The organism is Mycobacterium sp. 1245801.1 (assembly GCF_001673055.1).
GTDB lineage: Bacteria > Actinomycetota > Actinomycetes > Mycobacteriales > Mycobacteriaceae > Mycobacterium > Mycobacterium europaeum_A.
The window spans coordinates 1-41245 of sequence record NZ_LZKY01000364.1 but is presented as its reverse complement, the minus strand read 5'-3'; the positions used below and the strand labels follow the sequence as shown (position 1 = coordinate 41245).

Sequence of the window (41245 nt, the reverse complement as noted above, 5' to 3'; positions counted from 1 at the left end):
TGTTCTTCGGTTTCGATGACCATCAGCGCGCCGGCCTCGCCGAAGACGAAGCCGGTGCGGTCGCGGTCGAACGGGCGGCAGGCCCCCACCGGGTCGTCGTTTTTGGTCGACATCACGATGCGCATCTGGGCGAATGCCGCGATCGGCACCGCCTCGATACGGGTTTCCACGCCACCGCAGATAGCGATGTCGGCCTCACCGAAGACGATGTTGCGCCAGGCCTGCGCGATGCCCTCGGATCCCGACGCGCACGCCGACACCGGCGTGATCACGCCGGCCTTGGCCTGGCGCTCCAGGCCCACCGCCGCCGAGGCGCCGTTGGGCATGTACTTCTGCACCCCGAGCGGAGAGACGGCCTTCATGCCACGAGCGCGCATGTCGTCGTAGCTGAAGACCATCTCTTCCGACGACCCCAGGCCGGTGCCGATGGACACCATCAGCCGGTTGGGATCGACCTCGGGAGAGCCGGCGTTCTCCCAGACCCGCCGGCCCAGAATGGTGGACATCCGCTGCAGATAACCCGTCCGACGCAGCTCGATACGGGTCATTTGGCTGTCGAATTCTTCCAGCAGGTGTCCGCCGATGCGCACCGGCAGGTCGAACTCCTCGACGAATGGATCCTCGAGTTTGCGGATACCACTTTGGCTGTCCAGCAACAGCTTCCAGGTGTTCTCGGCGTCAGTAGCCAACGCGGTCGTCATGGCGACGCCAGTGACGACCACGTTCGGGAGCGTTTTCCCGGTAACCAGCTCTGTCATGGGTCTTGCGAACGTTCCTTCCATGTTGTCCGGCTCCTCCGCGGGCCTGCTGCGGCCCGCGTCGTCGCCGGACGTAGTACTCAGTACCGCCCGAAGGCGAGTGCCACGTTGTGACCACCGAACCCGAACGAGTTGTTGATCGCGTATTGGAAATCGCCGTAGCGAGGTTCGCCCGCGACAACATCCAGATCGATTTCGGGATCGGGTGTTTCGTAGTTGAGTGTTGGCGGTATCACGCCGTCCCGAAGGCTCAATACCGTGAGGACAGATTCCAGAGCCCCGACGGCACCGATGGAGTGCCCCAGGGCCGACTTCGGTGCGTACACCGCCGCTTGCTCGCAGCCGGCGACCCGGATGGCGTTCGCCTCGGCGGTGTCACCGATCGGCGTTGCCGTCCCGTGCGCGTTGACGTGGTCAATGTCCTTGGGGGACAACCCCGCCAACTCGAGCGACCGTTGCATCGCCCGGCCGGCGCGCACGCCATCCGCCGCGGGCGCCACCATGTGGAACGCGTCCGAGGTGATGCCGGCGCCCAGCAACCGGGCCAGCGGCTTGGCGCCGCGGGCCTTGGCGTGCTCCTCGGTCTCGATGATCATCAGGGCCCCAGCCTCGCCGAACACGAAGCCGTCGCGGTCCTTGTCGAACGGCCGCGATGCGCGCTCGGGCTCGTCGTTGCGAGTGGACATGGCCCGCATCATGGAGAACGCCGCGATCGGCAGCGCCTCGATGGGACCCTCGACCCCGCCGCAGACGGCGAAATCGGCGTCACCCATTGCGATCTGGCGCCACGCGTGCGCGATCGCCTCCGAGCCGGACGAGCACGCCGACACCGGGGTGATCACCCCGGCGCGGGCGCCCAGCTGCAGGCCCACCACCGCCGCGGCGCCGTTGGGCATGATCATCTGAACGGCGAGCGGCGACACCTTGCGGGGGCCGCCCTCGTTCATCAGGTCGTAGCTCTCCACGATCCTTTCGGCGCCACCGAGACCGGTGCCGACCACGACCGAGAACCGGTCGGGGTCGACCTCCGGGCTGCCGGCCGACTCCCACAGCTGAGTGCTGAGCAACTTCGCCAGCCGCTGGACGTAGGACATGCGCCGCAAGTCGAGCCTGCTCATGTGCTCGTCGATGGGCTCCTTGAGGTGGCCACCGATCTTGACGGGCAGGTCCCACTTGGTGATGAACTCGTCTTCGAGGACGTGGATGCCGCTTTCGCCGGCCAACAAACCCTTCCACGTGCTCTCGATGTCCGGCGCGATCGACGTCGTCGCCGTGACGGCGGTTACCACAACGTTGGGGTAACCGCCATTAGCAGTGGAAGGCTTGCTCACTTGCTGTCCGCTTCCAGCCTCGACTTGACGTTGGCGACCGCCTCGGGGTTCTCGGTCTCCAGCTTGGCGCGCAGCGCCTCGGCAGCCTCGGGGTTCTCTTCCTCGAGCTTCTGGATGTAGGAGACGACGTCACCAACGGTGCGCAGACCGGCGAGGTCCTCGTCAGGGATCTTGACGCCGTACTTGTCCTCGGTCTGCACGGCGATCTCGACCATCGACAGCGAGTCGATGTCCAGGTCGTCGACGAACGACTTCTCCGGGGTGACCTCGGAGGGCTCGATACCGGTCACCTCTTCGATGATCTCGGCGATACCGGCGATGATTTCTTCCTGGCTGACAGCCACAGCTTTCTTCCCTTCGTAATGTGTTGTGTGTTAGTCGAATTGACGTGATATGCGGTTGTACTGGTTGTGCAACTGGCCGAGCTGGCTTTAGAGCTCGGCCAAAGCGTCCAGGTCTGCGGGCGACTTGACGGCACGTGCCGTAACCCCCCGAAGTTCTCGTTTGGCGATACCGGTGAGCGTGCCCGCGGGCGGGAACTCCACGGCCGCAGTGACTTCCAGGTCACGCAGCGTCGCGGTGCACAGATCCCAGCGCACCGGCTGGGTCAGCTGAGAGACCAGCGCCTCCATCGCCGCGGCCGCCGAGGCGACCGGCTTACCGTCGCGGTTGGACAGCAGCGTGGCGGTGGGCTCGGACGTCTGGACGGCGGCCGCCGCGGCGGCGTAGCCGTCGAGCGCCGACGCCATGTACTTGGTGTGGAACGCCCCGGCCACCCCGAGCGCGCGCACCCGGGCCTTTTCCGGCGGGTCCTCGGCCAGCTTCTCCAGCGCGGTCAGCGGGCCTGCGGCGACGATCTGTCCCGTGGCGTTGCGGTTGGCGGGGAAGAGGTCGAGCTGCTCGAGGCGGGCCAGCACCTCGCCCTCGTCGCCACCGAGCACCGCGGACATGCCGGTCGGCTCGACGGCGCAAGCTTTGGCCATCTCGGCGCCGCGGGTGGCGGCCAGCGCGACGGCGTCGTCGGCGGCGATCACGCCGGCGATCGCGTAGGCGGCGATCTCTCCGACGGAGTGGCCGGCGACGACCAGTTCCGCGTCCGACAACAGGCCGCGCCTGGTCAGCTCTTGGTGGGCCAGCAGCGTGGCGGCCACGACCAGCGGCTGGGTGACCGCGGTGTCGGTGATCTCTTCGGTCGATGCGGTGGTGCCCAGGCGCACGAGGTCGAGGCCACTGGCCTTGGACCACAGCGCCAACTGGTCAGCGGCGCCGGCGAGCTCCAGCCATGGCGAGAGCATCCCCTCGGTCTGCGAACCCTGTCCGGGCGCAAGCAATGCAATCACGTGTTTAAGAGAACACTGTGGAAACGGTTTTGGCGGGTGTAACAGATTATGAACCTCGTCTTAGGTTTTTGTGTACTCCCTACAAAACGGCTCCGTAAGCTACGGGTTTGATATCGTGCCGCGACCTGTTGCCTGGGTCACTATCTTCCGAATTGCCCCGCCACCGCCGCTTTCACCGGCAGCGGAACCGCAGGCATGGCGTGGGTGGCGGCGCTGGTGGGTTGGGCCGGGTAGTTGAGCTGGCCGACCGTCGCCGCCACTCGCAGCACATATGCATCACGGGGCTGCATGGGATCGCGGCCGGTGAAGTCGGTGATCCGCTTGAGCCGGTAGCGCACGGTGTTTGGATGAACGAACAACTTTCTGGCACACGCCTCAATCGCGCCGCCACAATCTAAGTAAGCGTCAAGAGTTTCGATCAGCGTCGGACCCGCGTCGGCGAGCGGGCCCATCACGTCGGTGTGCAGCGCCACGATGGCCGACGCATCGCCCATCAGGGCGCGTTCGGGTAGCAGTTCGCGCGCCGGCACGGGACGTGGCGCGCCGCGCCAGCCCCCGACGGCGTTCATGCCGGAGATCGCCTCGCTGGCGCTGTGATAGGCAGCCGTCAGCATCGGCGCGGTGGGCCCGACGACCACCGGGCCGTCGGCGAACGCCACCAGCAGATCGCCCAGGAATTTGTCGGTCGGCGACAATTGGCCGGACACGATCGCGACCAGCCAGGTGCCGTGCACGTCGGTGAGGGCCGCGCGCCCGTGCTGTGCGGCGATGTCGCGGACGCGCTGGCTGGCCCGTTCGCTGTCGTCGGGACCGGTGGATCCGTCGCGCCCGGGGGCCGGGGTACCGACCACGACCGTCGCCGGCGCGGTGGTGTCCCAGTTCAGCGCCGCGGCGCGGGACAGCAGCTCCGGGCCCGTGTCGCCGCGGACCACCGCATCGACGACGCTGGCCTCCATCCGGCTGTCCCACGCCCCGCGCGCCTCGGCCGCGTTCGCGTAGGCGGTCGCGGCCGTGAACGCCAGGTCGCGGCTGTACTTCAGGATGCCGACCGTCAGCGCCGTCAGCTGCTCTTCGGAGCGGGCCAGCAGCGGGACGACCTCCTCGAAGAAGTCCATGGTCACGCGCGCCATGTCGACGCTGTGGCGCAACGCGATGCGGCGGGCGAGGTCCTGGGGCACCAGTTCGAAGGCCTGCGCGGTGTGGCTGACGTTGCTGTGCGGGTCTTGCATCCACTCGGCGAAGTTGTTGATCGCCGTCTGCACCACCAGCGCCATGCTGGCCCGCTGCGATGCTTCAAGGTCGGCGAAGAACGGCAACCGATCGCCCATGACCGAGACCGCCTCGGTGGCCAGCCGGCCGGAGTACTGCTTCAGCCGCCGCAGCACCGACTCCGGCACCGTGTCGAGCAACTCCAGCGGCGATCGGGGCTGCTTGGCGAACGGACCGGCGAAGGGGTTGTCATTCACCCCTAAAACCTACGCGACTTTTCTGGAAGTTTCCGCCAAAGGCGGGGCGTGGCGTTCTTAAGGACGCCTCAATGCGTTGGCCTGAGCGGCCGGTGGGGCGTCGAGCGTGAAACTACCTTCACACTCGGCGCCCAACGTGAAACTACCTTCACGCTCGACGCGGGCCACGCCGTGCACAGGCGGGGTTCAGGCCACTCCGGGGTCGGACGTCTGCTCCGGGGCCGCCTGCACGTCGTCGATCTTGTACTGACGGGCGGCCGCGACCGGCACCGAGGGGTCGATCTCGCCGTCGCGCGCCAGCGCCTCGAGCACCGCGACCACCTGCGACTCGGCGTCGGTGTTGAAGTACCGCCGCGCCGCCGGCCGGGTGTCGGAGAAGCCGAACCCGTCGGTGCCCAGGGTGACGAAGGTGCCCGGCACCCAGGGCCGGATCTGCTCGGGGACGGCGCGCATCCAGTCCGAGACGGCGACGACGGGACCGCTGATGTTCGACAGGGCCTGGGTGACGTACGGGACACCGGCCGGCCGGTCCGGGTGGCGCAGCCTCGCCCTGTCGACGGCCACGCCGTCGCGGTTCAGCTCGCCCCAGCTGGTCACCGACCACACGTCGGCGGCGACGTCCCACTCCGCGGCCAGCATCTCGGCCGCCTTCAGCGCCGAGGGCATCGCCACCCCCGAGGCCAGGATCTGCGCCTTGTTGGCCCGCTGTTCGGTGGCGACGTGGTAGCGGTAGAGGCCCCGCAAGACGCCCTCGGGATCGAAGTTCTCCGGCTCGGGCGGCTGCACGTACGGCTCGTTGTAGATGGTGATGTAGAAGAACACGTCCTCCGGGTTCTCCCCGAACATCCGCGCCAGCCCGCTTTCCACGATGTAAGCGATTTCGTAGGCGAAGGCCGGGTCGTAGGCGACCACCGCGGGGTTGGTACTGGCCAGCAGCAGCGAGTGGCCGTCGGCGTGTTGCAGCCCTTCGCCGGTCAGCGTGGTGCGCCCCGCGGTGGCTCCGAGCAAGAACCCGCGTGCCATTTGGTCTGCGGCGGCCCATAATCCGTCGCCGGTGCGCTGGAAGCCGAACATCGAATAGAAGATGTAGATCGGGATCATCGGCTCGTTGTGGGTGGCATACGACGTGCCCGCCGCGATGAACGACCCCACCGACCCGGCTTCGTTGATGCCCTCGTGCAGGATGTGCCCGGCTTCGCTTTCCTTGTAGGCCAGCATCAGCTCGGCGTCCACGGCGGTGTACAGCTGGCCGTTGCGGTTGTAGATCTTCAGCGACGGGAACCACGAGTCCATGCCGAAGGTGCGCGCCTCGTCGGGAATGATCGGCACGATCCGCGGCCCAACTTCTTTGTCCCGCAACACTTCTTTGAAGGTCCGCACCGTCGCCATGGTGGTGGCGACCTCCTGGGTACCCGATCCCTTCTTCAGCGCGGCGTAGGTCTCGCGCCCGGGCAGCCGCAACGCCTTGGCCTTCGTCCGTCGCTCGGGCAAGAACCCGCCGAGGGTGCGCCGGCGGTCGACCATGTAGCGGATCTCCTCGGCGTCCGAGCCGGGGTGGTAGTAGGGCGGCAGGTAGGGGTCCTCTTCGAGCTGCGCGTCGCTGATCGGGATCCGGATCGCGTCGCGGAAGTCCTTAAGGTCTTGCAGCGCAAGCTTTTTCATCTGGTGCGTGGCGTTGCGGCCCTGGAAATGCGCACCCAGCGAATAGCCCTTGATGGTCTTGGCCAGGATCACCGTGGGCTGACCCTTGTGGTCGACGGCGGCGCGATAGGCGGCGTAGACCTTGCGATAGTCGTGGCCGCCGCGCTTGAGGTTCCAGATTTCGGAATCGCTCATGTTCTCCACGAGCGCCTTGGTGCGCGGGTCGCGGCCGAAGAAGTGATCGCGCACGTAGGCGCCGTCGTTGGCCTTGTACGTCTGGTAGTCCCCGTCTGGGGTGGTGTTCATCAGGTTCACCAGCGCGCCGTCGCGGTCGGCGTGCAGCAGGGCATCCCATTCGCGGCCCCAGACCACCTTGATGACGTTCCAGCCGGCGCCGCGGAAGAACGACTCCAGCTCCTGGATGATCTTGCCGTTGCCGCGCACCGGGCCGTCGAGGCGCTGCAGGTTGCAGTTGACGACGAACGTCAGGTTGTCCAGGCCCTCCAGCGCCGCGACGTGCGCCAGGCCGCGGCTTTCGGGCTCGTCCATCTCGCCGTCACCCAGAAAGCACCACACGTGCTGGTCGGAGGTGTCCTTGATGCCGCGGTCGTGCAGGTAATGGTTGAACCGCGCCTGGTAGATGGCGTTGAGCGGGCCCAGACCCATCGACACAGTCGGGAATTCCCAGAAGTCGGGCATCAGCCGCGGGTGCGGGTAGGAGGGCAGTCCGCCGCCCCCGGCGTGGCTGTGCTCCTGCCGGAAGCCGTCCATCCGGTCGGCGGTGAGCCGGCCCTCCAGGAAGGCGCGCGCGTAGATGCCGGGGGAGGCGTGGCCCTGGATGAACACCTGGTCGCCGCCGCCGGGGTGCGATTTGCCGCGGAAGAAGTGGTTGAAGCCGACCTCGTAGAGCGCCGCGGACGAGGCGTAGGTCGAAATGTGGCCGCCCACACCGACTCCCGGGCGCTGGGCGCGGTGCACCATGACGGCGGCGTTCCACCGGATCCACGCTCGGTAGCGCCGCTCGACGTCCTCGTCGCCGGGAAACCACGGCTCCAGCTCGGTCGGGATGGTGTTGACGTAGTCGGTGGAGGTCAGCGACGGGATGGCGACTCGCTGCTCGCCGGCCCGCTCCAGCAATCGCAGCATCAGGTAGCGCGCCCGCGACGGGCCGGAGCGCTCCAGCAGTTCATCGAAGGACTCCAGCCACTCCGACGTCTCTTCGGGATCGATGTCGGGGAGGTAGGAGGCCACCCCCTCGCGGATCACCCGAACCCGGTCGGGTTCGGTTGCGCCGTTGGGGTTTGTGGCCAGATCGTGGCGCACGAACTCAGTTGTCAACGCACTACTCCTGTTGTTGGCGGAATGTGTGCCGTAACGGGTGGGTCGCACCCTGCCCACCATCGTGCCGCACCGGCGTTGCGCGCGGATAGCCGACGTCGGGTAGCCGGCTCGGCGTCGGCCGGCGAACACCAACTCGGCGGGTCTGGGGCAAGCGGCGGGGTCACCCGGTAACGTCTGGCTTGTGCTCATCCGGTGGCGTGCCGTCCCTCAGACGCAGGTGGGGGACTTCCCCCGGCGCGGGGCTTTGGCCCTCGGGTGTCTCGCGGTGGCGTTGATGGGCATCGTCGGATGCACCTCCGTCACCAACGGCACGGCAACGCCCGACACCAAGGTGGCTCCGGCCTATCGGCAGTCGGTGTCGGCGTCGGTGTCCGCGTCGTCGGCGACGTCGAGCGTCCGCGAATCGCAGCGGCAGCAATCGCTGACCACCAAGGCCGTCCGCACCGCCTGCGCCACGCTGATCACCACCAGCAAGAACGCGATCGACAAGACCAACGAATTCGTCAAGGCGTTCAACGCGGGCCGGGGCACCGGACCGACCGAGGGCCCGGCCATCGACGCCCTCAACGACAGCGCCACCACGGTGGGCAACAGCTTCAGCGACGCGATGTCGCAGCAGATCAAGGACGCGTTCAACGCCTACATCGACGCCGCACGCGCCGTGGCCAACGCCATTGGGACGCACGCGGGGACGTCGGAATTCAACAAACGGGTCGATCAGCTCAACGACACGAAAAAGAACGCAGTAAAACTGTGCCTGGCAACCTGATGATGCGGAAGTATGGACCGAGTTCTGGCTGTGCGACGATAATCGCGAATCGCACAGCGTTCGGACGTTGAAGGAGGCTCCACGGTGGTCGCGGCGGATCACGCCCCGAGCTACGCTCGCAAACTGGGCATCCAACCCGACCATGTTGTCCAGGAGTGGGGCTGGGACGAAGACACCGACGACGAGATCCGCGCTGCGGTCGAGGAAGCCTGCGGCAGCGACCTACTCGACGAGGACACCGACGAGGTAGTCGACGTCGTACTGCTGTGGTGGCGCGACGGTGACGGCGACCTGGTGGACACCCTGATGGACGCGATCACTGCGCTGGCCGAAGACGGCGTGATCTGGGTGCTGACCCCGAAGACCGGCAAGCCGGGCCACGTTCTGCCCGCCGAAATCGCCGAGGCCGCACCCACCGCCGGTTTGATGCCGACCTCGTCGGTGAACCTGGGCGACTGGAGCGCTAGCCGGTTGGTACAGCCCAAATCCCGGGCCGGGAAGCGTTGATGCTGTCCGTCGGCACCCCCGCCCCGGATTTCACTTTGCGCGACCAGAACCAGCAGCGAGTCACGCTGAGCTCCTATCGGAACGCCAAGAACGTGCTGCTGGTGTTCTTCCCGTTGGCGTTCACCGGGATCTGCCAGGGCGAGCTGGATCAGTTGCGTGACCACCTGCCCGATTTCGAGAACGACGACAGCGCGACGCTGGCCATCTCGGTGGGACCGCCACCCACGCACCGGGTCTGGTCGCTGGACAGCGGCTTCACCTTTCCGGTGTTGTCGGACTTCTGGCCGCACGGCGCCGTCAGCCAGAGCTACGGCGTGTTCAACGAGGACGCCGGCTACTCCAACCGCGGGACGTTCGTGGTCGACCGGTCCGGGATCATCCGCTTCGCCGAGATGAAGCAGCCCGGCGAGTCGCGCGACCAGCGGCTCTGGACCGAAGCCCTGGCGGCTTTACGGGCCTGATTTTGGGGACTTGGCCGTCGGGCGGGTAGCCTGCCCGCAGCAACGGGCGCGTAGCTCAGTGGTAGAGCTCTGGTTTTACACACCAGCGGTCGGCGGTTCGATACCGTCCGCGCCCACCATCGAATCCCCAGCTAGAGGCCGACTTTCGATTTCAGATGCCGCAGTAGCCGACCCCCCAATGGGCCAAGGACGGGCCAACAAGCATCCCGCGATTGTTTCGGCGGGGAGGTTTGTGGCGGCGGCAAGCGGAGATCGGCCAATACCAAGTCCGCCCGGTCACCCCACTCAGGCAGCCGCCAGGGTATGTACCAGACCGCGCCCGTGATGGAATGGTCGTCGGCCAGATTGGGGCTTTCTTGAAGTATCCCGCCAAGCCGTCGCACAGCGCGGGCCACTTGGATCAGCCAATACTCCTTCTCAAGGGTCTGCCACAGCTCTTGCTCGGTAACCGAATCCCCGTGTCGGGTCTGCTGAGCCCACTCGTCGGACCGCCAGCTCAGCCCGAGTGAGTCGCCCCGCCCGCGCCGCTGTTCGCCCGCGCCGCCGAGCCGCGTGAAGTGCAGCGTTCGCTTTGGGTAGACGCCCTCGATCTCATCGAGGTGCAGCAGGTGCCCGAACTTATGGCGGACCTTGCTTACCTCGTCGGCCACCCGTGCCCACTGGTCGTGCGGGTGCCGAATCCTGGCGGCTAAGGCCATCTCTCGCAGCGTTTTAGCTAACTTGTCCGATCCGGCCCACTCGGCGTCCGGCCCGGCGTCGGTAAAGCTGTTGAAGTTGACCTGCGCCCGCACCATCTCCCAGCCACCGATCACCGTGAGCACTGTCCGCTCAAGGTTCTCGGACGGTCGGAGTATTTCGCGTTCGTCGTAACGTCGTCGTTCGCCTGCCACGTCAGGCAGCGTAGGGGTTCGACCTCAGGGGGCCTGCCCGACGCACTGGGCCGCCCGCCCGGCGTGGCCATGACCAGTGCGCTGGGGTTCACCGCTGATCATTTCGCCGCCGGCCGCCGCACCTCAGGTGAGCGCGCCTGGTACGCCCTGTACGAGGGGGTTCCCGAGAGCGGGCTGATCGAGCGCGAGTGGCTGGATGCCCGGCGGCTGCCCAGCGCCCCGCTGGGCACCGTGAAGACCGTCGTTGGGGTAGACCCCTCCGATTCGGGTTCGGCCGACTCTTGTGGCGTTGTGGCGGCCTCGATGACCACCGACGCGTGGTGGCTGTGATTGCCGACGTGTCCGCGCCGATGACGAGCGACCAATGGGCCAGGGCGGCAGTCGATCTGGCCGTCGATGTCGGCGCGTCTGAGATCGACGCGGAGGGCTTCTCGGCCCGTGAGACCTACCGGCGGGTGGTGCATGATGCGAAGCGGCGGGTCGAGCTCAACCGGCCGATCCGCGTGACCAGCTGGCCGCCGAGGGCTCGGGTCGGGGCGGCGGTGACGCCATCGCCCGGTCGTCGGCGTTGATTCAGGGCCTAGAGGTCGGCACCACGCGGATCGCGGGTCACCTGCCGGGTCTTGAGGGTGCGGCGGTCATCTGGCAAGCCGGTCAGCACCAGCCTGACGCCCTGGCCGCTGTAATGTCGCTCACGACGTACTAGTTCACTCAGCCGGTCACCAGGTGCACATCGCCTCACCGCTGGACGCCGCCCGTCGCGCCCGCGAGGGCCCGATGCCCCCACCGCCCACGTGGATGGCCCGCAGAATCGGCGGGTAAGAAATGAAGTGGGGAATGACCCCGGTCGGTCTCGCTACTGCCATTATGCTGACGCCCGTGCGTAGGCCCGTTGTTGCTTGGTGCTTGATTGTTGGATTGCTCGCGGGTTGTTCGTCCAACGAACCGGCCCAACCGTCGAAGCCGTCTCAGTCGTCATCCGCATTGGCAGGGGCGCAGTCCAATACGCTCGCCAAGCCGACGACAATCGAAGATGTCTGGGCCCAGATGGGATGTGTGCAAGCCCAACAAATCTTGCCCAATAGCTCGGACGCGCCTCCTGGCACCAGAACCGGTATTTGTAGGCTGCATCAGCAGCTGGCGTTCTTTTACGAGTTTCCGTCTGCGGAGCTGGCCACGCAGTCGCTGAAATCCGGCAAGCCACAGGTCGGGCCACAGGACGCGGTCTACTTGGCTGGATCAGTAGTGATAGTCGCGTCTGATGCTGCGACGGCCAAGGATCTTGCAGCAATGTACCCGCCGTATACGCCTTAGAAGTGTGTCAGCTGCCCGGCGGCAACTGTTTAGGCGGTCCCGGCAACGCTGAGAGCGGGCCAACAACTGTTATCTCGCCCTGCATTCCGCGTGGCCGGATGCCGGTCAGCACGCGGCTCACACGGGAGCGCGTCTGGTCCCCCGGCAGGTAAGACTCCACGACATCAAAATCGGCCGAGACCTGCAACTCAGGGTTGTTCATCAAGCGAGTGACTTCCTGCGCAACGCGGCTCTCCATGACTCCTGCGGTGAACGCCTGCGCACCAACCGGATTAAAGTAGAGCGTTCCGAGCGACCACCGGAAACCGTCGATGGTGCCGATGCGGGTCTCCTTGCGGCGTTTCTCCTGCGCGACTTCCAGCTCGATCCTCAGGCGGGTCGCGCCGTCGTTTGTCAGTTCCAGGCCCGCTGCGCCGACGCGGCGTTGGCGGATCATGCCACGTACTGCCCATCCGCCTTGCTGAGAGGCGTTGGCCACCCGCTTTAGGGCGGTCCTCGCCTTGACGGGCAACTCGGCTATCTCGGCGGCCAGCGGGGTATCTAGGTCAGGGTCGCTGGCGAGCGCCAAAATCGAAGCCACGGTGCGCAGGGCGTCCGAGTCAACTGTTGACGCCGCCGTTGCGTCATCGACGGTCTGGCCCTTGGGGACGGTCGGCGTCGCAACGCGTAACACGACCCGCACTGACCCCGGTGTCGCGCCTTCGATCAGCAGATTTTCTCGGTAACTCTTGCGACCAGCGCGCGCCTTCGCTGTCTCCTTAACGGCCTCGCTGATGCCGCTCACGAAGCGGGTGAACTGGTGGGCGTTGGCAGCGTTGGCCTCCACACCGGGGCCGACTAGGTGCAGGTCTACCTCAGCCTGTTCCGGCCCGACTTCACGTTCGTAGATATTGAGGAGGTCGGCGTCGTCGCGAACTATCCCGGCGCGAATCGACTCGTGTAGTACCCGGTCTGAATCGGCGTTGCCCGAGGAATAGCGCAGGGCATCGACTAGCGACGCCTCCAGTTCGTGATCGGTCGCCACTACGCACTCACCTCCAAGTAACCCTTGCTGACGCCTGGAACAACATTGTGCTGCTCATCGCGCACCGATGACCAGGTGAGTTCCCAAGTCAACAGAGCCGCCGGGTGGTCCATTGCGATGAAGCCGTCAATCAGCCCGCCCATCGGGTGCACCTTGGCTCCTCCGCTGGCCAACGTCAGCAGAGGCAGAAGCTCGGGCTGTCTCACCTTGGAATGCTCGCCCGGGGGTACGACAACGACCACGTCGGCGTCCTCCGGTTCTGCCCAGGGCTTGTGTGTCACAAACCCTCCGTTGATCCAGTACCGGCACGCGCTGAACTGGGCCGATACAAGATCGATGTACAGGGTGAGCGCGCGGAAGATCAGCTCACGGCGCGGGCGGAAAGGCGCGTTTACCACGAAGGTCTCGTAAATCTCATCGAGGGTGGCTTGGTGCCGACCACTGGGCAATGTCGCATATTGACCGCCTATAGCTGGAATGGGCAACGATGCTGCTCCCTGGTGGAATCCGCGGCATGGTGTGTGCATAATCGCACGTCTCACCAGGACGGAGGCGAGGGTATTGCCGGGTTGTGATCGAGCATCTATGTCGCCGAGACCCGAGTCAGCTCAGTCGGCCGAATGCCGACCAGTCGGGGCCGAGGCTCCGTCGTGCCTCATGGTTGGGCCGACAACCCCAACGACCAGCTCGAACACCCGAGCGATCCGACCTCCCGCTGGGCCGAGAATGGGCCAAGACCCGCAATACGGGACGATTCGGAACGAGATCGGATAGACGAAATCCACTGCGGGCCAGCTCATGTCATAGATGCGGCGACACGGCGAGATACGCCCTAGACATATCGATATAGATTTACACACCAGCGGTCGGCGGTTCGATACCGTCCGCGCCCACTCGGTTTGGCCGGCGGGACGAGCGCGTCAGGCTTGTGCGGCGCGGACCTTGTTGACGAAGGCGGCTCCGAACGCCTTGGCCGAGTAGGGGTCCTGGCCGGTGATCAGCTCGCGATCCTCGACGACCTTGCTGCCCATCGGCAGGACCGTCTGTTCGACGTGGCCGCCGCGAGACCTCAACAGTTCGGTCGGGTCATCCTTCAGGCGTCCCCGGAAGCGCCGCGCCAACGGGACCGTGGACAACATCGTGTCGACGCCGGTCTTGAAGCAGGTCATCCGGTAACCCGCATAGGTCCAGCGCCCGTCGACGGTGGGCGCCGCGGCGAGCGCGGCGGGAGCGTGACAGATCAGGCCGGTGGGGCGTCGGGCGTCGTGGAAGTGACGGACCAGCGCGCCGAAGTCGTCGTTGAGCGAGTCGTCGGCAAAGGCGTCGCGGTGCAGCAGGTCGACCAGGGGCGCATGGCCGCCCGGCACGAACAAGGCGTCAAACCCGTCCAGGCGCTGGACGTCGTGGCTGATCTCTTCGAGTTTGGCCGGCGTGGCCAGACCGAGTTCGAGCAGCTCCCGATAGCTGCTCAGGGCGGCGTCACGCCTTTTCCGGGAGCCGGCGAAGTACATCAGGCTGCACGAGGTGCCATCGATGGCCGGCGCCCGCGCGCCCGGGGTGGCGAACGCAAGCTCGAAGCCGGCCCGACGCATCGCGTCCGTCGGTTCGATCAGTTCACCGAGGTAGGTGCCGGTCAGCTCGCTGCGGCCGTTCCGTAGCGGAATCCGGTCGGCCGCGGACACCACCACCAGGACTCGGGGCGCCGTCGTCGTTGCCATGGGTCAGCGATACCCCCGGGCGGGTGGTGGCAATCGCCGGCCGCCTACTCGACGGACGGCCCCGCGAGCCAGGACCGGCCGCCCGCGAGCACGGCGGCGTGCACCGCTCGGGCGATCCGGGCGCCGAACGTCGATCGTGGTCCACCGAACTGCTCCGCCGTCCCGTCCCTGGGGCAGTGCACGACGACCGCGTCCGAGGCGGTTCCGGTGGCGCGTATCCCGGCCTCGTGCAACGCCTGCACCTTGGCCTCCGTGGCGGTGGCGACGGCGTTGACCAGGGCCGCCTCGGAAAGCCGCACCGGCACCGCGACCACGATGTTGATCGTGCCCACCCGGTACGGCGCCTCGCGGCGGAAGTGGTGATCGGGCGCCGCGGCCCAGGCGGGGCTGGAGAGCCCGACGGTCGCCGTCGCATGCACGCCGCCGTCCGCGGCGAGGTGGTGGCGGGTCACGTCGACCGCGGTGAGCAACCCGCACCCGGCGCCGTTCAGCCGGAGCGCGGCGCCGATCTCGGTCAGGTGGCGGTCCGGGTCGGTCCGGTCGTAATCCAATGGGACCGTGGCGTTGACGAGCCAATCCCGAGCGCCGATACCGCCGCCGAGCGGGCCCGACGAGACGCACATTCGCGGCTCGGCGAATCGCCAGACCAGGACCGGGATCGACCGCCTCTGCTCCACCCGTGCGGCCAGCCTGGGATCCATGGCTACATCCTCGCGTGCTACGGCGCGCCCGGTTCGCCGGGGGGAAGGCCCCGCGCGTCGCCGGTGTCACCGTCAGCGGCACTATGAACGCGTGAAACCGTTCCGCATCGACGTTTCCGACGAGGTCCTCGACGACTTGCGAGCGCGGCTGGCCCGCACGCGGTGGCCCGAGGCCGAATGCGTGGACGACTGGAGCCAGGGCGTGCCGCTGGCGTATGCCCGCGAGCTGGCCGACTACTGGGCCAACGACTACGACTGGCGATCGCGGGAGGCGGCCCTCAACCGCTTCGATCAGTTCACCACCGAAATCGACGGGCTGGACATCCATTTCGTCCACCAGCGCTCGCCCCACGCCGACGCGTTCCCGCTGGTGATCACCCACGGCTGGCCGGGCTCAATTGTGGAGTTCCACAAGGTGATCGAGCCGTTGACCCATCCCGCCTCCGGCCGCGCCGAGGACGCCTTCCACGTCGTGTGTCCGTCGCTGCCCGGCTACGGGTTCTCCGGTAAGCCCACCGACACCGGCTGGGGTGTGGAAAGGATCGCGCAGGCGGGGGAAACGCTGATGCTGCGCCTGGGCTACGACCGCTACGGCGCGCAGGGCGGTGACTGGGGCGCCGCGGTCACGACGCAGATCGGCCGCAATGTGGGCCACTGCGTGGGCATCCACTTGAACATGCCGGTCGGCCGGCCCACCAAGGAGGCGCTGACCAACCCGACGGAGGAGGAGCAGCGCGCCATGGCCGGGTTGGCCAACCACCGCAAGTGGGGCACCGGCTATTCCAAGCAGCAGTCCACCCGGCCGCAGACCCTGGGCTACGGCCTGGCCGACTCACCCGTGGGACAGCTGGCCTGGATCATCGAAAAGTTCTGGGACTGGGCCGATTGCGACGGGCACCCCGAGAACGCACTCAGCCGCGACGAGCTGCTCGACAACGTGATGGTCTATTGGGTGACCAACACCGCCGCGTCCTCGGCCCGCCTGTACTGGGAGAGCTTCGCGGTGTGGGGTGGCGGCGATCGCGTCGAATTGCCCACGGGCGTAGCGGCTTTCCCGGGGGAGCTGCTGAAGGCGCCGCGCAGCTGGTGCGAGCCGGTCTACAACATCACCCACTGGACGGACATGCCGCGCGGCGGGCATTTCGCGGCGTTCGAACAACCGGAGCTGTTCGTCGAGGACCTGCGCGCGTTCTTCGCAACGGTGCGCTGAGCCGCTCAGCCGGGCGGGGCGAAGAACTCCAGCGCGATGCCGTCCGGGTCGCGAAAACTCAACCCCGAGCCGTAGGGCGCATCCACGATGCCGCCGTGCTCGATGGCCAGCTCGCCCAGCCGGGTGACCCAATTTTCCAGCTCGGCGCGGCTGGCGCAGCCGAAGCCGACGTGGTCGAGCCCGACGCGGTGTTCGCTGAACTTCTCGTTGGGCGCAGCGCGGTCGTGCTGGTGAATGCCGAATATGGTGCCGCCGTCAAGTATCCACACCTGGTGGTGAAAGCCGGCATCCGTGTGCTCGTCCAGGATCGGGTCGGCGCCGAGCAGCCTGCGATACCACGGGCCGCTGATCGCGATGTCGCGCACCGTGACCGCGACGTGGTTGAGCGCGGGAAAGGTCATGCGTTGCACGATAGTCCGCCGTGCGGGGCCTGCCGGCCATCGGACGGCTGGCCGAGTACCCGCCGTCGACGGCCAGCGCGGCACCGGTGACGAACGATGCTTCGTCGCCCCCACATCCGCTCGGGCACTTGTTGCCTAACGGCCTCATGGATTCCAGTGTGAGACGCTGCCGGGGTGGTTGTGACCCGGACCCGGATCGCGGGCGTGATGATCGGCTACCTGGCCGACCGCGCGCTGGGCGACCCGCGACGGGGTCATCCGGTCGCGCTGTTCGGCCAAGCCGCCGCCGCGCTGGAACGCGTGACCTACCGCGACAGCCGGCTTGCCGGCGCGGTCCATGTCGGCGCGCTGATTTCGGCGGTGGGCCTGCTCGGGCTGGCGGTGCAACGCGGCGCCGGGCGTCGCGGCCGGGGGTGGTCGATCGCGGCGACCGCCGCGGCCACTTGGGTGGCGGTGGGGGGAACCTCGCTGGTGCGCACCGGCCTGGAGATGTCGGAGCTGCTGGAACGCGGCGGCGTCGAGGCCGCCCGCGGGCTGCTGCCGTCGCTATGTGGGCGTGATCCGGCGTCGCTGGACGCCGCGGGCCTGACGCGCGCGTCGCTGGAATCGATCGCCGAGAACACCTCCGACGCCCAGGTGGCGCCGCTGCTGTGGGCGGCGGCCGGCGGCGTGCCCGCGGTGCTGGTGTATCGCGGCATCAACACCCTGGACTCGATGATCGGATATCGCTCGCCGCGCTATCTCCGATTCGGTTGGGCGGCAGCGAGATTGGATGATGTCGCCAACTACGTCGGCGCGCGGGCGACCGCGTCGCTGACGGTGCTGTTGGCGCCGCTGGTGGGTGGATCACCGTCCGGTGCGGCGCGGGCCTGGCGCCGCGACGCCGGCCGTCATCCCAGCCCCAACGCCGGTGTCGTCGAGGCGGCCTTCGCCGGGGCGCTGGGCGTGCGCCTGGGCGGTCCCACCCAATACCGGCACGAGCTGCAGATCCGGCCCACACTCGGCAACGGCCGGGAACCGACGGTGACCGACCTGCGGCGCGCGGTGATGCTGTCGTCGCTGGTGCAGGCGGGCGCCGCGGTCCTCGCCGAGCTTGCAGTTTCCCTGGCGGGCTACCGCCGCCGGCCGTAGCGGTCGGCCAGTTTGGCCTCCACCGTTTGCGGCGCTTGCGGCGCGGGCGCCGTCTCGGCGGCGGGGGCGGCCCGCTGTTGCTTCTCCTGGCGGCGGGCCCGGATCTCCGAGTAGGCGAAGTAGCCCAACCCGATCGGGGCCAGGATGCCGAACGCGATCCACTGGATGCCGTAGGACAGGAACGGGCCGGCGTCCAGCGCAGGCACGCCGACCACCCCGAGCCCGCCGGGCTGCCCGTCGACCAACTGCAGGTAGGACCCGGCCAGCGGGACCCTGGTGAGCACCGCGACCTGTGCGGTGTCGATCGAATAGACCTGCTGCACACCGTCTCCCACGAACGGGTCCTTGTTCACCGCGGCGGGCTCGGAGTTGCGCAGCCGCGCCGTGATGGTCACCGTCTGCGTCGGGGGCGGGGGGATAGGCGGGACGTGCGACCCTTCCAGCGGGCGCACGTAGCCGCGATTGACCAGCACCGTGGGCCCGCCGTCGACGACGAACGGCGCCAGCACCTCGAACGCCGGCTTCGAGTCGATCACCCGCAGGCGGGCCAGCACCTGCACGTCGGGCAGGTAGTGCCCGGTGGCGGTGACCTGGCGCCATTGCGCGCCGGGGGCCGCCGAATTCTGCTGCGGCAGTAGGGTTTTCAATGGGACGGGCGCGGTGTTCAGCGAGGATTCGATCTGATGGTTCTCCTGCGAGGTCCTGCTGTGCTTACCCAACTGCCAGGGCGCGAGCACCGTGAAGCACAGGTACGCGAAGGCGACGACCACCACCGCCAGCGCTATCCAGCCCGGACGTAGCAGAAAGGCGAACCGGCGCATCAAGGCGATCCGTTCTGCGCGAGCCGTTCATCGACCCAGTCATGCAGGCCCGGCAGCGCGGCCTCGATGACGGTGTAGACGCGTTCGAAGTCTTGTGCGTCGCCGTAGTAGGGATCGTCGACGTCGGGGGTGTGGGCGCCGGTGCGCGGATCGAAGGACCGCAGCATCCGGACGCGGTTTTCGTCGACGCCGAGGTGCCGCAGCATTCGGGCGTGGTTGCGGTCCAGGGCGACCACCAGATCGGCACCCAGGTGCTCGGCGTCGACCTGCGCGGCGCGGTGCTCGCATGCATAGCCGTGGGCGCGCAGCACGTCGGCGGCGCGCTCGTCGGCGCACTCGCCTACGTGCCAGTTGCCGGTGCCGGCGCTGCTCACCCGCACCGCGTCGGCCAGGCCGCGGCGGCGCAGCTGGTCGGCGAACATCTTCTCGGCCATCACCGAACGGCAGATGTTGCCGGTGCACACGAACGTCACGTGCAGGCGTTCACGCTCAGACACCCAGCGCCCTCCGTAGTTCGTCGATGGTCGAGGCGTGCGTCACGCCGACCGTGGGTGACGCGTCCGCGAAGTCGGCCTTGCCGTAACCCCAGCCGACCACCACGGTGTCGATGCCGTGCGCGGCCGCGCCGTGCACGTCGTGGCTGCGGTCACCGACCATCAGCACCCGTTCGGGCAGCGGCTCGAGCTGCGACAGGGCGTGCGCCAGCACCTCGACCTTGGCCTTGCGCGCCCCGTCGGGACTCGCGCCGGCGATCACCTCGAAGTGCTGGTCGAGCCCGAAGTGGGCGAGGATGCGCCGCGCCGTCGTTTCCAGCTTGGAGGTGGCCACGGCCAGCCGGACACCGGCGGCACGCAGATCGGCCAGCAGCGCCTCGATCCCGTCGAAGAGCGCGTTCATCGCCCAGCCGCGGGACCCGTACTCGGCGCGAAAGGCCGCGATCGCCTCCTCGGTGTGGTCGCCGAGTTCCATGGCCCGGAAGGTGTCGTCCATCGGCGGGCCGACGATCTGGGCAACGAGGTCGCCGGGCGGCACGGGCGCGCCGATGTGGTCGAGCGCATGCAGGAAGCTGGTGACGATCCCCTCCGCGGAATCGGTCAGGGTGCCGTCGAGATCGAAGATCACCAGCTGCGCCCCCGGGGCCTGGGGATCGGCGGACGTTGTGCCTGTCACCTCACCATTGTCCTCGATGGGTGCGACCGGTCGTGACGGTGATGCCGGTGTACGTCCGGCCGACCCGCGCGGCGCACTAGTGTTTCACGGATGGCGAGTCTGAACCTGAGCCCGCCTGCGGCGCGCTACCACGGCGATCAGGCCGTCGCGCCCGGGATGCTCGATTTCGCCGTCAACGTCCGGCACGGCCAACCGCCGCAGTGGCTGCTGCGCCGGCTGGCCGAGCGGCTGCCCGACCTGGCGCGCTATCCGAGCCCCGAGGACGCGCACCGGGCGCAGGACGCCGCGGCCCAGCGACACGGCCGGACCCGCGACGAGGTGTTGCCGCTTGCCGGGGTGGCCGAGGCGTTCGCCCTGCTGGGCAACCTGCGCCCGCGGCGGGCGGCGATCATCGCCCCGGCGTTCACCGAGCCGGCGGTCGCGCTGACCGCGGCCGGAGTGCCGGTGCACCATGTGGTGCTGGAGCCGCCGTTCGGCCTGGCGGGCGCGATCGTTCCCGACGACGCCGACCTTGTCGTGGTGGGGAATCCGACCAACCCCACCTCGGTGCTGCACACCCGCGAGCAACTGCTGGCGTTGCGCCGGCCCGGGCGGATCCTGGTGGTCGACGAGGCGTTCGCCGACTCGATTCCCGGCGAGCCGGAATCGCTGGCCGGCGACGCGCTGCCCGACGTGCTGGTGCTGCGCAGCCTGACCAAGACCTGGGCGCTGGCCGGGCTGCGGGTGGGCTACGCGCTGGGTTCCCCGGACGTGCTGGCGCGGTTGACCGCCCAGCGGGCGCACTGGCCGGTGGGGACGTTGCAGCTGACGGCCATCGCGGCGTGCTGCGATCCGCAGGCGGTCGCCGACGCGGCGGCCGGGGCGGCCGGACTGGGGCAGCTGCGCGCCGAGATGGTGGCCGGGCTGGCCTCGGTGGGCGCCGACGTGGTCGACGGCCGGGCCCCGTTCGTGCTGTTCCGCACGCCGGAGGCCGTTCAATTACGAAAACGACTGCATGACAGGGGGATTGCCATCCGTCGCTGTGACACCTTCGTCGGCCTGGACGAGCGGTACCTGCGCGCCGCGGTGCGCCGCGAGTGGCCGTTGCTGGTGCGGGCGATCGCGGAGGCCGACCGGTGAGCGTCAAGCTGGCCGACGTCATCGCGGTGCTCGACGAGGCCTACCCGCCGCGGCTCGCCGAGTCCTGGGATTCGGTGGGGCTGGTCTGCGGGGACCCCGACGACGAGCTGCGGTCGGTGACCGTCGCGGTCGACGCCACGCCGGAGGTGGTCGACGAAGTTCCCGATGCCGGCCTGCTGCTGGCCCATCACCCGTTGCTGTTGCGCGGCGTGGACACCGTGGCGGCCAGCACCCCCAAGGGCGCGCTGGTGCACCGGTTGATCCGGACCGGACGCTCGCTGTTCACCGCACACACCAACGCCGACTCCGCCTGCCCGGGGGTGTCCGACGCGCTGGCCGCGGTCCTGGGCCTTCACGTCGAGGCCGTGCTCGAGCCGGCGACGGACGCACCCGACCTGGACAAGTGGGTGGTCTACGTGCCCGCCGAGAACGCCGACGCGGTGCGGGCGGCGGTGTTCGCGGCCGGCGCCGGACATATCGGTGACTATTCGCACTGCAGCTGGAGCGTCAGCGGCATCGGGCAGTTCCTGCCGCACGAAGGCGCCTCACCGGCGGTGGGCAGCGTGGGCAACGTCGAGCGGGTGGCCGAAGACCGGTTCGAGGTGGTCGCGCCCGCCCGTTCCCGGGCCGCGGTGCTGGCGGCGATGCGCGCCGCCCATCCCTACGAGGAACCCGCCTTCGACATCTTCGCGCTGGTACCCCCGCCCGGCGACACCGGGCTGGGCCGCGTCGCGACCCTGGCGCGTCCGGAACCGTTGCGCGACTTCGTCTCTCGCGTCAGCGCGGCGCTGCCGCGCACCTCGTGGGGGGTGCGGGCGGCGGGGGACCCCGACATGCCGGTGTCGCGGGTCGCCGTCTGCGGCGGCGCCGGGGATTCGTTGCTGGCCGCCGCGGCCGGTGCGGGCGTGCAGGCTTTCGTGACGGCCGATCTGCGGCACCACCCGGCCGACGAACACCGACGGGCCTCCGAGGTGGCCTTGATCGATGTGGCACATTGGGCAAGTGAATTCCCCTGGTGTGAACAGGCCGCCGGCCTGCTGCGGTCGCGTTTCGGTGCGGAGCTTCCCGTGCGGGTGAGCTCGATTCGCACCGACCCTTGGAACGTCGAGCACCAGGATGAGAGTTCATGAAAGCCGAAGTGGCGCAGCAGCGTTCCCTACTCGAGTTGTCGAAACTCGATGCCGAGCTGTCCCGCATCGCACACCGGGCCACGCATCTGCCGGAGCAACAGGCCTGCGAGCGGTTGCAGGCCGAATACGAGGCCGCCGGTGACCGGCTGGGCGCCGTGCGCATAGCCGTGGAAGACATCGACGCTCACGTGTCGCGGCTCGAGGCGGAGATCGATGCGGTGCGCCAGCGCGAAGACCGCGACCGCTCGCTGCTGCAGTCGGGAACGATCGACGCCAAACAACTCTCGGACCTCCAGCACGAGCTGGAGACCCTGCAGCGTCGTCAAACCAGCCTGGAGGACTCGCTGCTGGAGGTGATGGAACGTCGCGAGGAGCTGCAATCCCAGCTCGACGGTGAGCAGCAGACGCTGGCGTCACTGGAGGCCGAAATGGCGAGCGCGCGTGAGGCTCTCGATGCCGCGGTCGCCGAGCTCAGCGAGGCCCGTGAGCTTCAGTCGTCGCGGCGTGACTCGCTGAGCGCCGCACTGGATCCGGCGCTGTCCGCCCTGTACGAACGCCAGCGTGCCGGGGGAGGCCCGGGCGCCGGGCAGCTGCTGGGCCGTCGGTGCGGGGCCTGCCGGCTCGAGATCGACCGCGGCGAGCTGTCCCGCATCTCGGCCGCCGCCGAGGACGAGGTGGTGCGCTGCCCGGAATGCGGCGCGATCCTGCTGCGGGTCAAGGGTTTTGATCAGTGAAGGTCGTGATCGAGGCCGACGGTGGATCGCGGGGCAACCCCGGACCGGCCGGATACGGCGCGGTGGTGTGGAACCAGGACCGCACGACCGTGCTCGCCGAGGCCAAGCAGGCCATCGGCCGAGCGACCAACAACGTCGCCGAATACCGGGGTCTGATAGCCGGTTTGGACGACGCCCTGAATTTGGGCGCCACCGAGGCCGCGGTGTACCTGGATTCCAAACTGCTGGTGGAACAGATGTCCGGGCGGTGGAAGGTCAAGCACCCCGACCTGATCGAGCTGCACAACCAGGCCCGAAGCCGCGCGGCGCGGTTCGCGCGGATCAGCTACTCGTGGATCCCCCGGGAGCGCAACACGCACGCCGATCGGTTGGCCAACGAGGCGATGGACGCCGCGGCCGAGGCTGTGACGGAAACGCCCGAACCGGCGCCAAAGCCTGAGCCGGCGCCGAAACCCGAACCGGCCGAGCCCGCGGCGGCACCGTCGCCGTCCGCGCCGGGCTGGACCGGCGCGCGCGGCACCCCGACCCGGCTGCTGTTGCTGCGGCATGGCCAGACCGAGCTGTCGGTGCACCGTCGCTATTCGGGGCGCGGTAACCCGGCGCTGACCGAGCTGGGGCGCCGGCAGGCCGACGCGGCGGCGCGTTATCTGGCGCAGCGCGGCGGCATTTCGGCGGTCTTCGCCTCGCCGCTGCAACGGGCCTATGACACCGCGGCGGCCGCCGCCAAGGCGCTGGGGCTGGACGTCACCGTCGACGACGACTTGATCGAGACCGACTTCGGCGCCTGGGAGGGGCTGACGTTCGCCGAGGCGGCCGAGCGCGACCCCGAACTGCACAGCCGCTGGCTGCGCGACACCAGCACCGCCCCGCCGGGCGGGGAGAGCTTCGACGCGGTGGCCGATCGGGTGTCGACGGCCCGTGACCGGATCGTCGCCGCCCAGCAGGGTACGACGGTGCTGGTGGTCTCGCACGTGACCCCCATCAAGATGCTGCTGCGCGAGGCACTGGACGCCGGGCCCGGCATCCTGTACCGGTTGCACCTCGACCTCGCGTCGTTGAGCATTGCCGAATTCTATTCCGACGGAGCGTCTTCGGTGCGCCTGGTGAACCAGACCGCGTATCTGTAAGCGTCACGCCGGCGGTGTCTCGCCGCGGTAGTCGCCGAAGGACCACAGGTTGCCTTCCGGATCGCGCACCGTGAATTCGCGTGCGCCGTAATCTGTTTCGCCCAGCGGCCGCACGACGTCGGCCTTGCGCTGCAGGACGCGCTCGTAGAGCGCCTGGGGATCGGCGGTGACGATGTAACCGCCGGCGGTGCCCGGTTCGCGGCACCAATGCGCCCCGGGCTTGTGGCTGCCGAGCATGATCCCTCCGCAACCCTGCGGCCAGTTCAGTTGGGCGTGATCGACGGTTTCACCCTGGCCGTAGCGCGCCGCGAGGACGAAGCCGAATGTGTCGACGTAGTAGTCGATCAGCTTGGGCGCGTTATGGGCTTGCAGTGTCAACCAGACGGTCGGATTCGAAGTGGTCATCCTCGAACTGTGCGGTGCAGGAGTGGCCGCCGTCTTGAATGTTTCGGAACTCCTCGGCCAGCCACTGTCGCGGCGGCACACCGGCGAACCGGACGAACTCGCGGGTCATGTGCGCCTGGTCGCTGTACCCCGTGGCGGTCGCGACTCGTGCGAGGTCGACGCGTCCGTAGCGGCGTGCCGACTCGGCGATCCGCGCCGTCGCATGCTGGAACCGCATGAGCATCGCCACCGTCTTCGGCGAGTGCCCGACCTCCTGGCGGAACAGCGTCGTGAGGTGTCGCGGCGTGACGCCGACCGCGTCGGCCAGGCCGGTGACCGGGGCCCGGCCCCGGCTGCGCTGCAGCAGATGCCAGGCTTGTGCGACCTCGGGCCGCACCGTCGCGGCGTCCCGGCATTGCCGTGCGTCGATGAGGTAGCCGGCCACCAGCGCGAACGCGTCCGGCCAGCCGTGCGCTTCGGTCACCCGATGGTGCAGTTCGACGGCGCCGCGATCCAGCACGGCGGTCGCGTCGTATTCGGCGAGGAGAAGCTCAGCGCTCGGCACGCCGAACAGCGCACGCGCCGCGAGCGGATGCACGGCCAGCTGCACGCCGGCCTGCCCGCGCCGTTGCCGCACGTGACTGGCCCGCAAGTGCAGGCCGCCGAGCAGCAACGGGTTGGGGCGGGCCACCGCGAGGGCGCAGGCGGTGTCACCGGCCTCCACCCCGTCGTCCAGGCTGACGATGAAGGTCAACGTCGCCGACGGCATGCCACGGTGCACGCCGTCGGGAACGTCGAGGCCCCGGTAGCCGACCATCGAGACGACGCCGGGCGCGCTGCGCGGCGGCGCGACGGCGTATTCCCAAGCCCGGTCCATTACGCCACGCTAACGCCGCGCCCGGGTGAACGCGACGGTCAGGCCGTTCGCGCGGGTGCCATTCAGCTGTGCAGGTGGAGGCGCTCGCCGTGCGGGCCGAAGATGACGATGGCCTCCACCGGGCCGTCCACCACGCCGAACCAGTGCGGCGTCCACGTCGAGAACTCGACGGCCTGGCCGGGGTCGATGGTGAAGTCGCGCTCGCCCAAAATGAGCCGCATCCGCCCGGAAAGCACATACATCCAGTCCTGGCCCTCGTGCACCGGCAGCTCGGCGGGCGGGGTGCGGCGCCGCGCGCTGACCCGGACCTTGAACGCGTGCAGGCCGCCGGCGGGGCCCTGCCGGGTCAGCGGCCAATAGGTGACGCCGTGGTGAGTGCGCGCGGCGCCGCGCACCCGCGGGTCGGGAGCCGGCGGCGCCTGCAACAGTTCGTCGGTGCTGACCGACAGGGCCCGGGCCAGCCGGGGCAGGTGATCCAAAGCCAGCCGACGTTTCCCGGATTCGAGGCGGCTCAGCGTCGAGACGTCGATCCCGGCCCGCTCGCCGACCTCCTGCAGCGTCAGGCCGCGTTGCGCGCGCAGTTCCCGGAGCCGCTGGCGCACCAGGAGGTCGATGTCGGGGGTGGTTTTTGCCTGCATGGCAATTCAGCTTGGCAAATGAGGCACGGGGTAGGCAAGCTCGCGGTATGGAGAATTCGTGCAAACCTGATGATGCTGTGCAGTTTTGGGAGGAGCGCTACCGCTCGGCGGAGCGGGTGTGGAGCGGACGGGTCAATCCCCGCCTGGCCGAGGTGACCGCCGACCTGCCGGTGGGCCGGGCGCTCGACCTGGGCTGCGGGGAAGGGGCCGACGCCCTGTGGCTGGCCGAGCGCGGCTGGCAGGTGGTGGCCGTGGACGTCTCGGCCACCGCGCTGCGCCGGGCGACCGAGGCCGCGTCGGCCCGGAATCTGCTCGCGCGCATCGACTTTCAGCGTCATGATCTCAACGAGAGCTTCCCAGACGGGACCTTCGACCTGGTGTCCGCCCAATATCTGCACTCGCCGGCCCGGCTGGAACGCGACGGGGTGTTGCAGCGGGCCGCCGAGCGGGTGAATCGCGGTGGCGTGCTGTTGATCGTCGACCACGGCGCGCCACCGCCATGGGCGGAGCATCACGATCACCACTTCGCCGGGATCGAGGAGGTCCTCGGGTCGCTGGATCTCAACGCGCCGCGGTGGACGCGGCTGCGAACCGAGGCCGTCGAGCGCGAAATGGTCGGCCCGAACGGGGAACTCGGAACGATGGCCGACAACGTGATGGTCCTGCGACGAACCGGGTAGGCCTGTTACGCCGCGTCGTGAAAGATCAGTCCCATCGCATAGCGCTCACCGGAGCGAACCACCGAGACCCCGTGGCGCACCGGCGCCGCGGACCAACCCCGCGCCGAGGGCACCGGCCGTTCCCGGGTGGTGAAGACATACCCGTGCCCCTGCGGCAATTGTGTTGCCATGCCACGGGATTGGGCCCGCAGCCGTTGCTCGACGAGCAGGAATTCGCCGCCGGTGTAGTCGGTGTCCGGGTTGCTCAGGTTGATGACGACCTGGAGCGGAAAAACCAAGTCACCATACAGGTCTCGATGCAGCGCATTCCAGTCACCCGCACCGTATTTCAGCATCAGGGCGGTGGACCTGCGCTGGCCGGCGGCGTGGCAGGCCGCCAGCCAATCGTCGAGGCTGTCCGGCCACGGCGCGTCCCGGCCGAGCTTGGCCCACCACTCGCGCGCGATCGGCAGCAGCCGGGGGTAGAGGGCCTGCTTGAGCGCCTCGATGGGTTCGGGGTAGGGCGCATGAAAATAGCGGTACTGCCCGGCGCCATAGCGTTTGGGCGCCATGTCGATGGTCGACCGGAACAGGCCGTCGTCGGCGTAAAGCGCGCGCAGGCGGGCCGCTTCGGTAGGCGTGATCAGCCGCGGCAGCAGCGCCCCGCCGTACTCGTCGACCTCCGCAGCGATCCCAAGCCAATCGCCGGAGTCCACGCGCTTGTTCCATCGGCCCATCAGGTCCACGATAGAGCCGCGCGAGCCGTGGTTGCTGGCCCCGGCATGGGTGCAGGTAGTACCGTGGTTCGTCGCGGACGAGTTGGCCGGGCGGCCGCGGACCGTCGCAAGGCGGTTCGAGGAAAGTCCGGACTTCACAGAGCAGGGTGATTGCTAACGGCAATCCGAGGTGACTCGCGGGAAAGTGCCACAGAAAACAGACCGCCACCCACGGGTGGTAAGGGTGAAACGGTGCGGTAAGAGCGCACCAGCATCCCGGGTGACCGGGGTGGCTCGGCAAACCCCACCCGAAGCAAGGCCAAGAAGGCCGCACCCAAGGTGTGGCCGCGCAGGCGTTCGAGGGCTGCTCGCCCGAGCCTGCGGGTAGGCCGCTCGAGGCACCCGGTGACGGTGTGTCCAGATGGATGGTCGCCGCCGCGCCGCCGTTGCCTATGCGCGGCCGCGCGGAACAGAATCCGGCTTACAGGCCAACTCGTCCGCCCGCCCATTGGTGACCAGACGTAAAAGCACCCATTTTGGCGTCAAGATGGGTGCTTTTACGTCTGCTCGGCAGCTAATGCCCCGCTTTGCGCACCGCTTTGGCGAGTTTGCGCAGCGTGTCGTCGAGCTTGTCGCGGCACCGATCGGCCAGGTCGGCCTCCCGCTGGTACAACAGGCCGTAGGTGAAGGTGTCCTCGCCGGCGGCGTGCGCGGCTTCGGCTTCCTGACGCAGGTGCTCGCGGCTGACGACGCTGTCTTGATGATCGCCCAGCAGCGACTGGACCGCCTTGGCCTGTTCGGACACCCCGGCCGCGCCGGTCGCCGAGGCGGTGTAGCGAAGTCGCTTGGCGCGCTTGCGGATCCGATGTATCGCCTCGTCGCGTTGGTGTTGGTCGTCCGGGTGCTCGCGGTCCACCTGGGCGGCGGCCTTCTGGGCCTTGCGGACCTTCTTGTAGGCGGCGTCGATGGTCACCGGCGCCGGTGCCTCGGCGGTGGCCGCGCCGGGGATCTCGGCCGCTATCAGGTCGAGGGAGTCGAGCAGGCGGAAGTATCGCTGCGAGCGCATCGCGATCAGGGACCGGCGCAGCCCGGTCTGGTAGCGCCGCTGCGCACCCCCGACCAGACGTTCGCGCACCGGCCCGCGCACCAATTCCGGTGCGAGCGAGTCCAAGTCGCGTTCGTATCGCTCGGCGAGCACCTCGGCGTCGCGCGCCACCCCCAGGATCCCGGCGAGCTCACGCAACTCGTCGAGCACCCAGCCGTCGTCGGGCAGCCCGAATGACTCCTGGTAGTCCCGCAGCAGGCTGCGCAACTTGCGGGTCGTCACCCGCATCTGGTGGATGGAGTCGTAGGCGTCGGCGCGCACCGCGCGGTCCCACACCAGGAGCTCGCGCACCTGCTCGGCGATCGCGCGCTGCAGCGGATCTTCCGGCGGCGCAGCGCCGTCGGCCGCCGGCGTGGTGCCCAGCACCCGCGCCAGCTTGGAGCCGTGACCCGCCGGTGCGGCGCCGGCGTCCAGCAGCCGATTGCTCAACCGGTTCAGCAACTCGACGCCGGCCGTGCCGCTGGACAGCCCGCCGGCCTCCAGCAGCTCCAGCTCCCACTCGCGCCATTCCTGCTCGGTCGGTGCGTCGGCGTCGTCGGAGTCCCGCGTCGACCACGCGACGACATGGTCGTTGCTGAACTCGGCCAGCGCGGTGCCCGCGGCGTCGTACAGCACCTGGCTCTCCCGGCGGGTGGTGATGCGCGCGACCGGCTGCAGCGGCCGGTCGCGGACGATCGCCAACACCACGTCGGTCAGCTCGTCGGGCACGCTGTGGTTTGCGCCGGAGGCGTCCAGCGGTGTGCGCACCTCGGTGCGGGCGTCGGGCCCGGAAGGCAGCTTCAGGTGCCATCCGGCATCGGTGCCGCCGGTGCGGCGGCGCAGCGTTATCTTGTTGCGCGCCAAGTCGTGTAGGGGCGTGTCGAAGTACGTCGCATCGAGGGTTTGCATCGGCGACTTCTCGACGTGCGCCACCGCGGCGATCCCTTCGAACGAGGGCGACACGGTGGACTCGACCACGTCGAACTTGCGCTCGACCTCGAGATGACGCGAGGTCTGCGGCGCTTTTGCAGGCATCTTCGGCTCCACTGAAGGCGGGGCGGGCGCGTAGGGCACCCATAGCCTGCCATACCGAAAAGACGAGGCCGCCGCGGATCGGCCGGCGGCGGCCGCGGCTTACGGCGGCGGCGGAGGAGGGGCCGTCGTGTCGTCTTCGGGCAGCGGCGCATACACCGCCGGCGGCGGGACATAGCGTTGAATGTTGTCGGCGATGTTGGTGCACCCGCTCACCGAAATGCGCCGGCCCGCGCCCACGCACACCGTCGCCTGCACCCGATCGGCGGAATGGGCCGGACCAACAATGGTGGGAATCCCGGCCAAGCCCGAGAACGCCAGCAACGCGGCAAACCAGCGGCGCCGATTCATCTGCGGTCTCCTTTCCAGCCACCCTGGAACCATTGTGCCGTCGTAGCGCGGCGGGCGGGCCGAGATCGAGGAATGGATCCGCATTTCCATGCGGCCCGAATTCGCGCATGCGCGGCGAGAAAACCCCTTATGGTTTGCGGTACGAACGGCCGCGCCTGCGGACGCGAAGACGAAGGAGCGTTTCCATGGTGTCTTTTGTTCGCCCGGCGGCCCGGGTCGCGTCCGGCGCAATAGCGGCCGGCGCGGTGAGCGTGGCGATGCTTTTCGCGACGGCCAGTTCGGCCGCCGCGGATTGGCCGGCGGACGATCCCGAACCGGCGCCCTCGTCGCAACCGAATTGCACGGCGGCCGACCTTGCCCAGGTGTCGTCGGGCGTCGCCGCGGCGACGTCGGGGTATCTGTTCGCCCACCCGGACGTCAACGCGTACTTCACCAGTTTGAAGGGGCAGCCGCGCGACGACATGCGGGCGCAGCTGAAGCAGTACATGGACGCCAACCCGCAGACCCACGCCGACCTCGAGGGCATCCGCCAGCCGTTGACCGACTTTCAGAATCGGTGCCGCTGACCGAGCGCCGTCAGCCCGCCGGCGGTGGTGGCGGCGGCTGCAGGTGCATCGCCAGGTCGCCGCACTCGAGGATCGTCTGGATCTCGGTGTCGCGGAATGGCCGCCCGTCCGGGCCGAGCAGGTCGTGAAACCACTCCTGCGGCATCGCCGGGTCCGGGTTCGGCTGGTCCCAGGAATCCCAGGGGAAGTAGGTCTGCGTCTTGCCGGCGACCAGTCCCCAGTTGAACGCGCCGACGCCTGCGCGCTTGGCGATGGGCAGGATGTCTTGGACCGTGCTGCCCAACGGCCGGGCCATGTACTCGGTGCACAGGATGGGCCGGCCCTGCGGTACGAGTTCGGCGATGCGGCTCTCGAACTCCGCCGGCGCGGCGTAGGAGTGAAAGGTGATGACGTCGGAGTTGTCGAGCTGGATGCCGCTGATGACGCTGCGGCGACCCGGGTCGGCCCACTCGCCGTGCCAGACGCCGCTGGTCAACGGCTGGCAGGGATCGACCAGCCGCGCCCACTCGAACACCTGCGGAAGTAGCCGGGCGACCAGATCCACCTTGTCTTTCCGCTCGACCTTGGCGTAGGCATCGGCCGGGTTGTCCGGCTCGTTCCACAGGTCCCAACCCAGGACGCGGTCGTCGCTGCGGAACTGCGTCAGCACCCCGGTGACATAGCCGCGCATGGTGTGCAGGTAGCCGGGATCGTCGAGGCGCGCCGCCCCCGGGCTCTGCACCCAGCCGGAGTTGTGGATTCCCGGCCGGGGCGCGCGCTGCGGGCCCGCCTGGGGGAAGGGATCCCAGCACGAATCGAACAGGACGAACAGCGGCTTGATGCCGTGCCGTGCCGCGATGTCGACGAATTGGGCGAGGCGCCCCTGAAACCCGCGGTAATCCTGCGCCCATAGCTGATCGTGCAGGAACACCCGTATCGCGTTGAACCCGTTGGTTCGCGCCCAGCCCAGTTCGGTGTCGATGCGCCGGGGGTCGAAGGTTTCGCGCTGGAACATCTCCAGCTGGTTGATGGCGTTGGAGGTGATGTAGTTGGCACCGACCGGCCAGCCCTGCGCCTGATACCAGCGGTTGGCGCGCTCGGGTGACCACCGGGCCGCCTGCGGCGAGGTGCGGGGCGGTTGGGCGGACGCGCGTGGCGTCTGGGCCAAAGCCATGCCTCCTGCCACCAGCAGCGGCAACGCCAACACCGCTCGACGGTGCACGGAGTCACCGCGATTCCCCCGGTTGATGTGGTCCACCCCTGCTCGTCAGAGTTCGGTTGGTCTCTGCGGGCAATCGTACAGCGCTGTAGCGCAACGCTTTTCAGCGGTTGGGCGGTGACAGCGGTAACGCCGCCGACCAGGCGTGCAGCGTGCGGTGAGGACTTCGCCGGGGTGAATCTAGAAGCAGTGCTCTTCGGCGGGGAAGGTCCCGCCGGCCACCTCTTGCGCATATTGCGTTGCGGCCCGGCGCAATTCCCCGCCGATGTCGGCGAACCGCTTGACGAAGCGGGCGGCCTTGCCGCTGCTCATGCCGGCCATGTCCTGCCAGACCAGGACCTGGCCGTCGCAGTTCGGTCCGGCCCCGATCCCGACCGTGGGGATGGTCAGCTTGCCGGTGATCTGGGTGGCCAGCTCGGCGGGCACCATCTCCATCACGACGGCGAACGCACCGGCCTCGGCGACGGCGATCGCGTCGTGCACGGTCTGCTCCGCCGCGTCACCGCGGCCCTGCACCCGAAATCCGCCCAGGCCGTTCACGCTTTGCGGGGTGAACCCGATGTGCGCCATCACCGGGATGCCGGCGGCGGTCAGGCAGGCGATCTGCTCGGCGACCCGCTCGCCGCCCTCGAGCTTGACCGCGTGCGCGCCGCCCTCCTTCATGAAGCGGGTGGCGGCGGCCAGCGCGGCGGCCGGTCCGGCCTCGTAGCTCCCAAACGGCAGGTCGGCGACGACCAGCGCGTGCGGGGCACCCCGCACCACGCCGCGCACCAGCGGAATCAATTCGTCGATCGAGACGGGCACGGTGGTGTCGTAGCCGTACACCACGTTGGCCGCCGAGTCGCCGACCAGCAGGACCGGGATGCCGGCCTCGTCGAAAACGCGGGCTGTCGAATAGTCGTAGGCCGTCAACATGGCCCACTTGTGGCCCTCGGCCTTCATCTTCTGCAGGTGATGGGTGCGAATCTTGGGCCGCGGCTTTTCGGGCTGCGCAGGCGAGTTGGCACCGTAAACGTTGTGCTCAGACATCATTGTCCCTAGTGGTGGTCGGTTCGATCCTCGTGGCCTGCAGGGTCAATCCTGACTGGTCCCCGGGTTCGTTTGACTACTTGATTCTGCCATTTCTTTTGCGCAGTTGCACCGCCGCGGCAGTGTGAGACATACCATGCTGCGCATGCAGCGGCTGAGTGGACTGGACGCCAGCTTCCTGTATCTCGAGACGTCGTCGCAGCCCCTGCATGTGTGCTCGATCATCGAACTGGACACGTCGACGGTGCCGGGCGGTTACGCCTTTGACCGGCTGCGCGACGCCCTGGCGCTGCGCATCAAGGCGATCCCGGCGTTCCGCGAGAAGCTGGCCAACAGTCCGCTGAACCTCGACCACCCGGTCTGGGTGGACGACGAGAAATTCGATATCATCCGTCACCTGCACCGCATCGCGGTGCCGGCACCGGGCGGGCGGACCGAGCTTTCCGAGATCTGCGGCCACATCGCCGAGACACCGTTGGATCGTGGCCGGCCGCTGTGGGAGATGTGGGTCATCGAGGGCGTGGCCGGCACGGACTGCCACCGGGACGGGCGGTTGGCGGTGATGACCAAGGTGCACCACGCCGGAGTCGACGGGGTGACCGGCGCGAGCCTGATGTCGCAGTTGTGCGCGACCGAGCCCGACGCCCCGCCGCCGGAGCCGGCCGAGGGCGTCGGCGGAGCCCATGGTTGGCAGATCGCGGCGGGCGGGCTGGTCCGCTTCGCGACCCGGCCGCTGCACCTGGCCAACGTGGTGCCCGACACCGTCTCGTCGGTGCTCGCCACCGTGCGACGGGCGCGCGACGGTCTGACCATGGCCCGTCCCTTCGCGGCGCCGCGGACCGTCTTCAACGCCAGAATCAGCGACCGCCGCAACGTCGCTTATGCCGAATTGGATCTCGGCGACATCAAAACGGTGAAGAACCATTTCGACGTCAAAGTCAACGACGTCGTGATGGCCTTGGTTTCCGGTGTGCTGCGCCAATACCTGACCGACCGAAACGAATTGCCGAAGTCGTCGCTGGTGGCTTCGGTCCCGGTTTCGGTGCACGGCAAATCCGACCGGCCCGGCCGCAATCAGGTATCGGCGATGTTTTCCTGTTTGCATACCCAGATCGACGATCCCGTGGAACGCCTGAAAGCCATCGCCGAGGCGAATTCGATTGCCAAAGAACACAGTTCAGCTATCGGCGCATCACTGCTGCAGGATTGGTCGCAATTCGCCGCGCCGGCGGTTTTCGGTATTGCGATGCGGTTGTATGCCAGAACCCGGTTCACCGACAGCATGCCGGTGCACAATTTGGTCGTCTCGAACGTGCCCGGGCCGCAGGTTCCGCTGTACCTGCTGGGCTGCGAGGTCAAATCGATGTATCCGTTGGGGCCGATTTTTCACGGCTCGGGACTCAACATCACCGCGATGTCGCTGCAGGGCAAACTCGACGTCGGGCTGGTCGCCTGTCCGGATCTGGTGCCGGACCTGTGGGAGATTGCCGACGAGTTCGCGGTGGGGCTCGAAGAGCTGCTTGCGCTCGCGCGGTAGCTCCGGCGGCGGTGCCGCTCATCCGGATCTCAGGTTTCCTCTGGCAGCATAGGTGGGCATGGGCCTGTCTCGCCGCGCCAAGATCGCGCGCACGCTGCTGATCTGGACGTCGATGGCTGCCGTCGCGCTGCTGCTGGCCGGCTGTGTCCGTGTGGTGGTGGGACGCGCCGTCATGTCCGGGCCGAAGCTGGGTCAGGCCGTGGAGTGGACGCCGTGCCGGGCGGCGAACCCGAAGGTCAAACTTCCGGCCGGCGCGCTGTGCGGCAAACTGGCCGTGCCGGTCGACTACGACCACCTCGACGGCGACGTGGCGACGCTGGCGATGATTCGTTTCCCCGCGACCGGGGACAAGATCGGCTCGCTGGTGATCAACCCCGGCGGACCGGGGGAGTCCGGTATCGAGGCGGCGCTGGGTGTCGTGCAGTCGTTGCCCAAGAAGGTTCGCGAACGCTTCGACCTGGTCGGCTTCGACCCCCGCGGGGTGGGGGCGTCGCGCCCGGCGGTCTGGTGCAACTCCGACGCCGACAACGACCGGCTGCGCACCGAGCCCAACGTCGACTACAGCCCGGCGGGTGTGGCCCACATGGAAGACGAGACCAAGCAGTTCGTCGGCCGCTGCATCGACAAGATGGGCAAGGGTTTCCTGGCCAACGTCGGGACCGTCAACGTCGCACGCGATCTCGATGCCATCCGCGCGGCGCTCGGTGACGAGAAGCTGACCTATCTCGGCTACTCCTACGGCACCCGGATCGGCTCGGCGTACGCCGAGGCCTTCCCGCACAACGTGCGGGCGATGATCCTCGACGGTGCCGTCGACCCCAACGCCGACCAGATCGAGGCGGACCTGCGCCAGGCCAAGGGATTCCAGGACGCGTTCAACGACTACGCCGCCGAATGCGCCAAGCAGCCGACCTGCCCGCTGGGCACCGATCCGGCCAAAGCCGTTGACGTCTACCACAGCCTGGTCGACCCGATGGTCGATCCGAACAACCCGATGGTGGGCCGCCCCGTCCCGACCAACGACCCGCGCGGCCTGAGCTACAGCGACGCGATCATCGGGACGATCATGGCGCTGTATTCGCCGAACCTGTGGCATCACCTGACCGACGGGCTGGCCGAGCTCGTCGACCACCACGGCGACACCCTGCTCGCCCTGGCCGACATGTACATGCGCCGCGACTCGCACGGCCACTACAGCAATGCCACCGACGCGCGGGTGGCGGTCAACTGCGTGGACCAGCCGCCAATCACCGACCGCGCCAAGGTGATTGACGAAGACCGCCGCTCCCGTGAGGTCGCCCCGTTCATGAGCTACGGGCAGTTCACCGGCAACGCGCCGCTGGGTACCTGCGCGTTCTGGCCGGTGCCGCCGACCAGCAAGCCGCACACCATTTCCGCGCCCGGCCTGGCGCCCACGGTGGTGGTGTCGACAACCCATGACCCGGCCACCCCGTACAAGGCCGGCGTCGACCTCGCCAACGAGCTGCGCAGCTCGCTGCTCACCTACGACGGCACCCAGCACACGGTGGTGTTCCAGGGCGACGGCTGCATCGACAACTACGTGACGGCGTATCTGGTCGGTGGTTCCATCCCGCCGAGCGGCGCCAAGTGCTAGCCACCCGGCGACGCTGCCGCCGAACGTGCACTCACGGCGAGGTTTTCGTCGATTCTGCGCCGTGAGTGCACGCTCGGCGAGGGCGCGAGCCACTTGAGAGCCGAGACCAAGGCGTAATCGTTTCGCGCTGTGACGGGTACCCGCGGCTGCAACGATGACAGCCATGTCGCGCCTGAGATCCTTGAGCTCGGCGCTGTTTTCATTCGGGCTGCTGCTCGGTGGCACCTTCGTCGTCGCGCTGCCGGTGGCCGCGGCCACCCCCGAACCCGGTGCCGGGCAGACGCCGGGCCCGAACCCGCCCTCGGCCGCGGTGCCGCAGGGGTGGGGGAGCTGTGGCCAATTCGTCAGTGACACAAGCGAAATCCCGACCGCGCAGTGCACCACCGTGTCGGTGCCGATCGACTACAACAATCCCGCGGGGGCGCAGGCCAAGCTGGCGGTGATCCGGGTCCCGGCGTCGGGGCAGCGGGTCGGCTCGCTGCTGGTCAACCCCGGCGGTCCCGGCGGCTCGGCGGTCGACATGGTGGCCGCGATGGCCCCGGATTTGGCGAACTCTCCGATCAGGCGCAACTTCGATCTGGTCGGCTTCGACCCCAGGGGTGTCGGCCACTCGACGCCCGCGCTGCGCTGCCGCACCGACGCCGAGTTCGACGCCTACCGGCGCGAGCCGATGGTCGACTACAGCCCCGGCGGGGTCGCGCATATCGAGCAGCTCTACCGGCAGCTGGCCCAGCAGTGCGTCAACCGGATGGGCGCGGCGTTTCTGGCCAACACCGGCACCGCCTCGGTCGCGCGCGACATGGACCTGGTGCGCCAGACGCTGGGCGACGACCAGATCAACTACCTGGGCTACAGCTACGGCACCGAGTTGGGCACCGCCTATTTGGAGAAGTTCAGCAACCACGTGCGCGCGATGGTGCTCGACGGCGCCATCGACCCGACCGTCGGGCCGATCGACGAGAACGTCAACCAAATGGCCGGATTCCAAACGGCTTTCAACGACTACGCCACCGACTGCGCGCGCTCACCGGGCTGTCCGCTGGGCACCGACCCGAGCCAATTCGTCAACCGCTACCACGCGCTGGTCAACCCGCTGGCCACCAGGTCCGGCAAAACCGCGGACCCGCGCGGCCTGAGCTACGCCGACGCGACCACCGGCACCATCAACGCGCTCTACACCCCGGCGCACTGGAAATACCTGACTAGCGGGCTGCTCGGCCTGGCCCGCGGCACCGACGCCGGCGACCTGTTGTTGCTCGCCGACGACTACGACGGGCGCGACAAGAACGGGCACTATGCCAACGACCAGGACGCGTTCAACGCGATCCGCTGCGTCGACGCGCCCAACCCGACGGATCAAGCCAGCTGGGTGAGCGCCGATCAGCGGATCCGGCAGGCCGCGCCGTTCCTGAGCTACGGGCAGTTCACCGGAAATGCTCCGCGCGATTTGTGCGCGCTGTGGCCGGTGCCGGCGACGTCGGCGCCGCACGCCGCGCCGCCCATGGCGCCGGGCAAGGTCGTCGTCGTCTCCACCACGCACGACCCGGCCACGCCGTACCAGGCCGGGGTGAACCTGGCCCGCCAGCTCGGCGGCCCGCTGATCACCTACGACGGGACCCAGCACACCGCGGTGTTCAACGGCCACCAGTGCGTGGACACCGCCGTCGTCCGGTATCTGGTCGCCGGCACGCCGCCGCCGGCCTCCTACCACTGCCAGTCCTGACTGCGCGGGGTCACCCGCCCGCCGCCCGGTCCGCATGTCAGAGGTTCTCCCGCAGGGCTTTTGGCTCACGGTGAGAGCTGGACATGGCCCCGCGGCGGAGGCGGCGGTGGAGGCTCGGGCGGAGGCGGCGGTGCCGGCGGCGGCCCGTCCTGTTGTGGGGTGGGTCCTTGTTGCCGCGGCGGGGAGAGCGGCTGTTGCGCACGAGGTGGCGGCGGCGCCACAACGGGTGGCTCGAGCGGCGCGACCGTCGGCGGTGGCGGGATCTGGGGCGGATCGGGTGTGAGCTCTCCTACCGGCGCGGGCTCGATCAGCGCGGCAGGCCCGCTGTCCTGGGCGCCGGATGCCCGAGGCGCCGGCAGCTGCGCAGCCCCGGCCACCGTCGGGGCCGCGCTTATCGAGGCGGCGATCGCCGCGTACGCAACGAGCGCGGTCATGCGCCGACGCCGCCGTCGCGCCGCGCCGCTCAACTGCGGGTTCGCGCGAAAGCGCTGTGGTGATTCACGATGACAACCGGTTACGATGTCGATCTTTCCAGGTGCCGGCCGCCTCCACTGTTACCACTCGGTATCCATTAGGTGAGAGCGGCCGGGCAGGTGACACAAAGAAGCGAAGATTCTGCCGTGCGCATCCGAATCGCCCGATCCGCCGAGACTCTGGTCAACACCTCGGCGCTGCTTGCCGCCGCGGTCATCTGCGCGGGCGGCGCGGCGGCCGACCCGGATCAGGACGCGCAGTTCGTGGCGTTGCTCGCACAAAAGCAGATCCCGGCCACCGACAACGTGCCGGGCCTGGTGTACCGGGCCCGTGAGATCTGCGGGGAACTCGATCACGGCTCCTCGGTCCAGGCCGCCGTGGACGAGGAGGTGAACACGGCGTACCGGGAAAACCCGTCCCTGCGGATAGTCGCCGACCGCGTTACCCGCACCGCGGTCAAATTCGTGTCGGCGTCGGTGGACGTCTACTGCCCAGGCCATCAAGGCGAGCTGCCCTAGCGGCGACCGCGTGCCTTTGCACGCACGGCTCCCCGGCGCGTGGCGTCGCGCCGCAATGTGGGCAATGGTTCTGAGCGGGCATCGGTAACACAGAATTAACAGCAGTTGCATACTGTTCGGGTTATGGATCGACAGAAGGAATTCGTCCTCCGCACCCTCGAGGAACGGGACATCCGCTTCGTTCGGCTGTGGTTTACCGATGTGCTCGGTTTCCTCAAGTCGGTCGCCATCGCCCCGGCCGAGCTCGAAGGCGCCTTCGAGGAGGGCATCGGCTTCGACGGATCCTCGATCGAGGGCTTCTCCCGGGTCTCCGAATCCGACACCGTGGCCAACCCCGACCCGTCCACCTTCCAGGTGCTGCCGTGGGCCTCGGCCAACGGCCACCACCACTCGGCGCGGATGTTCTGCGACATCACCATGCCGGACGGCTCGCCGTCGTGGGCCGACCCCCGCCACGTGCTGCGCCGCCAGCTGCAGAAGGCCAACGACCTGGGCTTCTCCTGCTACGTGCACCCCGAGATCGAATTCTTCCTGCTCAAGCCGGGCCCCGACGACGGGACGCCGCCCGTTCCCGTCGACAACGCCGGCTACTTCGACCAGGCGGTCCACGACTCCGCCTCGAACTTCCGCCGCCACGCCATCGAAGCCCTGGAATTCATGGGCATCTCGGTGGAGTTCAGCCACCACGAGGGCGCGCCCGGCCAGCAGGAGATCGACCTGCGCTTCGCCGACGCCCTGTCGATGGCCGACAACGTGATGACGTTCCGTTACGTCATCAAGGAGGTGGCGATCGAGAACGGCGCCCGCGCGACCTTCATGCCCAAGCCGTTCGGGCAGCATCCCGGGTCCGCGATGCACACCCACATGAGCCTGTTCGAGGGCGACGTCAACGCGTTCCACAGCCCCGACGACCCGCTGCAGCTGTCCGACGTGGGCAAGTCGTTCATCGCCGGAATTCTCGAGCACGCCTCGGAGATCAGCGCCGTCACCAATCAATGGGTCAACTCCTACAAGCGACTGGTCGGCGGCGGCGAGGCGCCCACCGCCGCGTCCTGGGGTGCGGCCAACCGGTCCGCGCTGGTGCGGGTGCCCATGTACACGCCGCACAAGACGTCGTCGCGGCGCGTCGAGGTGCGCAGCCCCGACTCGGCCTGCAACCCGTACCTGGCCTTCGCCGTGCTGCTGGCCGCCGGGCTGCGCGGGGTGGAGAAGGGCTACGTGCTGGGGCCACAGGCCGAGGACAACGTGTGGGACCTGACCGCCGAGGAACGCATCGCGATGGGATACCGCGAGCTGCCGACGAGCCTGGACAGCGCGCTGCGCGCCATGGAGTCCTCCGAGCTGGTCGCGGAAACCTTGGGGGAGCACGTGTTTGACTTCTTCCTGCGCAATAAGCGCACGGAGTGGGCCAACTACCGCAGCCACGTCACCCCATACGAGCTGAGCACCTACCTGTCCCTGTAGGTCCGGATCGGGCATATCCCGTTGTGCACTAGCGCCGCTCGTGCCTGAAGACGGGCGGCTTGCGCTACGGTCGTGGTCGTGACCAAACCCGCGACGCAGCGCCCCAGGCTGCCCAGCGTCGGCCGGCTCGGGTTGGTCGATCCGCAAGCGGCCGAACGCATGGCGCAACTGGGGTGGTACGAGCACGACGACCAGGCGCACGTCGACCTGCTGTGGTCGCTGTCGCGCGCGGCCGACCCTGACGCCGCGCTGCTGGCCCTGGTCCGGCTCTCGGAGAACCCCGACGCCGGGTGGGACGAACTCAACGCCGCCCTGCTCGCCGAACGCCCGCTGCGCGGCCGGCTGTTCGGCGTGCTCGGCGCGTCGCTGGCCCTGGGCGATCACCTGATCGCCCAGCCGCAATCCTGGAAATTGTTGCGCGGCAACGTCAAACTGCCCACCCGCGACGAGCTGCGCGCGGTGTTCACCGGCTGCGTGGATGAGGCGCTGGCCGCGCCGGGTTCGGCGATGGTGCGCCTGCGCACCCGCTACCGCGACCAGCTGCTGGTGCTGGCCGCGCTGGACCTGGCCGCCACCGTCGAGGACGAGCCGGTGGTCCCGTTCACCGTGGTGGCGGCCCACCTCTCGGACCTGGCCGACGCCGCGCTGGCCGCCGCGCTGCGGGTGGCCGAGAACAGCGTGTGCGGCGACCGGACGCCGCCGCGGCTGGCGGTCATCGCGATGGGCAAATGCGGTGCCCGCGAACTGAACTACGTCAGCGACGTCGACGTCATCTTCGTCGGCGAGCAGGCCGACACCGTCACCACCCGGGTGGCCAGCGAGATGATGCGGCTGGCCTCCGAGGCGTTTTTCCAGGTCGACGCCGGTCTGCGGCCCGAGGGGCGCAGCGGGGAACTGGTCCGCACCGTCGAGTCGCACATCGCCTACTACCAGCGCTGGGCCAAGACCTGGGAGTTCCAGGCGCTGCTGAAAGCCCGTGCGGCCGTAGGCGACGCGGAGCTGGGGCGGCGCTACCTGGACGCGTTGATGCCGATGGTGTGGGTCGCCTGCGAGCGTGAGGACTTCGTGGTCGAGGTGCAGGCCATGCGGCGCCGGGTCGAGCAGCTGGTGCCCGCCGAGGTCCGCGGCCGCGAGATCAAGCTGGGCAGCGGCGGGCTGCGCGATGTGGAATTCGCCGTGCAGCTGCTGCAGCTGGTGCACGGCCGCGGCGACGACTCGCTGCACGTGGCGTCGACGGTGGACGCGCTGGCCGCGCTGGGTCAGGGCGGCTACATCG

General features: G+C 68.6%; 41 protein-coding genes, 1 tRNA gene, 1 other RNA gene and 2 pseudogenes. 21 read left to right on the top strand and 24 right to left on the bottom strand.

Translation table 11 applies throughout. The annotated features are described in order from the left end of the window. From kasB to aceE, 6 genes and pseudogenes are all read right to left on the bottom strand, one after another. Window positions 1-758, bottom strand: a pseudogene (kasB, locus tag A5622_RS23090) (3-oxoacyl-ACP synthase KasB); the annotation flags it as partial. Between the two features lie 80 nt (window positions 759-838). Beyond that, entirely contained in the window at window positions 839-2089 is a 1251-nt protein-coding gene (kasA, locus tag A5622_RS23085; RefSeq protein ID WP_066862719.1) for a 3-oxoacyl-ACP synthase KasA, read from the bottom strand. After that, window positions 2086-2433: a meromycolate extension acyl carrier protein AcpM gene (gene acpM / locus A5622_RS23080; protein ID WP_007770614.1), complete on the bottom strand. Its 348-nt coding sequence runs from the start codon at window positions 2431-2433 to the stop codon at window positions 2086-2088. Before acpM ends, kasA begins: the two co-directional genes overlap by 4 nt. A gap of 87 nt (window positions 2434-2520) precedes the next feature. Further along, window positions 2521-3429 (bottom strand): ACP S-malonyltransferase, encoded by a 909-nt coding sequence (locus A5622_RS23075; protein ID WP_066881448.1) that lies wholly within the window; start codon window positions 3427-3429, stop codon window positions 2521-2523. Window positions 3430-3569: 140 nt separating this feature from the next. Beyond that, the gene (locus tag A5622_RS23070) at window positions 3570-4895 is read right to left on the bottom strand and encodes a CdaR family transcriptional regulator (protein WP_066881446.1); all 1326 of its coding nucleotides are present in this window, start codon (window positions 4893-4895) and stop codon (window positions 3570-3572) included. 186 nt (window positions 4896-5081) lie between these two features. After that, window positions 5082-7874: a pyruvate dehydrogenase (acetyl-transferring), homodimeric type gene (aceE, locus tag A5622_RS23065; protein ID WP_066881444.1), complete on the bottom strand. Its 2793-nt coding sequence runs from the start codon at window positions 7872-7874 to the stop codon at window positions 5082-5084. Between the two features lie 184 nt (window positions 7875-8058). Between aceE and A5622_RS23060 the strand changes: the two genes are divergently transcribed. From A5622_RS23060 to A5622_RS23045, 4 genes are all read left to right on the top strand, one after another. Then, the gene (locus A5622_RS23060; protein ID WP_066862732.1) at window positions 8059-8646 is read left to right on the top strand and encodes a hypothetical protein; all 588 of its coding nucleotides are present in this window, start codon (window positions 8059-8061) and stop codon (window positions 8644-8646) included. Window positions 8647-8730: 84 nt separating this feature from the next. Then, window positions 8731-9153: a DUF3052 domain-containing protein gene (locus A5622_RS23055; RefSeq protein WP_066862735.1), complete on the top strand. Its 423-nt coding sequence runs from the start codon at window positions 8731-8733 to the stop codon at window positions 9151-9153. After that, window positions 9153-9614 carry a peroxiredoxin gene (locus tag A5622_RS23050; RefSeq protein WP_066862738.1) on the top strand — a complete coding sequence of 154 codons (462 nt, stop codon included), beginning with the start codon at window positions 9153-9155 and terminating at the stop codon, window positions 9612-9614. Before A5622_RS23055 ends, A5622_RS23050 begins: the two co-directional genes overlap by 1 nt. Window positions 9615-9658: 44 nt before the next feature. Next, window positions 9659-9733, top strand: a tRNA-Val gene (locus tag A5622_RS23045). 12 nt (window positions 9734-9745) lie between these two features. On the opposite strand, the gene A5622_RS23040 is transcribed toward A5622_RS23045, so the two are convergent. Beyond that, entirely contained in the window at window positions 9746-10504 is a 759-nt protein-coding gene (locus A5622_RS23040; protein WP_156753062.1) for a hypothetical protein, read from the bottom strand. 69 nt (window positions 10505-10573) lie between these two features. Between A5622_RS23040 and A5622_RS30330 the strand changes: the two genes are divergently transcribed. Together A5622_RS30330 and A5622_RS30325 are read left to right on the top strand one after the other, a co-directional pair. Then, window positions 10574-10834, top strand: a complete 261-nt coding sequence (locus A5622_RS30330; RefSeq protein ID WP_232003025.1) for a hypothetical protein — start codon at window positions 10574-10576, stop codon at window positions 10832-10834. Next, entirely contained in the window at window positions 10831-11076 is a 246-nt protein-coding gene (locus A5622_RS30325; protein WP_232003024.1) for a hypothetical protein, read from the top strand. Before A5622_RS30330 ends, A5622_RS30325 begins: the two co-directional genes overlap by 4 nt. Window positions 11077-11825: 749 nt before the next feature. Here the strand turns inward: A5622_RS30325 and A5622_RS23030 are convergent. The 4 genes from A5622_RS23030 to A5622_RS23015 all read right to left on the bottom strand — a co-directional run bounded on the left by A5622_RS23030 (window position 11826) and on the right by A5622_RS23015 (window position 15261). Continuing rightward, window positions 11826-12842, bottom strand: a complete 1017-nt coding sequence (locus A5622_RS23030; RefSeq protein WP_066881440.1) for a hypothetical protein — start codon at window positions 12840-12842, stop codon at window positions 11826-11828. Further along, complete coding sequence (locus A5622_RS23025; RefSeq protein ID WP_156753061.1) at window positions 12842-13327, bottom strand: hypothetical protein; 486 nt, start codon at window positions 13325-13327, stop codon at window positions 12842-12844. The genes A5622_RS23030 and A5622_RS23025 overlap by 1 nt, the downstream gene beginning before the upstream one ends. A 435-nt stretch (window positions 13328-13762) precedes the next feature. Continuing rightward, window positions 13763-14560, bottom strand: a complete 798-nt coding sequence (locus A5622_RS23020) for a DJ-1/PfpI family protein (RefSeq protein WP_066881438.1) — start codon at window positions 14558-14560, stop codon at window positions 13763-13765. 44 nt (window positions 14561-14604) lie between these two features. Beyond that, on the bottom strand, window positions 14605-15261 hold the full coding sequence (locus A5622_RS23015) for an adenosylcobinamide amidohydrolase (protein WP_197508081.1): 657 nt from the start codon (window positions 15259-15261) through the stop codon (window positions 14605-14607). A 91-nt stretch (window positions 15262-15352) separates the two neighbouring features. On the opposite strand from A5622_RS23015, the gene A5622_RS23010 reads away from it, so the two are divergent. Beyond that, window positions 15353-16471: an epoxide hydrolase family protein gene (locus A5622_RS23010; protein ID WP_066881436.1), complete on the top strand. Its 1119-nt coding sequence runs from the start codon at window positions 15353-15355 to the stop codon at window positions 16469-16471. Between the two features lie 5 nt (window positions 16472-16476). Here A5622_RS23010 and A5622_RS23005 read toward each other — a convergent pair whose 3' ends face one another. Further along, a complete protein-coding gene (locus A5622_RS23005) occupies window positions 16477-16872 on the bottom strand; it encodes a VOC family protein (RefSeq protein ID WP_066881455.1) in 396 nt (131 codons plus the stop codon). 207 nt (window positions 16873-17079) lie between these two features. On the opposite strand from A5622_RS23005, the gene A5622_RS23000 reads away from it, so the two are divergent. Continuing rightward, window positions 17080-18003, top strand: a complete 924-nt coding sequence (locus A5622_RS23000) for a cobalamin biosynthesis protein (RefSeq protein ID WP_066881453.1) — start codon at window positions 17080-17082, stop codon at window positions 18001-18003. On the opposite strand, the gene A5622_RS22995 is transcribed toward A5622_RS23000, so the two are convergent. Genes A5622_RS22995 through A5622_RS22985 form a run of 3 tightly spaced genes read right to left on the bottom strand, consistent with a single transcriptional unit; the run spans window position 17985 to window position 19994 of the window. After that, window positions 17985-18824 carry an SURF1 family protein gene (locus A5622_RS22995; RefSeq protein ID WP_066881434.1) on the bottom strand — a complete coding sequence of 280 codons (840 nt, stop codon included), beginning with the start codon at window positions 18822-18824 and terminating at the stop codon, window positions 17985-17987. The two genes, A5622_RS23000 and A5622_RS22995, sit on opposite strands and share 19 nt — an antisense overlap. Next, the gene (locus tag A5622_RS22990) at window positions 18824-19321 is read right to left on the bottom strand and encodes a low molecular weight protein-tyrosine-phosphatase (protein WP_066881433.1); all 498 of its coding nucleotides are present in this window, start codon (window positions 19319-19321) and stop codon (window positions 18824-18826) included. Before A5622_RS22990 ends, A5622_RS22995 begins: the two co-directional genes overlap by 1 nt. Beyond that, the gene (locus tag A5622_RS22985) at window positions 19314-19994 is read right to left on the bottom strand and encodes an HAD-IA family hydrolase (protein ID WP_197497874.1); all 681 of its coding nucleotides are present in this window, start codon (window positions 19992-19994) and stop codon (window positions 19314-19316) included. Before A5622_RS22985 ends, A5622_RS22990 begins: the two co-directional genes overlap by 8 nt. A 90-nt stretch (window positions 19995-20084) precedes the next feature. On the opposite strand from A5622_RS22985, the gene cobC reads away from it, so the two are divergent. Genes cobC through A5622_RS22965 form a run of 4 tightly spaced genes read left to right on the top strand, consistent with a single transcriptional unit; the run spans window position 20085 to window position 24104 of the window. Beyond that, entirely contained in the window at window positions 20085-21113 is a 1029-nt protein-coding gene (gene cobC / locus A5622_RS22980; RefSeq protein WP_066881432.1) for an Rv2231c family pyridoxal phosphate-dependent protein CobC, read from the top strand. Beyond that, window positions 21110-22243 (top strand): Nif3-like dinuclear metal center hexameric protein, encoded by a 1134-nt coding sequence (locus A5622_RS22975; RefSeq protein ID WP_066881431.1) that lies wholly within the window; start codon window positions 21110-21112, stop codon window positions 22241-22243. Before cobC ends, A5622_RS22975 begins: the two co-directional genes overlap by 4 nt. Next, window positions 22240-22977, top strand: coding sequence for a zinc ribbon domain-containing protein (locus tag A5622_RS22970; protein ID WP_066862761.1), 738 nt, complete (start codon window positions 22240-22242; stop codon window positions 22975-22977). The genes A5622_RS22975 and A5622_RS22970 overlap by 4 nt, the downstream gene beginning before the upstream one ends. Next, on the top strand, window positions 22974-24104 hold the full coding sequence (locus A5622_RS22965) for a bifunctional RNase H/acid phosphatase (RefSeq protein WP_066881430.1): 1131 nt from the start codon (window positions 22974-22976) through the stop codon (window positions 24102-24104). Before A5622_RS22970 ends, A5622_RS22965 begins: the two co-directional genes overlap by 4 nt. Before the next feature lie 3 nt (window positions 24105-24107). Here the strand turns inward: A5622_RS22965 and A5622_RS22960 are convergent, their stop codons facing one another. The 3 genes from A5622_RS22960 to A5622_RS22950 all read right to left on the bottom strand — a co-directional run bounded on the left by A5622_RS22960 (window position 24108) and on the right by A5622_RS22950 (window position 26003). Continuing rightward, window positions 24108-24509: a VOC family protein gene (locus A5622_RS22960; RefSeq protein ID WP_066881429.1), complete on the bottom strand. Its 402-nt coding sequence runs from the start codon at window positions 24507-24509 to the stop codon at window positions 24108-24110. Beyond that, the gene (locus tag A5622_RS22955) at window positions 24463-25305 is read right to left on the bottom strand and encodes an AraC family transcriptional regulator (RefSeq protein WP_066881452.1); all 843 of its coding nucleotides are present in this window, start codon (window positions 25303-25305) and stop codon (window positions 24463-24465) included. The genes A5622_RS22960 and A5622_RS22955 overlap by 47 nt, the downstream gene beginning before the upstream one ends. A 122-nt stretch (window positions 25306-25427) precedes the next feature. Continuing rightward, complete coding sequence (locus A5622_RS22950) at window positions 25428-26003, bottom strand: helix-turn-helix domain-containing protein (RefSeq protein WP_066862771.1); 576 nt, start codon at window positions 26001-26003, stop codon at window positions 25428-25430. Window positions 26004-26050: 47 nt separating this feature from the next. Here A5622_RS22950 and A5622_RS22945 point away from each other — a divergent pair, with 47 nt between their 5' ends. Further along, window positions 26051-26683 carry a bifunctional 2-polyprenyl-6-hydroxyphenol methylase/3-demethylubiquinol 3-O-methyltransferase UbiG gene (locus tag A5622_RS22945; RefSeq protein ID WP_066881428.1) on the top strand — a complete coding sequence of 211 codons (633 nt, stop codon included), beginning with the start codon at window positions 26051-26053 and terminating at the stop codon, window positions 26681-26683. Between the two features lie 5 nt (window positions 26684-26688). Here A5622_RS22945 and A5622_RS22940 read toward each other — a convergent pair whose 3' ends face one another. After that, window positions 26689-27399 carry a 2OG-Fe(II) oxygenase gene (locus tag A5622_RS22940; protein WP_066862853.1) on the bottom strand — a complete coding sequence of 237 codons (711 nt, stop codon included), beginning with the start codon at window positions 27397-27399 and terminating at the stop codon, window positions 26689-26691. Between the two features lie 78 nt (window positions 27400-27477). Here A5622_RS22940 and rnpB point away from each other — a divergent pair. Continuing rightward, window positions 27478-27878, top strand: an RNA gene (gene rnpB / locus A5622_RS22935) — RNase P RNA component class A. A 74-nt stretch (window positions 27879-27952) separates the two neighbouring features. On the opposite strand, the gene A5622_RS22930 is transcribed toward rnpB, so the two are convergent. Next, the gene (locus A5622_RS22930) at window positions 27953-29497 is read right to left on the bottom strand and encodes a CYTH and CHAD domain-containing protein (protein WP_066881427.1); all 1545 of its coding nucleotides are present in this window, start codon (window positions 29495-29497) and stop codon (window positions 27953-27955) included. 99 nt (window positions 29498-29596) lie between these two features. Then, window positions 29597-29845: a hypothetical protein gene (locus A5622_RS22925; RefSeq protein ID WP_066881426.1), complete on the bottom strand. Its 249-nt coding sequence runs from the start codon at window positions 29843-29845 to the stop codon at window positions 29597-29599. 185 nt (window positions 29846-30030) lie between these two features. Between A5622_RS22925 and A5622_RS22920 the strand changes: the two genes are divergently transcribed. Then, window positions 30031-30411, top strand: coding sequence for a heme-binding protein (locus tag A5622_RS22920; RefSeq protein WP_066881425.1), 381 nt, complete (start codon window positions 30031-30033; stop codon window positions 30409-30411). A 10-nt stretch (window positions 30412-30421) separates the two neighbouring features. Here A5622_RS22920 and A5622_RS22915 read toward each other — a convergent pair whose 3' ends face one another. Together A5622_RS22915 and panB are read right to left on the bottom strand one after the other, a co-directional pair. After that, the gene (locus tag A5622_RS22915) at window positions 30422-31612 is read right to left on the bottom strand and encodes a 1,4-beta-xylanase (protein WP_082984611.1); all 1191 of its coding nucleotides are present in this window, start codon (window positions 31610-31612) and stop codon (window positions 30422-30424) included. A 177-nt stretch (window positions 31613-31789) separates the two neighbouring features. Beyond that, window positions 31790-32638, bottom strand: coding sequence for a 3-methyl-2-oxobutanoate hydroxymethyltransferase (gene panB, locus A5622_RS22910; RefSeq protein ID WP_066862859.1), 849 nt, complete (start codon window positions 32636-32638; stop codon window positions 31790-31792). A gap of 145 nt (window positions 32639-32783) precedes the next feature. Between panB and A5622_RS22905 the strand changes: the two genes are divergently transcribed. The 3 genes from A5622_RS22905 (at window position 32784) to A5622_RS22895 (ending at window position 37513) form a co-directional block, all read left to right on the top strand. Then, a complete protein-coding gene (locus A5622_RS22905) occupies window positions 32784-34175 on the top strand; it encodes a wax ester/triacylglycerol synthase family O-acyltransferase (protein WP_066881449.1) in 1392 nt (463 codons plus the stop codon). Between the two features lie 52 nt (window positions 34176-34227). Further along, window positions 34228-35790 (top strand): alpha/beta hydrolase, encoded by a 1563-nt coding sequence (locus A5622_RS22900; protein ID WP_156748841.1) that lies wholly within the window; start codon window positions 34228-34230, stop codon window positions 35788-35790. Window positions 35791-35944: 154 nt separating this feature from the next. Next, window positions 35945-37513, top strand: coding sequence for an alpha/beta hydrolase (locus A5622_RS22895; protein WP_156753060.1), 1569 nt, complete (start codon window positions 35945-35947; stop codon window positions 37511-37513). Between the two features lie 65 nt (window positions 37514-37578). Here the strand turns inward: A5622_RS22895 and A5622_RS30545 are convergent, their stop codons facing one another. Beyond that, window positions 37579-37947, bottom strand: coding sequence for a hypothetical protein (locus tag A5622_RS30545; protein ID WP_156753059.1), 369 nt, complete (start codon window positions 37945-37947; stop codon window positions 37579-37581). Window positions 37948-38133: 186 nt separating this feature from the next. On the opposite strand from A5622_RS30545, the gene A5622_RS22890 reads away from it, so the two are divergent. From A5622_RS22890 to A5622_RS22880, 3 genes and pseudogenes are all read left to right on the top strand, one after another. Next, window positions 38134-38505, top strand: coding sequence for a DUF732 domain-containing protein (locus tag A5622_RS22890; RefSeq protein WP_066862792.1), 372 nt, complete (start codon window positions 38134-38136; stop codon window positions 38503-38505). Between the two features lie 123 nt (window positions 38506-38628). Next, window positions 38629-39969 (top strand): type I glutamate--ammonia ligase, encoded by a 1341-nt coding sequence (gene glnA, locus A5622_RS22885; RefSeq protein ID WP_066862795.1) that lies wholly within the window; start codon window positions 38629-38631, stop codon window positions 39967-39969. Between the two features lie 72 nt (window positions 39970-40041). Further along, a pseudogene (locus A5622_RS22880) lies at window positions 40042-41245 on the top strand (bifunctional [glutamine synthetase] adenylyltransferase/[glutamine synthetase]-adenylyl-L-tyrosine phosphorylase); the annotation flags it as partial.

What these genes read in the sequence shown, in the direction of transcription:
- A5622_RS23050 (WP_066862738.1), top strand. Translation starts at nt 9,153, where the DNA reads ATGCTGTCCGTCGGCACCCCCGCCCCGGATTTCACTTTGCGCGACCAG.
- A5622_RS30330 (WP_232003025.1), top strand. Translation starts at nt 10,574, where the DNA reads ATGACCAGTGCGCTGGGGTTCACCGCTGATCATTTCGCCGCCGGCCGC.
- A5622_RS23020 (WP_066881438.1), bottom strand. Translation starts at nt 14,560, where the DNA reads ATGGCAACGACGACGGCGCCCCGAGTCCTGGTGGTGGTGTCCGCGGCC.
- A5622_RS23015 (WP_197508081.1), bottom strand. Translation starts at nt 15,261, where the DNA reads ATGGATCCCAGGCTGGCCGCACGGGTGGAGCAGAGGCGGTCGATCCCG.
- A5622_RS23005 (WP_066881455.1), bottom strand. Translation starts at nt 16,872, where the DNA reads ATGACCTTTCCCGCGCTCAACCACGTCGCGGTCACGGTGCGCGACATC.
- A5622_RS23000 (WP_066881453.1), top strand. Translation starts at nt 17,080, where the DNA reads ATGATCGGCTACCTGGCCGACCGCGCGCTGGGCGACCCGCGACGGGGT.
- A5622_RS22995 (WP_066881434.1), bottom strand. Translation starts at nt 18,824, where the DNA reads ATGCGCCGGTTCGCCTTTCTGCTACGTCCGGGCTGGATAGCGCTGGCG.
- cobC (WP_066881432.1), top strand. Translation starts at nt 20,085, where the DNA reads ATGGCGAGTCTGAACCTGAGCCCGCCTGCGGCGCGCTACCACGGCGAT.
- A5622_RS22970 (WP_066862761.1), top strand. Translation starts at nt 22,240, where the DNA reads ATGAAAGCCGAAGTGGCGCAGCAGCGTTCCCTACTCGAGTTGTCGAAA.
- A5622_RS22960 (WP_066881429.1), bottom strand. Translation starts at nt 24,509, where the DNA reads ATGACCACTTCGAATCCGACCGTCTGGTTGACACTGCAAGCCCATAAC.
- A5622_RS22955 (WP_066881452.1), bottom strand. Translation starts at nt 25,305, where the DNA reads ATGGTCGGCTACCGGGGCCTCGACGTTCCCGACGGCGTGCACCGTGGC.
- A5622_RS22950 (WP_066862771.1), bottom strand. Translation starts at nt 26,003, where the DNA reads ATGCAGGCAAAAACCACCCCCGACATCGACCTCCTGGTGCGCCAGCGG.
- A5622_RS22945 (WP_066881428.1), top strand. Translation starts at nt 26,051, where the DNA reads ATGGAGAATTCGTGCAAACCTGATGATGCTGTGCAGTTTTGGGAGGAG.
- A5622_RS22940 (WP_066862853.1), bottom strand. Translation starts at nt 27,399, where the DNA reads ATGGGCCGATGGAACAAGCGCGTGGACTCCGGCGATTGGCTTGGGATC.
- A5622_RS22930 (WP_066881427.1), bottom strand. Translation starts at nt 29,497, where the DNA reads ATGCCTGCAAAAGCGCCGCAGACCTCGCGTCATCTCGAGGTCGAGCGC.
- A5622_RS22925 (WP_066881426.1), bottom strand. Translation starts at nt 29,845, where the DNA reads ATGAATCGGCGCCGCTGGTTTGCCGCGTTGCTGGCGTTCTCGGGCTTG.
- A5622_RS22920 (WP_066881425.1), top strand. Translation starts at nt 30,031, where the DNA reads ATGGTGTCTTTTGTTCGCCCGGCGGCCCGGGTCGCGTCCGGCGCAATA.
- panB (WP_066862859.1), bottom strand. Translation starts at nt 32,638, where the DNA reads ATGTCTGAGCACAACGTTTACGGTGCCAACTCGCCTGCGCAGCCCGAA.
- A5622_RS22905 (WP_066881449.1), top strand. Translation starts at nt 32,784, where the DNA reads ATGCAGCGGCTGAGTGGACTGGACGCCAGCTTCCTGTATCTCGAGACG.
- A5622_RS22895 (WP_156753060.1), top strand. Translation starts at nt 35,945, where the DNA reads ATGACAGCCATGTCGCGCCTGAGATCCTTGAGCTCGGCGCTGTTTTCA.
- A5622_RS30545 (WP_156753059.1), bottom strand. Translation starts at nt 37,947, where the DNA reads ATGACCGCGCTCGTTGCGTACGCGGCGATCGCCGCCTCGATAAGCGCG.
- glnA (WP_066862795.1), top strand. Translation starts at nt 38,629, where the DNA reads ATGGATCGACAGAAGGAATTCGTCCTCCGCACCCTCGAGGAACGGGAC.